Here is a 57,671-nt window from a genome sequence, read left to right on the forward strand (position 1 = left end):
TAGCTTATCTAATCTTTCCTGCTTATCCTTTTGAGATTCTGAAAAAATTGGCTTTGTAGCACCAGCTTTAAGAAGAAGCTTGATAGTCTCATCGTTTGACTCAGTTGATTCTAATGCTCTGAATAAAGCTGACTTTTTATTTGTATCTTGAGAATTTACATATTCAGTTTTATTGTTGCATTTATCAATTGTCATATTTATTACAATAGGGTTGATTTGTGCGCTGTTCACCAAATTAAACTGATATATCGGATTATTTTCATCTTTTTCCAATAAAACTTCGATGACCTTGGTATGACCCTTTGTTGCAGCAATGTGCAAAGCATTACTTCCATGATAATCAAATGTTCCAATTTGAGCATTTTGAGTCATTAGGTTTCTAACAATGTCTGAATGATTTTGATCTGCTGCTAATATTAAAGCGGCACTTTTTACATTCTGTTCAATATGTTCTGCAGGGATTATTTGCATCATATCCCAATTACCAGCACTGGCAGCCTGCGTATATAATGCTCGATATCCATTGGGAGTTAATGACATTACTTCCAATAGTTTTGTAAATGCCTTTTTGTTTCCAACTGATACGGCAAACTCGATAAGTAACTTACCGTTATACCTATTGTACAGATCATCTACAATATAGTGATTGTTTTCTAGATGTTTTTCTACGCAATCAAATGCATCTGTAAGATCAGATCCAGCAAAATCTTGATCTTCTAAAAGCTTTTTTAAATCTTCTAATGCTTTATCGTCAGACTTGGCAGGATGAATAACAGGTTGTAGTGCAGGATTTTGCTCTGCTTTGACTTCCGCAAGTGCTACTAATTTATTTTTTTGGTCTTGAGTGAGTCCTTCTACCTTATTAATATCCGGCATTTCTGCACCAGCTCTAAGAAGCGTTTTTATTACTTCGTCAGTTTCATTATCTGAAGTTAGTGCCATTAATAACGCTGATTGACCAGAGCTATTTTTCAGATTAATAAAATCTTTTTTACTCTCTGAAATTACCTCTCTTGTATCTCCCAATGAAATAAGTGCAGCAGTTTTAAACTTATAGAAATCATCTGTTTCATTTCCTTCTAAAAGCACTTTTACTACATCGTTGCTACCATATTTTGCTGCAATGTGTAATGGTGTGTTGCCATAGCCATTTAAATTATTTCCTGTAGCACCATTTTGCATCAAATATCTTATAGAATCTAATTGACCTTCATGAACTGCATCACTTAATGCATAATTCATTGAAGAGGAATATAATGGATTCTTAGAAATGTAATTTAATATATTAATCTGACCATATTTAGCAGCAACACGGCACAAGGCAGTATATTCAACGTTTTGCTTTTTTTCTAAAACTTTTAATGCTTCTAAATTTCCTTTCGCAGCAGCATATTCAATAGGAGTCAAAGCATCTTTTCCAATGCAATTTAAAACTTTTAAATCGCCAGATAATAACTTAGTTAATGCAGCTAAGTCATTCTTATCAATAGCTTCAAAAATGGGTTTATTGTCAACGGGATTTAATGCATCAATCAGATCCTGTTTTTTTAGTTCTTTTGCAATTTGGATTGCAGTTTTTCCATCTCTATTTTGTATATCTAATTTTGCCCCAGCTTTTACCAGTTCTTTAATACATTCAACTGATTCGTTTTCAACAGCATAATGTAAAGCTGTTAAAGATTTATCATCTTTTATATTAACATCAACACCCAACTCTATAAGCTTTTGAATTACCTCTAAATTATACTCCCACTGAGTTGCAATATGCAAAGCTGTTCGACCATCGCTAGTAAGCATACTAATGATATCTTTTTTTCCATCTAAGCATTCTAAATTTTCTACGTCATTTGTCATAGTCACATAATGAACAATTCCGCTACCATTATGTTTTACATCAAGTTTTACACCAGGAGTATTTATTAAAATCCTTACAATATCCCATTGTAAATAAATAGTAGCAAATAAAAGCAGATTTTTTCCATCAGCATCTTTTAAATCGTTAATATCTTCAACATTGATTTCTTTTTTTTCAAGATATGACTTTATTTCATTAAAACCATCATTTATATCTTGCTTGCTACCGCCTACAGATTGCAATTTTAATAAATTTTCTAATTTTTGTTTAGCCATAACATTTATACCTTATTTTAAAAATTTGCATAATTATAATGTAAAAATCGCAAAATGTCAATAAATAATTAGTATTTTGTTAATAATTAAGCTAAGGAAATATAGTTTTTATTGATATTTAACTATTGATTCTTATAGAAAAATACTCTTCTACGTGAATTCTATAGTTTTCAGCTGATATCGCGAAATATTCCATCTCTTGCTCAGTTAAATTTCGCATGAACTTTGCTGGGTTACCTGCCCAAAGCTCACCCGTTTTAACAACTTTACCAGGGGTAAGGACTGCGCCTGCTGCTAACATGCCTTTAGTTTCGATTTTGGCGTTATCTAAAATTACCGATCCCATACCTACAAAGCCATAATCTTCCACTATGCAGCCATGAAGCAGGGCTTTGTGACCGATTGTTACATATGATCCTATAATGGTTTTGGCTTTGCGGCGGGTTACGTGTATTACAGATCCATCCTGAACATTAGTAAAATCACCTATTGTAATAGGTTCAACATCGCCACGAATAACAGTGTTAAACCAGATTCCACACTGTTTGCCAATGGTGACGTCGCCTATTATATGGCAGCCAGGGGCTATAAAAGATGAGGGGTCAATTTTGGGGTGGATACCTTTATATGGTATTATCGACATGCTTAGACCTGTGGAAAAGTCTTAAAAACTTTTTAATTATGCTTAAAAACCCTGTTTCAGGTTTTTTATAGTCATTGGCAACTTTACTGCAAAAATCACCGTTCGGTACAAAGAACCAGGGTTCAATTATTTCCGGAATCAGCTTTTTCATCGTTATTCTTCTCTGTTTGTTTTCCTATAGGATTGTCTGCATCTTCCCCAGCTACCGCCTTTCTACGTGCGATATTTTGCTTAAGTCTTTCTGCTAATTTTTTTTCACGACTATCCTTCATGGCAACAGATGCTAACTCAAAAGAAATATTTTCGCAAGAATTAAAAATGATAAAAATCCAAAACTATCTGTAACAGCTGTTAAAAATATTCCAGAACAAACTGCTGGATCAACTTTAATTTTATTAAGGATTATAGGAATGCTTGAGCCCATAAGTCCAGCTGTAAAAAAGTTTGTAACAATAGCTGCGGCAAATATAAGGCTAACTTCATAATCGCGATATAACAGATATATTGCAACACCAGCAAGGATTGATATAAAGAAGCTAGATGTTAGAGATGTCATAATCTCTTTTCTGATGATTCTTGGTGTATCATTTGTAAGAGCATCTTTAAGAGCAATAGCACGTACTACGATGGTCATGGTTTGTGTACCTGCATTTCCGCCCATAGATGCGACCATTGGCATTATAGATGCAAGTATTACCATTTTTTCAATTTCATCGCTAAAATGTGAAATAACATGTGATGAAATAAAAGCAGTCATCATGTTAACCACCAGCCATGGCAGGCGTTTTTTTGCAGAATCAATAAAGCTAAAGTGTAAGTCGGTCTGGCTAATACCACCGAGTTTAAAAAGGTCTTCTTCAGTTTCCTCTACGGCTACTTCGATAATATCGTTAACCGATATTGTTCCGATAATTCGCCCAAAGTTGTTAACAACAGGTGCGGTTTTAATATCGTACTGCTTAAAGATAAAAGCTACTTCCCCTAGATCAAGCTGAGCATTAACCGTAATAAGTTCATGATCTGTAATTCCACGAATAATTTGGTGAGCAGGGGATGAAATGAGCTTACTTATATTTACAGATCCTACAGGTTTATGTTTAAGATCAAGTACAAATATATCATAGAAAATTTCATCAGATGACTTGTTTTTTCTGAGGTAATCAATTGTTTGGCTAACTGTCCAGTAGTCCATCACAGCAATTTTAGAAGGGTGCATTATCCTTCCTGCGCTGTTTTCAGGATAAGCTAATCTTTCATTAATTTGATTGCTAGTAGTGTCAGGTAAGGTAGATAAAATATTTTTCTGAGTTTCTTTATCAAGATTTTCAATAATATAAACCGCATCCTCAATATCCATCTCATGGATAAGCTGAGAAGTTTTATCAACGCCAATTTGTTCAATAACGCTATTACGCACGTGATTATCAATATTGACTAAAATATCACCAAATAGATCATCACCTAAAATTTCAATAATTTCTTTGCGGGCATCGCGGTTAGAGATGGTGATATAATCAGCGATATCAGCGCTATATAGGCTTAAGATTAAAGATTTGAATTCGGTATTATTTTGCTCGGCCAGAAAGTCATCTAGCTTGTGTTGTATGTGACTAGTAAGGCCGTAGCCCCCAGTTTGAGCAGCGAAGTCGGTTACCACAGTCAAACCTCAATAAACAATAATTAAAAATGGTGCGGTCGAGAAGACTCGAACTTCCACTCCGTGAAGAACAGCGACCTCAACGCTGCGCGTCTACCAATTCCGCCACGACCGCAAATTAATAAATTAATATAATAGAAATGATTTGACTATTACACAAGCAAATTTATACATGTTATCTATAGTAACTCATAAAAATAATCAAGGGAAAAATTTAGCGGGACTATAAAAAAATGAATATTGAGTGGAAAAAAGAAGAAAAACCCTTAAATTATAAGCTTGCTTTACATAAAATGACCGAAATTGCAGCTAAAGTTGCCCAAAACCAAGAAAATGAAAAAATTTGGCTTTTAGAGCATGAAGATGTGTATACTATGGGTACAAGTAGTAAGCCTCATGATCTGCTTAATCAAAATATTCCTGTAGAAATTACATCACGTGGCGGGCAGATAACTTATCATGGAATTGGTCAGCGTATTGTATATCCTATTATTAATATACGAAAACATATGGAAAACATAGACATTCGTAAATATGTTCAGGCTGTTGAAAACTGGGTTATACGTACACTCCAAGAATTTGGCATTATTGGCGAAATTAAAGAAGGTAGGGTGGGCGTGTGGGTGTCTACTCCAAACAGGTATTTCCCACATTTTGAAGCAAAAATAGCAGCTATCGGTATAAGGGTGTCTAAAGGGGTGGCATATCATGGATTTGCTGTAAACATAAATCCAGATCTTTCTAAATTTAAAAACATTGTTCCTTGTGGTCTGCCTGATTATGGCGTAACTTCCTTCAAAGATTTAGGTGTTAATATTACCATGCAGGATTTTGATGAAGCTTTATATAAGCATTATAACCAATTTTTAAAGGATATATCTTTATGAGCAATCTTATATTAATTCTGGTTGATCAGCTGAGCCATAATATTAGCTCACTAAATAATATCCAAAAAGATGATATTATCTTAATTATGGAAACTATGCAGGAAGCTACATACGTTAAACATCATAAAAAGAAGCTGGTGTTTACTTTTGCAGCGATGCGACATTTTGCAGAAGAGTTACGGAATAAAGGGCTTAATGTTGAGTATATTGAGCTGGAAGATGCAAAAAATAAGCAGTCATATGCAAATAATCTAGAAAGAGTTGATTTTACCAAGTTTGATAAACTTATTATAACACATCCAGGCGAGTACAGAATTTTAGAAGAAATTGAATCTTTAAAAGATAAAATTACTATTGAAATCAGGGAAGATGACAGGTTTTTATGCAGCATAGATGAGTTTAAAAAATGGTCTAAGGGTAAAAAGTCGCTTAGAATGGAATATTTTTACCGTGAAATGCGTAATAAACATAATGTTCTTATGAATCAAGATAAACCGCTTTTAGATAAATGGAACTTTGATGCAGAAAATCGTAATAAATATGATGGTAAGGTAAAAATACCTGAGCTTCCAAGATTTGAAATAACTGATATCACTAAAAAAGTTATTAAAATGGTTGAAAAAAACTTTGCCAATCACTTTGGTGAGATTGAGTCATTTTACCCAGCGGTTACGCGAAAAGATGCATTAAAAGCGTTAAACTATTTTATCAAAACTTCTCTTAAATACTTTGGTGATTATCAGGACGCTATGCTAAATGGCGAAGCATTCCTTTTTCATTCAGTTTTGTCACCTTATATCAATATCGGGCTATTGGATCCTTTGGAGGTTATAAAAGCAGCAGAAGAGGGATATTATCAAAAAAACTTGCCGATAAATGCGGTAGAGGGGTTTATAAGGCAAATTCTTGGCTGGCGTGAGTTTATGCGCGGCATTTACTGGTCAAAAATGCCAGAGTATGCAAATACCAATTATTTTAAAGCAAAAGCGAATTTGCCACAGTTTTACTGGGATGGAAAGACAGATATGAACTGTGTAAGTAAGGCAGTCGATTTTACTGTAAGATATGCATATTCCCATCATATTCAAAGGCTTATGGTTACGGGCAATCTTGCTTTAATTATGGGGCTTGAGCCTAAGCAAGTTGAGGAGTGGTATTTGCTTGTTTATTTAGATGCTTACGAGTGGGTAGAGCTACCTAACACCCATGGCATGTCGCTGTTTGCCGATGGGGGATTTTTAGGGTCTAAACCATATGCAGCAAGCGGAAATTATATAAATAAAATGTCAGATTTTTGCGGGAACTGTAAATATAATGTAAAAGAAAATGATACTGAAAATGCCTGCCCATTTAATTATTTATACTGGAATTTTATGGATAGGAATAAAGATAAACTTTCTAATAATCAAAGGCTTACTTATGTGTATTCTACGCTTTCAAAGTTCTCAGATGAAAAGCTTGCAAAAATTAATAAATTAGCCTTAAATTTCATTAAAAATCATACATAAATGAGGGTATCATGGTAGCATCTTCACGACTAAAAAAATATACTGTAAATGTAAAAGCAGGCAAGCATAATATAATCTCAGATGTACCTGAAGAAAAATATAGTGGTCTTGATCTGGGTATGACTCCGCATGACTTAATTGAAGCAGCACTGGCGGCATGTACAACAATTACGCTTCAAATGTATGCCGATCGCAAAAGCATTCCACTAGAATCTGCAAATGTTGAAGTTAAAATTACTGATGAATCAAAAGATGTTATTGAAATTAAAAGAAATATTGAGCTGATTGGTAATCTTACAGACGAACAAAAGCAGAGTTTACTTACTGTTGCAGATAAATGCCCAATTCATAAGATTCTTAGTAAACCTGCTACCATTTTGTAAGACGCTGATTTAAATATAAATTTTTAATTAGTTAGGCAATTTTTATTAATTAAGATTGGTAAAAATACATTATTATGATATAATTTAATAAATTTATTTTAATTATTAAGCGGTAATATATCATGAGTAAAAGTGTAAGTGATTTTTTAAATTCTTTGGGATCTAATGACTATAGTCAAATTGATAAAAATTTTTTTGAAGCATCCGAAATAGTTCAAAAAGAAATAAACTCGTTAGATGTAAGCGTATTAATTAAAAATTTTGGTGATTTAATGGCTCAAAATAAAGATGAGTCGGCTATGTGGCTATGGTCACATTTTGTAAAGCAAATCAATAACCCCAAACCCGAAAAAAATAAGGAATTTATTCAAAAAAGTAAAACGATACTCCTTGAGCATCTCAATGATGCAGTGGGCATGAAAAATTCTCAAAATCTAGATAAATTTTATCACGCATGTAAATACAATAATTTGCAAGTAGTTAAGTGGTATCTGGAAGATATAACTAAATTCATAACGGATAGTAAAGCTAAGCAAAGTCAGTTGCAAAGGAAGTTATTAGTTTCAGAAAAGAATAGTCAATTAATAAGTAATCCATTGTCTCTGGCATTAAATCCAAATCAAAAGCATATAGACACAGCTAAATATTTATATGAAAAACTGCAAAATTTAGGTGTTATAACTTCAAAAGAGCTTAAGAGTTTAATAGAGAATAGTAATAATCTTATAACTTTAATTTACAAAGAATTGTTGAGCGAAATTGCAAAGCCCAATTATACTATTCAAAATCTAGAAGAAATCTGTCAAAAATATAGTTTTGAACTTAAAGAAATTATTGAAAATCAATATTGGGTAGATTCAGCCTTTGCAAGTTATAAAGATAATATTTTAAGTTTTATGCTTAGAAATGATGGTTATAATTATAAATATAATAAATTTTTGCCAAAACTAATAGAGGCTTTATCAAATAATCCAAATTATACAGAATTTGTGAAAAAGTCTTTAAATTCCAATTGTATTTTCAAAGATGGTATACCTTTATCTGACGGTAGGGTGCCTAAAACAGCGGAAAACAGTATTTTTATTGAATATATAGTAGAATTTTATAAATCTGCTGATAAAACGGTTATTAGCCAAATACTTAAATCTGCTAAAAATGCTGGCATGGATACGCAATATAAGGGTGAATCTTATTTATTTAAAAACTATTATGGCGAAACAATAACAGTTCCGGCTGATCTATTAGTAAATTTTGATTACAAAGCTAATCATAAAACCAAGCTAGAATTTTTAAGGCATTGTTTTAATTATTATATAAATGAAGAAATATTGATTAAAATAGCTGACAGAGTATTTGATTTCAAAAATATAGATGAAACAAATGAACTTTTAATAGTTGTAGCCACTAGTAAAAGTGCTGCATTATTTCCAGAGCTATACCATAAGGCAAAAAATGAAAACCAGGCTTTTATACTAAATTCAGATTTGTTAAAGTATTCACTTAACTCATTAGAGAATTTTAAGTTTTTAGTAGAAGAAGTTAAATTTGATCCCAAAGAAAATATTTCGAGATTACTCCAAGAGCTTATAGAAAATAAAAGTACAGATGTAAGAATCATAGAATATTTAGTTAAAAATCATGGACTAGATTTAAACAAACCATTTGATTACAAAGACATGAATCCAGCCCTTCCGGATACAAAAGAAATGCCTCTGATTATGGCGGTTGCCGAAAGAAGAGATGCTTTAGTGGAAATTATGATTAAAAATGGCGCAAGGGTTACTGATGTTTTTTTAGATTCAAATGTACCAAGCACATTTAGTAAAGGTATAAGTGCAGAGAGCCACTTATGGAAAGATATTATTGCAAAGAGGGGATTTTCTCATGAAAGAAAGCTCCACCCAGATACAGAAAGGCTTATTATTGAAGCAGGTGATAAAGAAAGGTCAGGAACAACTTTAGAGCAAAGGTTAGAAGAATTTAAGAAAAGACCAGTACAAAAAGTAGTGAATGCAGGTAAAAAAGCTGAAGTTCAAAAAAGCATCAATCAGTCTGCTAGGCAAGAGTTTGGCAAGAGACAAGATATATTTCAGCGTTTAGATGAATCTAAGCTGAATGGTGTTACAGATATCAACAAGTTAAACAATATGGCTCAGTTAATAAATGTATTTAAAGATGAGTTACTAAATGATAACAGTATATCAGATGATGTAAAAGATCTAATGGTGAATCATATTGATACATATTCTAAAAAAATTCAGCATCAAATACAAGCTAATCAAACTGATAAAAATAATAAAAATGGCAGTAAATTACAGGAGCTATATCATAAATTAGAGGATAAAATATTATCATTTGATAATATTAATAATTTCTATTCATCTTTATCTGGTAACGATAAAAATCAAATTATTGCTAATATTAATGCCGATGCAAATGTTTTTAAGCAAAAGTTTGAAGGCTATTGTAAGGGCTTAAACATTAATGCTTTGTATTTCTTACATAAAATATTAGAAAATAAATCTATATCTAAAGATTTAATAAAAGATTGTAAAAATATACTTAAGACCATGCTGCAAGATCGTAAGGTACTTGTTGAGTTAGTTAAGCAGGATGTAAGTTATGATGTAGCTAACTGGTATCTAGACGATGCTTTTAAATGGGTATGGGTGAATGAAAGTGACCAAAATAAGGTTAAAAGAAATTTACTCAAGGATTCTACATCAAATAAGTCTGAGGTACTCCAGTCTGCTTTAAAAAAATCAGAAAATGCATCTTTCTCATTAATCATACCGTCTATATTTTTAAATCCTGATATCATTTCAGATAAAGATTTAAAATCATTAATTGAAAATTCTGCAGAGGCTATGAAGGTATTTGCTTATGAAAATTTATATTCTGCAATGCAACAGGTAGGTAATTTAGAGCAAAAAATTTCATTTGCTAAAGCCGCCCTAAGAGAGAAAAATACCTCATCTTTAGAAGCTACTATGGGTCCAGTATTAGTAGCATTGCAAGATGCATCCGAAAAAATTGGTTTTAAATTTGAAAAAATTTTAGAAATCAATGGTGTTTCAAATTTTTTAGATTTTTTAGAATCCAAAACAATTGATGCAAATGTAATAAAACAAGTATTAATTCATTACTATGGTGCGGATTTTGTGCGTAACCATGACAAGCCAATGGCTATAATTAATCAACCTGGTAAGCAGCAACAACAGAATAAAAATCATCAGCCACGTAATAACGCTCCACAAAATAATACTTATACGAATGCTGGGCTTGAGACAAAATATAATGAATTAAAACTTAAAGATTTTGATTCAAATGAGTTTAAAGATGGGCTTGTTGAATATTGCAAAAATGCCCCAAAACAAACTAATTATGATGTATCTATATTAGCTAAACTTATCTATGAACATCCTGAAAAATTTCAAACGTTAATTCAAATTTATGAAGACAGCAATATCAATTTATCGGCAGAAAAATGGGGAGTTGTACTTTCTGCTTGTAAAAAATCGAAAGGACATTTTCAAGCTATTTATGAAAAAATATCAAAACTAATAACGATAGATGTTAAATATTTGAGAAAATATAACATATTTTTAAGTATGGCTTTAGATGCTGATTATGATCCTGCAATTGTAAAATATTTAAAAGAAGTGTGTCCAAATATAGATTACAATAATAATCTTATTGGTCATTCAGAATCATTATTGAAACATGCAATAAATGCACGTATGGCAAAGCCTGAAATGATAGAGGCATTATTAGATAATGGTGCAGTTTTAACTGAAAATGATATTTTAGATGGTATTAAATTTGACCATTTGCCTAATAATTTAAAGGATAGAATTCAGTCTATGATTCAGTCTGTACAAAATGTAAATAATACAGGGCAATCTCAAGGACAGGCAAACATTAATCAACCAGTTGTTGATGCAACAACACCTGTAAATAGTACAGCGGGCGTTACTGATCTATATAGCGATTTACTTGATGTTGAAACTTTTAAGAATACGCATGGTCGTAATATAGAGTCAAATAATGTTGCAAAACTTGCAGAAAGAATACAAAGGGCGCAGCATGCTCAAATTTATGCTCGAGATGTATTATCTATGATCGCTGAGCATTATCCACATAAACTTATAGATTTTATAAAGGTATTAGATGCAAGAACATTTGATTTAAGTGGTATACATGGTGATTTGATTCTTAAATGTATAAATAATAAAGAGAATTTCGCCTATGTAGCACAAAGGATGTTTCCAGCAGATGCAACTAGTAAAAAGTTTGAAGAAAAAATGCAGTCACAAATATTAGGTTTATTATTCAATGAATCTAATGCTGACCCTGCAATTGTTGGATACTTAAAAAACAATCATGGAATTGATTTTAACACTAAGCAGGACATATACAGGCATAGCGACTTACCATTAATGTATGCCATGGGAAGAAATAGGGGCAAAATGGTAAGCACATTAATAGAAAATGGGGCAGAAGTTACCAAGACCAAAAACGATATGTTTGGTGCTAAAAGTGCCGAAGAGAATTTAAAGTATATAAGTTTGCCTGATAACGTGCGTAATATTATGATTAATAAAGCAAATCAGGAAAGAGGTGGGGTGCCTAATCCTGCGCAACAGCAGCCACAGCCACAGCCACAACTTAATAAGCATGAGTTTAGAGGATATAGTGGTGGTAAGGTAAGTGGTAAGAAGAAGGATCATATAGCTAAACGTGATCTTGTAAGAAATATTTACCGTAAGTCTAGAGGAGCAAGATGGGGCGTTGGGATTGCTCTTGCTGTAGCATTAGCGGCTGGAGCAAGCTTTATGGGTGCTGCGATGCCTATAGTTGGCGGTCTTGCTGCTGCAGGGTTCTTTGGAACAAGGTTTATAAGCGGGTTAAATGCAGCTAGAAAAGGCGGAAGATTATCTAAGCCAGGCGAATGGTTTAAAGCAATAGGTGATATATTTGGAATGGGTCACAGTATTGGTTATGACGAGCCTACAAATAAAGAGATCAATAAAGTAACCTATAAAGTAAATTCTTTAGATAAGAAACTTAAGAGCGGCAAATCCAAAAAGCATAAACGCGCCCAAGTTACCGGTGAGAATCAAAACAAGGGCAAGTCAAAATAATGCAGATGGGGATTTATCCCCTTCTGTCTACAAAGCTTTATCTATGATGTTTTGAATTTTTACAAAAGTTTCTTCTTTTGCGCCGTCAGTTGAAACAGTTTTTACTCTGTCAGGTACTTTTTTAGCTATTTCTAAAAAATTGTTCTGAATTTTAACAAACTCACTAAGAGACTGATTATCAAAGACATTTGACTCATGTCTTGCTAAGATGCGTTTTGCAGATTCATTAGGATCAAGAGTTAGTAAAAATGTTAAATCTGGGAAAAATCCGCCTTCACGAAACCTTGACGTAGTAAGCTTATGGATTTGCCTAATATTTTGCTCAGGAATAGTGCGTCCTTGATAAGCAATAGTTGAATCAAGGAATCGGTCGCACAAAACAATATGACCATCTTTAAGCGCAGGAATTACAATTTTATCAAGGTGTTCAAGACGTGCTGCCTGAAAAAGCATTAGCTGAACTTCTGGTATGAACTCTTCATGAAGTACTATGTCTCGGATTTTTTCGCAGCCTTTTGTGCCACCAGGTTCGCGTGTTGTTGTAACTTTATAGCCTTTAGATATTAAATATTCTTTTAAAGCTTCCATCTGGGTGGTTTTTCCAGTTCCATCAATACCTTCAAAAGTAATAAATTTCGGGCTTTTTTTATCCATGTGCTATAATTTTATATTTTATTAAATCATGGTTAGCCTAGCCTAGAATACTATAATTATCAAGAGCTTAAGTATAAATAGCAATTTAAGGCGTAAAAAAACTTTGTAATAAGCTTGTCAAAGTGGCAAATTTAGTGTATTAAATACTCCAAAAACTCAAGTTTTTCTATGGCAAACCGTATCGAAAAATTGCTAGCCGAAAAGGGCATAAAGCTAACAGGTCAGCGCAAAATTATAGCAAAAGTTATCAGTGAATCCGATGATCATCCTGATGTAGAGGAGTTAAGAAGAAGAGCTGCGGCTAAAGACCCAAATATTAGTATAGCTACTGTTTACAGGGCAGTTAAGCTTTTTGAGGATTTAAGTCTAATTGAAAGACATGATTTTAGAGATGGTAGATCAAGATATGAGGCAATCCATGAAGAGCATCATGATCACTTGATAGATTTGGCATCTGGTAAGGTTATAGAATTTAAAAACGAGCAGATAGAAAAAATACAGGAAATAATCGCTAAAGAGCTTGGATATAAGCTGGTGGATCATAGACTAGAGCTTTACTGCGTGCCACTTGAAGAAGAAAATAACTAATAAGCAAAATAAAAGAAAATTCCCGGAGGAAGGAAGAAAGATGAAAAATCTACACATCATTACTTATGGCTGCCAAATGAATGTTTATGATTCGGTTAAAATGGCCGAGCTTCTTGCGCCGTACGGTTATACTCAAACAGAAAATATGGAAGACTCCGACCTCATTATTTTAAATACCTGTAATATAAGAGAAAAGGCAGCTGAAAAAGTATACTCAGAGCTTGGAAGAATTAAAAAAATTAAAGATAAGCACGAATCAGCAGGTCGTAAAATGTTTATTGCCGTTGCAGGTTGCGTGAGTCAGGCTGAAGGCGATGAGATTTTTAAACGCGCCCCACAGGTAGATATTGTGGTGGGTCCTCAGTCATATACAACATTACCTGATTTATTAAGTAAAGTAAGCCGTGATGAGATAAAGCATGCAATTAACCTTGATTTTGTATCAGAAGATAAGTTTGATAGTCTGCCTGAGGAAACTAATTCTCAAGGGGTTAGCGCATTTTTATCAATTCAGGAAGGTTGTGATAAGTTTTGTACATTCTGCGTTGTTCCTTATACAAGGGGTGCTGAGTTTTCCAGACCAATTAGCGATGTTTACAGAGAAGCTGTAAAACTTGCAGAACTTGGTGCTAAAGAAATTACACTACTTGGTCAAAACGTTACAGCTTATCACGGAGCATCTCCAGAAGGGGAAAAGACTATCGCTGACTTAATTAGAATCATTGCAAAAATTGATGGTATTGAAAGAATTAGATATATGACGTCGCATCCACGAGATATGACGGATGAAATAATTGATCTACACGGAAGTGAGCCAAAGCTTATGCCATTTTTGCATTTACCAATTCAGTCAGGTTCAAATAATGTTTTAAGAGCTATGAATAGAAAGCATACTGCTGAAGATTACTTAAGAATTATTGAGAAGTTCCGCAAAGCACGCCCTGATATGGCATTTTCTTCTGACTTTATCGTAGGCTTCCCTGGTGAGACAGATCAGGATTTTGAAGATACGATGGAACTGGTTAGAAAAGTTGGTTTTTCACAGTGTTATTCGTTCAAATATTCAATTCGCCCTGGAACTCCTGCTGCCAATAAAGAAGAGCAGGTGCCAGAAGATGTTAAAACTGAAAGGCTAGCGAGGCTTCAGGCGCTTCTTGCAAGCCAGCAAACTGAGTTTAATCAAAGTACTATTGGTAAAACAGTAGCGGTATTATTTGATAAAAAAGGAAAATATGAGGGGCAGGTAATAGGTCGCAGCCCTTATATGCAATCTGTACATCTTGCAGGACATCCAGAATTACTTGGTAAGATTGCAAATGTAAAGCTTGTATCAATGTTTACATACTCAATTGCGGCAGAACTTGAGGAAGAATTGGCGTAAATTATGTACAAAGAATATTACGATAATTTTACTTTAGATATTACTAAAAACTATCCTTTAGTTTCAAGGGTAATTCAAAATTACCTGAAGGAACTTCATGGGATTACTGAAACAGTTGTACGTTTTACACTTTTAAGAAGGGTAGAGCATGTAAATATTTCTTTAGTTTTATGTGATGATAAATTTATCCAAAATCTAAATAATATTTATCGTAATAAAAATAAGCCAACCAATGTACTTTCCTTTCCCCAATTTGAACATGTTTCTTATCAAAATGTGGTGAAGCTTGCTAAAGACGGAGAGCTTAATATTGGTGACATTATAATTTCAGTTGAAACGGTAATAAGGGAAGCAAAAGAGCAAAATATTACCAGACTAAACCACTTTTTGCATATGTATGTGCATGGTTTGCTTCATCTTATTGGATATGACCATATGCTAGATAGCGATGCAGAAGTTATGGAAAAATTAGAAACAAAAATACTAGGAACTATTGGATACGTACCGTACGATCCAACGGTAAATAGAAATTCAGAAGAAGGTTATTATGAATAAACAAACAAAATTATTAGCAGAAGAATTAGCGCAATTAATTGATAGTGAAAAAGGTGAGCAAATCGAAATTATCGACTTAGCTGGTAAAACTGATATTGCCGACTACATGATTGTAGCTTCAGGTCTTAACAGAAGACACGTTGGTGCAATGGGCGAAAAAATTGCTAAATTCATGAAGGATGAAAAAAATCAGGTTGTAACAGTTGAAGGCTTAGAAAATGCTGAGTGGGTTTTAATTGACTGTTTAGATGTAATCATCCATGTATTCCAGCCAGAAATTCGTGACCAGTATCAGATTGAGCAGCTTTGGAATATTCAGTTAGAAAGAGAATAGAATTACCAGCAAAAACTAGTTATGCAATAATTCTAATAAATCAGGAATAAAGTGTATCTAGCGGTCATTGCGAGCAAAATGAAGTTTTGCGTGGCAAATCCAGAACAACATAAGTGGATTGCCACAGGGTGCTTTGCATCCCTCGCAATGACCGTAACCGAAATTTTGAACCTATTCAGCAATGACACAATTATTGTAAAAGATTATTAGGATAAATACATAGTATTTCGCAGTAATCCATATTTTTTAAAATCTATATGAAAATAAAAATACTATCAGTCGGCAAAATAGCAAAGTCATCATCAGAAGATTTATTATTACAGGAATACGTCAAAAGAACTAAATGGAAGATAAATATTATTGAGATTCCTGACTCTCAAAAGGAAAACAAAAAACTTGATGATGCTTCCAGAATTCTTGCAGAGATAAACAAGGATGATTTCGTTATTGCTCTTGATGAGCGTGGAGATAATTTATCATCTATGCAATTTAAAGAAATTCTTGCAAAAAATTTAGATATTGGCAAAGAAATCGTGTTTATTATTGGCGGCGCTGATGGTTTAGACGAAAGTGTAAGGCAGCGTGCTAATAAACTTATTTCATTTGGAAAAATGACAATTCCACACAAACTGGTGAGAGTATTACTTGCAGAACAAATTTATAGAGCTTATAGTATCATTACGAATCATCCATATCACCGTGAGTAGAAAATATGTCAAAGCATACCGTAAAATCATATGATGCTGAGCTTGAAAGTTTAAGATCTTCCTTAATCGAAATGCTGGGTCATGCATCTCAGGAAGTAGATATTTCATTAAAATGCTGGCATACGCCTGATGTGTCATTTGTAGCCGAAGCAAGGGAGCTTGATAAAAAGGTAAATGCAATTGATCAGCAGATAGAGCAAAAAGCTACAAGCTTACTGGCACTGAGGCAACCTATGGGTATTGACCTTAGAATGATTGTATCTGCTCTAAAGCTGGTGGTACTGATTGAAAGAATAGGCGACCTTGCTAAAAACACAGCGAAACGTGCATGTAATTATAATGATCCCGTTGATAGTGACCTTAAAGAAGAGTTTACAACCATTATTAACAAGATTCTGCAAATGTCTGTTTCTACAGAAAACTTGTTGAAATTGGAAGAAGTTGATACAAATTGCCAGGCAGCATTTGACTTTGATGACGAAATTGATATTCTAACGAAACTTTTAATACAAAAGACTACTGCGAAAATCTCTGCAACACAGGACAAGCTTTTAATTGAGATATATCTCAACTTTATTTTTGCTATAAAAAATATTGAGAGAATAGGTGATTGTCTGACTAAAATCGCACGAATTATGTATTATATTAAAACAGGTGATAGGATGCCTAAGCATCATTATCGAGGTAATATGGAGGAGCATTAATGCAAAAAGTTTTGTTATGTATTCTGGATGGATTTGGTTTAGCGCCAAGCTCAAAGGATAACGCCATAACTTCTGCAGAAACTCCTTTTTTCGATGAAGCATTTAGTAAATATCCATATGCCCGCATTAGTACTTCAGGGCTTGATGTAGGGCTGCCTGAAGGACAAATGGGTAATTCTGAAGTTGGTCATATGAGTATTGGTAGCGGCAGAATTATTCTGCAGGATCTGCCTAAAATCAATGATGCTATAGAAACAGGTAGCGTCAAAGGCAATAAAGTTATTAAGCAAATTATTGAAAAATATACGGGATCTGAAAATTCATTCCATTTAATGGGGCTTTTATCAGATGGTGGGGTGCATTCTCACCAGGATCATATGATTTATATTGCTAAATATTTAGCAGAGCAAAAAGTGGATGTTAAAATCCATGCTTTTTTAGATGGTCGTGATACTCCACCACAAAGTGCTAAAATATATTTAGAAAACTTACAAAAGCAAATCCAATCTTTTAATAATATTTCGATTGCAACAATTGCAGGGCGTTATTACGCAATGGACAGGGATAAACGCTGGGATAGAGTAGAAAAAGCATATAATGCCATTGTATTGTCAAGTGGTGATATAGCAGAAAACGCATTGGATGTTTTAGAAAATTCTTATAGAAATCAGGTTCTTGATGAGTTTGTAATTCCTACGGTGATAGGTAATTATAAAGGTATCCAGGATGGTGACGGATTCTTATTTACAAACTTTAGAGCAGACAGGGCAAGACAGCTTAGCCATGCGCTTATAGATCAGGCTTTTGATAAATTTGAAAGAAAGAAAGTAATAAATTTTGGCTTGAAGTCAGGTATGATGGAATACTCAGATTTACTAGCAAAATCAATGGATTCCGTATTTCCTAATGAAGAGGTTTTAAATACACTCCCACAGGTACTTGCGGATAATAATTTAAAGCAGCTGAGAATAGCTGAAACCGAAAAATATGCTCATGTGACATTTTTTTTCAATGGTGGGGTTGAAAAAGTACTGCCGGGTGAAGACAGGGTGTTAATTCCATCTCCTAAAGTTGCAACCTATGATGAAATTCCTGAAATGTCAGCTTATGATCTTACAGAAAAGCTTGTAGATGAAATTGAAACTGAAAAATATGATTTTATTGCTGTAAATTATGCAAACTGTGACATGGTTGGTCATACTGGTAATTTCAAAGCATCAGTTGAAGCAGTAGAGACTATTGATAAATGTGTAAAAGATCTGTCAGAAGCAGCGCTAAAACATGATTATATTATGCTTATTACAGCAGACCACGGAAATGTTGAACAGATGGAAAACGGTGAACAAGCGCATACGTCACATACGCTAAACCCTGTGCCTCTTATTATTTTGACAAAAGATAAAAAAATAGGTAGTTTCGGTATTCAAGATGGTAGGCTATGTGATGTTGCGCCAACTATATTAGAAATTATGAATATTAAAACACCAGTAGAGATGACAGGAAAGTCTTTGCTGATCAGGGGAAGCTAACTAAATGTCTAAAAGATATAAAAAGGTAATATCAGAAAACGTGAAATCATTGCTGTTTGCAGTGATTGCTGCCCTTTTTATACGTTCATTTGTTATCGAGCCGTTTAAAATTCCGTCGCCTTCCATGAAACCTACATTGCTTATTGGCGATTTTATTTTTGTACTTAAATATCCATATGGTTACAGTAGGCACTCTTTGCCGTTTGCGCCAAAATTATTTGAAGGTAGAGTTTTTGAGTCTTCTCCTGAAAGAGGGGACGTTATAGTATTTAAATTCCCTAAAAATGATAATGTTTACTTTATTAAACGTGTTATAGGTTTGCCTGGTGATCGTATTCAAATGAGAGACGGCTTATTATATGTTAATGATCAAAAAGTTCCAAGAGAGTACATAGGAAAATATTCTGACGAAGAATATGCAGATGTACAGGTTTTCAAGGAAACAATTGGGGAGAAGTCTTTTGAGACTCTAGATTTAGACCCCGATGGACCACTTGATAATACAAGAGAGTTTTCGGTTCCACCAGAGCATTATTTCTTTGTGGGAGATAACCGTGATGCCTCAAACGACAGCCGAAGAGATGTTGGGTTTGTACCTAGTGAAAATTTAGTAGGTAAGGCCAAAATTGTTTTCTTCTCAATTTCAGGATCTTTCTGGCATATTTGGGAATGGCCAAAATCGATCAGATTTAAAAGGTTGTTGAGTATTATAGATTAATTTAGGGTATAAAATAATATTAAGGGTGCAACTTTACAAGTTAGATAAGGCTAAAAAAATCTATGCAAAAAGTAGAAAACTGGGCTAAAGAAGTATTAAAAGTAGATTTTGCTGATATTGATTCTTTAGTGATCGCACTAACCCACGCCAGCGTTGGAAGTATGCAGCAGGGTGTTAAAAACTATGAAAAACTAGAATTTCTAGGTGATAGTGTACTTAACTTAGTTGTTACCCATAAATTAATTAATCGCTTCCCTGATGAATCTGAGGGTGATTTAGCAAGGCGTCGTGCTGCTCTTGTTAATACTGAAACTCTATATAAAATTGCGAAAAAATTGAAAGTAGATGAAATGATAATACTTTCAACAAGTGAAGAGAAATGCGGTGGCCGACAAAATAAGCGTAACCTTGAAAATGCTTTAGAGGCAGTAATTGGTGCAATATACCTTGATAATGGATTTGCCGTAGCTAAAGCAATGGTAGAGCAATTGTTTGTTGATGAAGTAATTCAAAATAGTGTCCCTCCAAGAGATTCCAAAACATTACTTCAGGAAGTGGTTCAAAAAATGGGCTTGCCTATACCGCAATATAGCATTGTATCTAAGTCAGGACCCGATCACGACCCTGAGTTTGAAATACAGCTTGTTGTTGATAACCAATCGCCTGTTATTGTTAAAGCAAAATCACGCAAAATTGGCGAAAAAATGACAGCGGAAATTATGTTAAGACGCCTAGGTGCTATATAAAAACCTATTTAACACTTGACTAAGGGTTAAATGAATAATATTTATACACAACTTTATAATTAATTTTTAAGTATAAATATGGCAACGAACTTTTTAACATTTTATGTACCAGACAGAGACTATCATTATAAAAAATTAGAAGAATTTATAGCAGATCCAACTTATACTCACTTAAGTTTTGGTAAGGGGGTGTTCTATTCATCAGGTACTATCGCAGATTGGCTATCGGGATATTTAAAATCTTTTGTCAGTTTCTGCTTTATAAGTACTATTATAATATTACAATGTATCTTTGAACCAAGAAATCTTAATATTCGTGATTTATTGTACTCAAGAAATTATGAAGATAAAAATTCCATGAAGTGGCTGGATAAAATCATTTTTAAATATGAATATGACCATGCTAATGTAGATTTTAGTAATCTAAAGTTTTCAGGAAAAGAGGTCGTAGCATTTCTAAATGATTATTATAAATCAGGTGTAAATGAACATTATCAAAGAGAATCTGTTAAAAATTTATTTGAGCATAAATACTTAGACGCTGATATTTTAACAACTCATGACAAAATTGATGTAAATACGCCATATGCTGCAATTCTTGATATTGATTATGGTTACTAAGTTTAATTAAAATAAGAAAAATTTATGTTGGAAAATTATATGAAAGCATCTGTAGTAGAAAAGCCGTTATTTAATAATGCACTTGCTGAAAATACAGGGAAATCAGGGCTACATCAGGCTGTAATTTTTGATAATTTTCATGAAACACTTTACTTGCTGGAAAGCGGAACAAATCCTGATATTTTAGACAGGCTACCTGTTCCAAATAATTTAGATAAATTTTACCAGGAAACACCAATGTTTGCTGCTGCTCGTAATAATAGTTTTAGGTCGGCTTATTTACTAATTTCAAAAAAAGCAAATTTATTGGTTACTAACGAACAAGGCTACAGTTTATTAGATATAGCAACCATTTACGGTAGTCATTTTATTGTTGCTATGCTTCTGATAAATGGTATGACGCCATCAAAACATAAATGTGAGACACGTAATAAAGAATTAGTTAATTATTTTAACTTAGCAGAAGATGTTGATGTTATATTAGACTTAGTCATTCAATATAATCAAAAGCTTTTACCTGATTTTAAGCATCTAAATTTATCATGTAGGATGAAAATAGAAATGCGAGAAAATTTTTTGGGTAATTTTGAAAACGAAATCACTCCTGAGCATGGATATTTACTAAGTGGCAATGTGATATATGATGCAGTTATTAAAAACAAATTAAAGCAATATATTCAAGGCTTATCTTTAGAGAAGTAATTAGTATGAAAAAAAGAATAATTAATAATTTAGTAAAAAAAGGAATTATAATGCCAATCAATAGTGTTGATGAAAAGGGTTTTGTACCATTACATTATGAAGTAATAAATAATAATATAGAAGCAGTCAAAAGTTTAATAAAAGCTGGTGCGGATGTCAATATCGAATCAAAAGGGGGTTTTGCTGCCTTGCATTATGCTGCATATAATAACTTATATGAAATTGCACTAATTTTAATACAAAATGCTGCTAAAATTGATAGACCTAATTATGCTGGCTATAGACCGATTGATTTAGCTGTTGTCACAGGTAATATTGAATTGGTATTAGTGTTATTATTAAATGGGGCAAAAAAATCTAATTTTGTTGGTTCAAATGATGAAGTTAACTGTCTAATGAAAAGTAAAAATATCATCGAGACTGCATTCAATAAATTCATGGAAATCAATATACAAAAGGCAGAAGAAATGGTCGAAAATATATATACATGGGCAGAAAAAGTTAGATATGCCAATATAATGAGTACAAAGGAAAAGTTACTTACATCTGAAAATGGGTTTATTGTAAGTGGCAATCAGAACCTTGATAATTATATAGATTTTCAAGTAAAATATGCATTGGCTGATTCTATTTTTAAACAACGTATTTCTATGCAAAATAAATAAAACTACATACCCAGACCTTGACCACCTTTCGATGTATTGTGCTGGTCAAGTTGTCTGTGGTAATCTTTATGCAAATTATCCATATCTTTAGCAAATGATTTATCAATATTTTGTGTTTTAGCTTCATGCTTCATGGCATATTGAAGCCCACCTATTACCATGTTATTAATAAAGTTTTCTAAAGCGGTTTCACCTGCAATAGCTTGAGGATGTATAAATTTATAGAATTCGTAGATTGCCATTTCTAAAAGGTGCTTTTTGTGTTCTTTAGAAGCACGTTTCTGCTCTTTTGTAAGCATTCTATCATCATCTTTAAGTAAGTCTTCGTGTTTCTCACGAAACTTTTTATGTATCATGCCGATTAAGAGTTTGACAACGTCTTCACCTTCAACATTTTTGCCTTCTTGTCGAAGTTTGTTAACTATTTTATTGATTTCCTGCTCTAAATCTACGCGTTCCTGAACGTTTAAGATGCTTAAGCCATGGTCTATACCACGCTCTGACAATTCCTGAAGAATTTTATCTATCATAATAATAATAGCATTCTCATGCTCTTTAGAGTCGCTATTATTAAGGATTTCCATTATTTCGGTGAGGGCAGCTTTATCATAATCGGGGAATTTTTCTGATACTTTAGCGAAGAATAGTTCATCTTTTCTATTGTTATCAGACATTTTTATCCTCTACAATCTTGCCGATGAGCGGAACCACTTCGGCGGTTATTAATAAGATCCTCAACAAACCTTTTTGTTTGAGGTGGGTGCCATATTGTAGTGCCAACAGCATCTACAAGGGACAGCTCCCATAAAAAAATCATAGGTCTCGGGAAATACTTACACAACCTACCAAGCAGCCCCAAAACTATGTATACATTTTATCTAGCTTTTCTGCAAGGTTTTCTATGTACTCAGCCATAATTTCTGCAGATTTATTTAAGCTATCACCGTCAGTATCACCAAATTTCACTTTATCTTTCAATATGTTATCCAGATCTCTTATCTTATCTTCCATTAAAATGCCAGCCATAACAAAAAGCATGCTGTCACTGGCGCGTGGCATAGCCTTAGATAATTCTGTTAGGCGGCTATCAAATTTTTTAGCAAGTTCAAGTAATTGTTCTTCTTCACCATCACCGCAAGAAAGGTTGTAATTTGACCCTTTAATTTTTACACTGACTATGCTCATTTTTTTCTCGCTGCTATAAGTAAATCTAATTGTTTGATTGAATTGGAAATTTCACATGCAATTTCCTGGCGCTCACTCTTTTCATACTCAATTTGCGATTCTAGCTCTTCTACGCGCTCTTTAAGAAGTTGATTTTCTTCTTGTAACCTTACTAGTTCGTCAGATGCTGATAGTTGACCTTTTTTAAATGAGGTTGCTATTATTTTTTCGATAGTTGTCTCAAGCGCCCCTAGCGCCTTAACCAACCTGTTTTCTTCTAAAATAATATTATCAGACATAATTTTTACCTTTAAATGAATCGCTCTTTAGAAAGATTGGTAAGTCCTTCTATAAGTTTTTTTATTTTATCTTTGGCTTTAACTTTAATATTAATATTTTTCTCGTTATTTTCAATACAATATTCTACCTGTTTAATACTTGATAAATCAATATACCCAATATTAGATAAATCAATTGTAATATTTGACTGATTTAAATTTGTAAATTTACTGGTAAATATATTATCAAAATTTGAAAAAGTTAAATCACCTGTTAACTGAAGGGTTTGTCCTTCAATTTTTGAGTACGACTTTTCTTTAAAATGCTTTAGGTTTAGTAGTAAAATTGTAGCCATACCTGAAGCTACGCCAATTATCATGTCTGTAGTGGCAGTAAGTACAATAGTTACGATTAATGCAATACTATCTTCCTTAAGTCCTGACTTTAGAACAGTTTTAATTTCTTTGATTTCTATCATATTGATTGCGGTGTTTATTAGAACGGCAGATAACGCAGCCATTGGAATGTCATCTATAATATGTGCAAATGTGAGGACATATAAAGTTACTAATAAAGAGCAAATCATGGATGATATTGGTGATTTTGCCCCAGACTTAATATTTGTCGCAGTTCTTGCAATAGCTCCAGTTGCGGGCATTCCCTGGAAAAGACTGGAAATGAAATTTGCAAATCCTATGCCGAATAATTCACTGTTAGAATCATGTTTTGTCCCAGCTAAGCTATCCGCCATTCTAGCCGATAATAAAGACTCAAGAGAAGCAAGTAATGCTACCATAAAAGCTGATGGCAGAAGTTGCACGATCATATTACTATCTGTTATTATTAAGTTTCCTGAGAAATCTGGCAGTTTATTAGGTATGCCAGATATTTTTATACCGTTTTCTATAAATGAGAATGTACTTTCAATAGTTTTAATATCATATCCATTTTTAATGGCGATATAGCTGATAATGCTAGTTATAAAAATTGCCCCAACAATTGAAGGAAGCTTTTGTAAAACTATAAAAGGTATTCGATGCCAAAATCTGATTAACAATAAGGTAGTAAGTCCAATTGTCATATCAGCTAAGCTTATAGTATTTATATTACTCAATAAAGTTTTCAGTCGGTAATATAAGTATCCATCAAACTTAGGTAAGTTAAATCCTAAGAAATCTTTTAATGATATTACAAAAATAACAATAGCTATGCCAGTAGTAAAACCTAAGACTATGCTGTGCGGCATATATTTCATATATTTGCCTAGCCTAAATACCGACATAAATATTACAATAATTCCAGCCATAAATTGTGAAGTGATTAACCCTTCAATTCCATATTTCGTATATATCGGAGCAAGAATTGCTACAAATGCTGCTGTAGGACCGCTAACCTGTGTTTTAGAGCCGCCAAGTAAGGCTGCAAAAAATCCTGCAACCATAGCTGTGTAAACGCCATAAGAAGGATTAAGTCCAACTGCTATTGCGAGCGCCATAGCGAGAGGGAGAGAAACCAGTGATACAACTAATCCTGAAATAGCATCGGACTTAAAATCCTTAAGATTGTATCCGGATTTTAAACTCTTAATTAATGCTGTACCAAATTCAATTTTCACCATTTTTATTACTTGCAAGATTACTAAACAGCTGTATTCTGTACATATTTAAAATATAATAATATAGTTAAGAGTTTAATACAATAAAATGTTAAGTTTTTTAAAAATTTTGAACGAAATTTTCCCCCTTGTTACCTTTTTTGTTCTATATAAAACATACGATATGATAATCGCAACGATGGGTATTTCAATTGCTTCAGTTGTTTCATTGCTAATCAATTATAAAATTGAAAAAAAGATGAATATAGTACCGTTAATATCTACTGCAATGTTAATAGGTATTGCTCTGTTCTCATATTTAAGTAATGACCCAAATTTAATAAAACTCAAACCAACATTTTTAAATCTTTTATTTGCTATCGCTTTGTTAGTAGGAATAGTTAAAGGTAAAGGATTTATAAAGTATTTATTTGGGTCTGCTTTTGAAATGAGCGAAGAGCAGTGGATTGCTCTTTCTAAAAGATGGATGATGTTTTTTATAACTATGGCTGTAGCGAATGAAATTGTTTGGAGAAATTTTGATGAAAATATATGGGTTAATTTTAAAGTCTTTGGAATGTTGCCAATGACGATTGCTTTTGCAGCAAGTCAAATGCCATATATTATGAAAAATTCAAAAAACAAGCTGGAGCAAAGTAGTTAATGATATTAGATTTATTTGCGGATATAATTTTAAAAACAACTAAAGAAATTTTTATAGTACCTGCATGTGCGGTAGGATATTTGGCATTAAATAAAAGAATATTTGCTAATATCATAATGCTTATAACTTTTACAATGGTATATAACACTTTCTTAAAATATCAGTTTAAAGTACCGCTTTCATTTAAAGACGGATATGCATTCCCAAGTGGTCACATGCACTTTGCCTTTATTTTCTGGACAGCTCTGGCAGTGCAATATAAAAATAAGTTACTCAAAGCTGTGGCATTTTTAATGATTGCATTAGTTGGGTGCTGCTTAGTATATAAAGGTTATCATTCCATTGTTGATGTATTAGCATCAATTGGATTTGGTGGAATTACGATAATACTATTTAAAATTTACAATACTAGTTTTAAAGGGGCAACTTCCTCGGTTATTATGGGGATAGTGCTAATATTTATAGCAATAATGCTCAGCTATAGCATGAAGGAGTTCCAAAGTCATTTATATGTAGCATTCGGTGCATTATTTGGCGCTACAATTGGTTATTATCTGAATATAAGCTCAAATTTACATGTAAAATCGACAGTGATTAAGCTTGTAATAGGCGGCGCAGGTATTGTAACCTTTGCAATGATTTATACAATATTACCAGCTGCAATGCAATCTGGATGGGGCAAGTTTGCGCTATTCTTTATTTTAAATTTATGGATTACTTTCTTGGCTGAGAAGACAGCTAAAGTTTGTTTAAGATAGTGCATAGGTTTCATATTATCGCTGACAGTCATTGCTGTAGAAGTTCGTAGTATCGGTGACGGAATTTGCCGCTTGTCATTGCTGCATAGGTTCAGAGTTTCGGTTACGGTCATTGCGAGGAATGCAGCGCATTCCGTGGCAATCCATTTCAGGTTCAAGTTTTTCTGGATCAACCATGTTTAGCAATATTAATAAATATCATGCAATCATTACTTAGGAATTGTATATGCAACAAATCCATCAACTGTTTCTAGTACCTGAATGTTTCTATCATATTTGTGCGCAAGCGTAGTATCACGTACTGTATAAACCGCATAATCCCTTGAAAGATCGGTAGAATCAAGATCTAAGTTAAAGTCACCACACATTATAACTGAGCTAATGTCACTATAGTTTTCAGCAGATTCGATGATGCTTCTAATATCGGTAACTGAATTGAAAAATTCCCTCGACATGGGTTCGTGCCAGTAGAAATGAGCATTAATCAAAGCAAATTTCGTTTGTTTTTCTAGATTTTGAATTTCAAAATATTGGTAATTATTATTTTGTTCAATAAGCTCAATATTATCCTGAAAATCTGATGTAATATTTTGAGCAGAAAATCTTTCTTTATCAAAAACTAAAAAATTTCCCTGAGGAAGATTTAAAAAGTCTTTATGTATCCTGTACTGGTGCTTAGTAGCATTTAAATTCTCTTCTAATAAATCCATAAAATAATATATGTCTTCACTAGATTTAGGCATTTCTTGTAAGGTTAAAATACCTATATTATGTTGCTCAGCAAAATCTGCGATTTCTTTAGCTACATATTTTAATCTAATATGATATTCGTCGGAGCTTTCAATAATTCCAAAGCCATTGTTAAAATACTGATTGCGTTGATTAAATCTGCCCTGAACCAAAATATTCCATGTAAATATATTGCCAGCGATTTGATGTGTGTTATAAACTAGCGGCGTATGATCTGATAATGTAAGTAAAGGACTATATGATTTGGGATAAGGGTACATTTCTTATTAAATTAACTTTTTCTAATGTTAAAATTTAAGTATATACTTATATAAGTTTTTTGACCGCTTGTATAGTAAAACTTTGTTTTATTTTAGCATAAATTTATGATAAAATCTGGTGAAGGGCAGATAAAATAAGTAGTTTGAATGGTTAGTATATATCACTTAACAGACAAAGATCCAATTTTAGAGGGTGATGAACTTTACCCCGAGCTAGAGCTTTTGGCTCAGGCTATTGTAAAATCTGGTCGTCTTAGAATTGATGCAAATCCTGCTTCAAACTGTATAAAGCTTACTATTCCAGAGCTATACATTACTCTGGCATTCTCAGTTAGAGAAATTAATGATGCAGCACTTATAAAGCGTACACAAAAATTTATTTATAATTTATGGTTTCGTAAATTTGGGAATAAAGACAGAGCGCTTGCAAAAACCCAGCAAACTATTGTTTTACTTAAAAAAGAGATAGATAAACTAGTTCCTTTAGATCCTAGTATTGAGATCAAAATTGCCAGAATTCTTGCCCAGACTATTCACCCAGTTGTACTTCAGCTTATTCTGATTGATGGAGTTGAATTTTTTGTAACTTATGGACATTCAATTGGCGAGATGCTTGATATTCCAACATGGAAGTCTTCTGGTGATAATTCTGGTATGCAGTCAACAGACGGAATAGATAGTGCGATTTTTATATCGTGCGGGGGAGATCCATTAGGTGAAACAGATAAAGAAAACCCAACATTTGGTGATGGAAAGCCAGCTTTAGCAAGAATGATGATTATTGGCGCTCAGGAAATGGGGCATTTTTCAGACATTAAGCGTGATAATATTGGAAGGCAAATCGGCAGGTATTCAGCATTTGCTTTTGGCTCAAGACCTGATCCTAAAGTATCGGAAATGAGAAGACGCGACATACAACATGTGAAGGACTTAGAAAGAAAGCTGAAGATTATTGGTTTAGATAAGCTGTTAGAAGCAGAAAAAAATTATAAGTTTTTTATAAAAGTAAAAAAAGGCTGGATTACCATATTTTTCTCATGGTTAATATATCAATTCCGCAGAATGAAGTTTTGCTTAAAGGCAAGTACTGTTAAACTTAATGTTATTGATAAATTTATGGTCAAGCATAAGTTTGCCGCACATCTAATAGACACAATGATAAGTGATATGCTATTTAACCTCGAACCAAAGGCAGATGTATACTCTAGAAGCAATAAGCAAGAGGAAGAGGCTATTGCCTGCGTAGAGGCTTTAGCACGGGTTCCACAGCAGGTTATAAAGTGGGGTAAAAACGAAACACGGCTATTTACACCCAATTTATACAAATATTATTACTCCGAGGTGATCCCTGGTTGTATTAGAGCATTTGAAACGCTAGCAAACCGTAAATATCGTAATAAAATTACCCTTCCAAGATTTTATTACTTGAAAAAGTTCAAAAATTACATTAAAAAACTTCTATCCAAAAAACGTATAAAACTCTGAAAAATATACAGTTTCCCAATTAAATCGTCATTGTACTTAATTTATATTGCAAAAAAGTTAAAATTATGTTAATAACTTTGTTGGTTTAACATTACAAAGTGCTATTATTATGCTCGGTCAAAGTATTTATAAACTTTCATATTTTGATTATCTTAACAATTTATCGGATGAAGATTTAATGATTCATCTAAGAAATTTAGATAAGAATCAAATTGTTTCGATTAGATCAATTGTAAAACATAATGCGTATACTCAATTATCACTTAACGATGCTATGATTGCGGTTAGTTTGCGTCACAATTATTATGGAATTATTAGAAATATTAATAATATTGGTCTTGTAATACCAGCATATATTGAAAATATTAATATAGGTAAATTTATAGCTAAATATGCTGATATGAACTTTGTGCTTTGTCAAATAATCAGTAATTCAGAAATTTCTTTCACTACGAATTTGTATCTTGAGATACCAGAGCTTATTAAACGTGAGAATAATACAAGTAAATTATCTGAGATGGTATATAGACTATTACAAAATCAATATGTTATTGATGGGATGCTAAAATACGATGTTATGGTTGCCGAAATGTTATTTGTAGCAATAACTAAAGCTAACTATGAATTAATTGGTAGAATATTAGAAATAAGGCCAGACTTTGCTCATAAAGAGATATATAACAAACATTCATTTTTAGTGGCGTTAATAAGGGATGAAAGAATTAATCCAGTATTTCTTCAGCATTGTATTAAAAAGTACAACTTAAATATTAACCAGCCAACTTTTAGCAAAGATTACCCTATTTACTATGCAGCAGAAAGTGCTGATAAGGACAAATTATTAGCTTTACTGGCTAATGGCGCTAATCCAGATGTTATTTCTTTAACAACAAATAAGCCAGTTATTAAAACAATTTTGCAGAACTTTAATATTGAGTTTGTAAAAACTTTAAAACGCTATAATTTTAACATATTTTATCACCTTAGTGGTTTTAATGGATTTAAACCTGTTTTTAGCGCAATAATCGTTAACAAAGGCGATAATAAAGAATATGTGGCTATGGATTTATTAAAAGATAATCAAGAGCTTGAAAAAGCTCGCAGTTTATACAGGATGCACCATGCACTTGGTAATAAGCTTGTTTATCATGATGATTCTGGTAATTACGCAAAAATTTCTAAGGATTGGTTAATTTGGTCAATACGAAAATTTTCTAAGAGAAACCCCAGAGACTTGATGTTTATAAAGTCCAAATTAAAGGATTTAGTAACATTTGTACGAAATATTGATGATTTTATTATAGAAAATTTAAATAAGAAAAATAACAATTATTGTATTGATATTCCAGGGCATGCTCTATACATAGCTGTTGATAAAATATCATGTGATGGATTTCATATAACTTTTTTAGACAAAGGTATGCTTGCGTTGCACCATGAGCAATTTACAGACCGTGTATATCTGCCTTATATGGAAATGAATAAAGCAAATACTATAAGTTTTTTAAATAAGTTAAAAAATTCTACAAAACAAGAAAGGCAGTTATTAGTAGAAAATGCTATTAAAAATGAAACTTATTATAATGATAATCTTGAGAATTTTAAATATGAACCTCATCATTTCCCTAAGAAGCTTTTAAAGCCGACATGTAGTTACTCAAATTTAAAGTTAGTAGTCAGGCACTATTTGACGCAGGAATTCGGTATTGATCTTGGTACTAATATTTATAGATACATTATCTTACGTACAAGGTATTACGAGGCGCTCTGCATGGATTATGAGAGGGTTTCTAAAGATGCTAATATAGACGAGAATTTAATCAGATCTTCTGCTATTGACGCTGTTAGTAATTATGAAAGTAAAACTATGCCTCTAGATGTAAGTTTTACAGAGAAAGAAGAGAACTTTAGAGCAAATAGATCTCGCTATTCTCAGTCTGGTATAAATTAAAAAAGCGGCTTAATAGCCGCTTTTTTAAAATCTTTAAAAAGGTTATGTATTACATACCGCTTTTGAAGATGCTACCAATGCTGTTTTTAACAGGAGCTGGCTTCATGAAAGATGAAGTTTTAAGTGCGTCTAAAGCGCTTAATCCTGTTGTAGCTTTTTTAGCAGCTGGTTTTTTGATTTTTGTTACAGACTTTTTGAGTGGTGTAACTTTTTTAGCTTTTTTAACAGTTACTTTTTTAGCAACTACTTTTTTAGCAGCAGGTTTCTTAGCTACTACTTTTTTAGCTACTTTTTTAGCTGTTGTTTTTTTAGCTACTTTTTTAACTGTTTTCTTAGCAGTAGCTTTTTTAGCTACTTTTTTAACAGTCTTTTTAGCTGTTGTTTTTTTAGCTACTTTTTTAGCAGCTGGCTTTTTAACCGCTACTTTTTTAGCTGTTGTTTTTTTAGCTACTTTTTTAACTGTTTTCTTAGCAGTAGCTTTTTTAGCTGTTGTTTTCTTAGCTACTTTCTTTTTAGCTGGAGCTTTTTTAGCTTTTTTAGCTTTAGCAGCTTTAGCGGCTTTAGCAGCTTTTTCCATTTTTTTCATTTCTGCAGCAGCATCAATAGAAGTTCTACCAGCAGATTTATTGCCTGTGAGCATTACTTTTTTAACTAATTTAGATTTAACTAAAATAGCAACTAAAGCTTTAACGCCTTCTTTTGTAATTGTATTGTGAGATAAATCAACAACGTCAACGTTCATTTTATTTTTAATAATAGCTTCGATTAAAGCTTTTGCAGCTTTATCGCCGATTTGACAGTGTTTGAAAGAGATTTTGCTTACGCTAGATCCTTTTACTGCTGCTACCATTTTAACAACTTGGTCGCTTGACATTTTAACGTGTGAAACAACCATTTCTTTAACTATTTTTTTAGCCTTAGAAGGCTTTTTAGCTGTGGCGCTCATAATCATAATTTCCCCATTAATAATTAGCCCATGTAATTAGCTTACAATATTAACTTTGTAACATAATTATTAATATGTCAACTTTTGTACTACAAAATAGATAATTTTTTTACCTTTTGCACTTTTTCTATTAATAGGTGTGTTATTTTTGCAACAATATTAAAATCTTTTGTATTTCAATACATTATAAAAAACCTACAAAAATACATAATTTTAAAAAAAATAAAAATTTAATATTGCCTTTATAATAGCACCTAAATATTATTCTATTAATTAATATGAATTTTTGTTACACAGAGGCCTTTTAATGGAGTCGTTATTTCAACTCTTCCGCTCTATGTCGCCAGGCAAAATTATGGCGGTTACAGTAGGGGGATTACTGTCATTAGTAGGTATTGGATATTTAATTATAGCTTACTCAGTCAAAAACTTTGACGTTCTATATTCAAGTTTAGATTTAGCTGATAGCTATGAGATCATCAAAGAACTAGAAAACCGCAATATAGAATATAAAGTAAAAGGAAACGGAAGCCAGGTATTGGTAGATGAAGATAAGGTTCTTAGATTAAGAATGGAGCTTGCTGAACTTGGGCTGCCTAATAAAGGTTCTGTAATTGGTTATGAGATTTTTGATAAAGCAGATGCAATTGGTACTTCAAGCTTTCTTCAGAACGTTAATTTGGTTAGGGCTTTAGAAGGTGAGCTTAGTAGAACAATTGGAGCTATTGCTAAAATTGAAAGTGCCAGGGTTCATTTAGTTGTACCTAAAAGAGAATTATTTTCCCGTGAGGTTCAAAAGCCTTCTGCATCTGTAATGATAAAAACTAGAGGTACAGATCCAATTGGAAAAGAGCAAATTAGCGCTATTTCTCATTTGGTATCAACAGCTGTTCCAGGATTAGAAACAAATATGATCACAATTGTTGACGCTAAAGGCAGATCGCTTAAGCTAGCGGCGGATGATGATGAAGATTCACAAGCTGCTATAGTCAGTAATGCAGAAGATTTTAGAATAAATTTTGAAAAGAGGCTAAAAAAGCAGATAGAGGAATTATTAGAAAGGTCTGTAGGGCAAGGTCATGTGACGGCACAGGTTACAGCTGATATTAACTTTGACAGAGTTGTCACTAACTCAGAGATATATGATCCTGATGGTCAGGTAGTAAGATCTCTTCAGTCAATTACAGAAAGTGACAGTAGCACAGAAGGAGGTCAGGCAAATGTTTCTGTGGCTAACAATCTACCCAATACGCAACAATCTACTAATGGCGTTGCTGGTCAAAGTCAGTCTCAAAAAGTAGATCAGACTACAAACTATGAAATCTCTAAAACAGTGCGTAATCATATTAGTGAAACAGGTACTATCAAAAAACTCTCAATTGCCATCGCAGTTGATGGTCAATATAATGTAGATGATATAAAGGGAACAGTTAGCTATTTAGCCAGAACTCAGGAAGAACTGCAAAACTTTGAAAACTTAGTAAAGTCTGCTGTAGGATTTGATGACAAAAGAGGCGATAAAATTGAGGTGGTCAATTTTCAGTTTACGCAGAATCTTAATGAACTTAAGCCTCAAACTATGAAAGACTGGCTTAAACAAGAGTTTTCTAATCTAGTACAAACATTTATAATAGCAGCTGTTGTTATATTAGTAATATTGTTAGTAATAAGACCAATTGCGTTAAGAGCATTCGAGCTTGCTAAAACTGATATTGACGATACGGCAAATATTCAAAAGCTTTTAGATGAGCAGGCTCCTAATCTTGCCGAAGGTCATGAAGATAAAGACGTTATTGATATTCAGGAAGCTGAGATATTCGCGCGTAATAATACTGCTAAGTCAATTAATGACATGGTCGGCAAATACCCAAGAGAAACGCTTACAATTATGCGTAAGTGGTTAGAAGAAAATAAATAGAATAAGGGGCGGGTGATGAGTGTAGATACAAATAGCGGGCTAACTGGCGCTCAAAAAGCAGCAATAATAATGCTGTCATTATCAGAAGATAATGCAACCAAACTCTTTAGCTTAATGACAGAAGAGGAAATTAAACAAATTTCCTACGCAATGTCTACTCTGGGTACTGTAAGGCAGGAAACAGTAGAAAAACTAATGATGGAATTCAATAATGATATTGCAGGTGACGTATCATTATTAGGTAGCCTGGAAGGAACTGAAAAATTACTTGAGAAAATTCTTGGTAAAGAAAAAGTCCAGTCTATCATGGAAGAAATCAGCGGGCCTATGGGTAAAAACACATGGGATAAGCTGGCACACGTAAATGAAGATACATTATCGTCATACCTTAAAAACGAGCATCCACAAACTGTTGCGCTAATCGTTTCAAAAATGACAGCTACTCAGGCATCAAAAGTTTTGTCTATTATGCCAGAAGATATGTCATTTGATGTTATGATGCGTATGTTAAGTATAGATGCTGTTAAAAAAGAAGTTTTAGATAACGTAGAAAGAACTCTGAGAATTGAGTTTATAAATAACCTTTCTAAAACACAAAAACAAGACTCCAACCAGATGCTTGCAGAAATCTTTAATAACTTTGACAGGGTTAATGAAGCAAAGTACATGTCAATGCTTGAAGAAAAAGCACCAGAAGCTGCAGATAAAATCAAAAGCCTTATGTTTACATTCGACGACCTTATCAAAGTTACCCCACAAAGTATTCAGGTTATTTTACGTGTTATCGATAAATCAAAACTTGCTATCGCCCTTAAGGGTAGTAGCGATGCAGTAAAACAATTATTTATTAATGCTATGTCACAAAGGGCGGCTAAGATTTTACAGGAAGAAATGGAAGCCCTGGGGCCTGTAAGAATTAAAGATGTGGATGAAGCGCAATCAGGTATTATTAAAGTTGTTAAAGACCTTGCTACTAAAGGTGATGTTGTTATTGCTGATGGTAGTTCTAAAGATGAATTTATTTATTAGAAATAATTGTAATAATATGTTATCTGTAAGGTAACTACTAAACTACACGGGGAAATATTATGAATATTAAAAAATATAGTTTTACAGAGTTCTCCCGTGATAGCGCTATTAACCAGCAGGTTTTGTCAGAAGCAGAGTTTGAGAAAAGAATCAAAGTTTTTAATGAGATTTTTACTGGTAATCCATCTGATGATGAAATTCAGGTAGATGAGCAGCCACAACAAAATTATGAAGTTCAGGATTTTCAAAGTGAAACTAAAGATAATGCTCCAGAAACAATAGGAGCAGCAATTGATATTGTTAGTATTTTAGAAAAAAAGAAAGAGGAAGAAAAGCCCTTTGTAGCCGCTAAGACATATGAAGAAGGTTTGAGGGATGGTTATGAAAATGCCAGAAAAGAACTAAACCAGCTTCAAATAGATCTAACAAACGAACAAAATACTGTTATCAATATGTTAATGCAGAAGTTGAACTATCTTGGTGGAGAGCTTGTTGAAAAAGTGTCCAAAGATTTAGCATTAGAAATGACAGAACTTACAGTAGAAGTTGCAAGCAAAATTGCGGCTTCAGTTCTTAAGAAAGATTATATAGAGATTATAAGAGAAGAAATAGAAAATGTTTTATCGAAACTTATAACATCGCAAAATGTAACCGTAGAGCTAAACCCGCAAACATCTATTAAAATGCGTCCATTACTGATGTCAGAATATGATAATCAGTCTTTTAAAATGGAAATTGTTGATAATAATGATCTTGAGGTTTATGATTGTAAAGTTTCTTGGATTGACGGTGCATTTGAATTTGTTAAAAAGAACCGTGAGCAAATAATTAAAGATATACTCAAGCAATTTGTGTCTAGAGCTAAAAAATGAAAAAGATTTTGATTGTTGAAGATAACGTTTTAAATTTAAAGCTTTTCGTAGATGTTTTAAAAGCAAATAACTTTGAGGTTATTCCTACATCCGATGGGTTTCAGGCGGTAAATTTGGTTGAAGAAAACATGCCTGATATTATTTTAATGGATATTCAGCTTCAGGGAATAACTGGAATAGATATTATTAAACAAATTAAATCTGTAGATAAATTCAGGCACATTCCAATTATAGCAATAACTGCATTTGCTGCTGCAAATGATGAAGCTAAAATTAGGGATTCAGGCTGTAACGATTTCATGGCAAAGCCTTTTAGCATAACAGATTTAGTTAAAAAAATTCAGCAAACACTAGAGGTTTCATAATGAGCGGCAGAGTTTTAGTAGTAGACGACCTTATACCAAATATAAAGTTACTTGAGGCTAAACTGAATGCTGAATATTACGTAGTTTCCACTGCTAAAAGCGGTAAAGAAGCTTTAGATTTTTTAGAAAATAATCAGGTTGATATTATCCTTTTGGATGTAATGATGCCTGAAATGGATGGTTTTGAGGTTTGTAAGCTGATTAAAACCAATCCCAAAACATCACATATACCTGTTATTATGGTAACAGCTCTTAGTGAGGTTGAGGATAGGGTTACAGGGCTTAAATCAGGTGCTGATGATTTTTTAACCAAGCCAATCAATGACGTTATTTTAATGGCAAGACTTAAGTCATTACTAAGACTTAAATCTATTATAGATGAGATAAGAATCAGAAGTGAGTCATTAAATCAGCTTGGTGTCGATCAAAATTTAGTGAAGCTAGATTTTAATTGCTTAAATGGTGCAAGGGTATTACTGGTTGATGATGATGTTGCACAGCGTAATAATGTTGCTAAAAACTTAAGTGAACAAAAAGCTATAGTTAACTGTTTGGATGATGAGCCTCAGGTTATTGAAGAGCTTAAGAAAACCCCATACGATGTAATTATGATAAGCAGTCAGCTTTTAAAAATAGATAGTTTAAGGCTTTGTTCGCATATCCGTAGTATGAAAGAATTCAGGCATATTCCGATTTTACTGTTAGTAGAGGAAGATGAAGCGACAACCCTTGCTAAGGGCTTAGAGATTGGCGCAAATGATTATTTAGTTACCCCAATCGATATAACAGAGCTTATAACCAGAACCAACACCCAGGTTAAGAAAAAGCGCTATCAGGATGAACTAGTTGCAACAATGCAGGATAATGCAACAGCAGCTGTAAAAGACGCTTTAACAGGTATATTTAACAGACGCTACTTTGATATTCACGTGCGAAAAATATTTGATACATCCCTAGCTGCCAATAATCCATTAGTACTGGGTGTTTGTGATATAGACTTCTTTAAAAAGGTAAATGATACATATGGTCACGTAGCTGGTGATGAGGTAATTAAAGCATTTGCGAAAGTTATTTCTGAAACAATAAGGCTTACAGATTTAGTTGCACGCTTTGGTGGGGAGGAATTTGTATTTGTCTTGCCTCTTACTACTCTTCAGGATGCAATTGTTGTTGCAGAGCGTATAAGGATGAAAGTTGAGGAATTAGATGTAGTTTCCCCAGTTGATCAAAGAACAATAGAAGTTACAGCAAGTATTGGTATTACAATTATTCACCCTACTGACACACTTCAGTCAATGTTAGATAGAGCAGACCAGGCACTTTACAGAGCTAAACAATCTGGTCGTAACAGAGTGGAATTTAATGAGTAGTTTTTAATTTGCTAATAACAAGTTTTGCTACTTCTTCACTGAAATATCTTTACTTGAACTGTTAGGCTTATTATAAGCTGTTTCAGTATTTGACGCATTGGAAATAGCTGTAGGAGAACTTTCTTTAACTTTTTTTGTCCATTCCACATCTTTTGGAGAAATACTGTCTCTAAATTCAACTGCAAAACTTTCACTACCAATATTCCATCTCTGTTTTAAATGATGTTTTCTAATCTCCTCGTAGGGTCTAGCTTTCCCATCTGCATCATAATACATGGGAAGATATTGCTTTAAGTCATTTTGAAAAATATTTTGAATTTCAGTTATAGCATCAGAATTATTATTATCATGAATTTCAGATGCCAATTTCTTTATCAAGATAGCTTGCTCTGGTGTTTTTAAAATTTCTACAATAGCTTTAATAAAGTTAATGCCATAAATAGCACAATTCTGGTCTTCGCTTGCTTCTGACATATCTTGAAGGGCATGTGATGCATCCAAGATCTTAATGTCATTGTTAACAAATAAGTCAATTGATCCAGCACCTAGCTTATATTGAGCAAAAAGTTGTTTTTCTTTAAATTCTGTAGGGCATATCTCAAATTTATCAGTAATTTTTAAAATTTCTGTATTATTTTCGTTTGATATAATTTGTGGTTCTGCATTTGCTATATTCGTTAAATGAAATTTTTGCTCTAATGCGCTTAAGTTTTCTTTATTTGCGTATATAGGATAAGTATTTACTCCGCGTTTATTAAGTTTGTCGCAAATTGATTGATTGTATGAAAGAGTTTGAATATTCGTATTAATTAATATTGTTAATAATATTTTTTTTGAATCTGAATCTAAAATACTTATTAATGTAACTGCATGACCATTTTCCCAATTAGGACTAATTACAAATTTTATATTACCGTCTTTTAATACGTTGTGCTTCTTTCTAGCTGATTCAAAAGGTATATTAAAACTATGAAGTTTTCTTGAAATATCAACTATGTATTTAGGATTACTTATCTCAATGCCATAATTATTGGCCTCTTCAGAGATAATATTAAAAACTGTATTTAAACTATTATTCATTGTGCCTTTCTTATAATAATCATCTGTTTCAATTTCATCCCTATAAGGAAAGTACATCCAGGCTTGTTCACTTTTATAAATTGTAAGTTCATGATAATCCGTGTGGTTTTTCATGTCTTTATTCATATTTTCTGTAAACTTAATAAGTTCTGGTCTATATTCTAAGAATTCTACTGCATCATCACTTCTACTTAAATATAGTCCAATTTCAGGCACTGAAAGTAATTCTCTTGTTAAATCATAGTCTGTTAAAATGCTTTTTAAAGATAAGTTTTTTGATCTTTTAAATTCTTTTATAGCTGAAATAAACTGTTGTTTTGTAATGTTTGTACGATTTTTAGACATTAAATCTCCATAGTAATTTATTTATTATTTTATACTAATGACCAAAATTTGATAAATAAGTAAATCTATTACTATTTGGTTTTTTAAGCTCTTCTTGCCAGGTTATTTTTTTTGGTTTTTCAAAAGGTCTATGATACTTTATAATTTCTAGTGCTTCTCTATCCTGTTTAAAAAATTGCAATTTGTCTGTAAAATCAAGAAGTTCTAATCTTTTGATTTGTTCGGTAAATATAAAGTAACCTAAGCTATTAGATTTATCTGTGCCTACTATACTTGATCTGAAAAGTTCAAAAGTTTCAAAGTTAGTTAGATCTAAATTATATGATGCTATGTTTAAAATTAAATCAGCTTTATACTCATCGTTTTTTAAGTGATCATCTTTAGTCTTTAGTGATTCTGAAATTTTAATATTTAAAAATTCCATAAGCAAATTTGCATGTTGCTTACACTTCACAGGCTGAATATTACAAATCATATTAAATAAACTAATAAAGTGCGTATAAAAGTATTTTTTGCTTTTATGAAGTTCAGCGGGTATTTCATCAGATAATTTTTCAAACAGTTCAAAAAATATATTATTATATGTAATAGATTTGCTGCTAATAGAATTTTGATATAGCTCACATAAATATACAATGAATATATCAGGACTTTCTGTTAACAACAAAAAGTCATTAATCATTTCCATATATTCGCTAAATTTGTTTCTCATTGAAGTATTTTCATAAACTTCATATACATTAGGTAGATTTTTTAATAATTTAAAAATTAAATGTTCTGACAATATAGATTTTGCGTTGTCATCATTTTCATTAAGTATATCTCTTGCTTTTCCATAGTCAGAGGCGTCTAGTGCATTCTTAAACTTTAGCTTTATAAGGTCTTTAGGAGATAAATTGCTAAAACCCATAAGTTTTAAAATAGGTTCTAATTCAATGTTATGATTTATAAAGGCATTAAAGAATTTTGTCTTATGGCTCTTATATATATGTTTAAAGACTAATTTTAAAATCTGGATATTTGCATTATTATTTTTTTGTACGGTTTTGCTTAAGTGCTGCAATAATGAATCAGCATTATAATCTTTTTGTTGTGTGAAATTAGGATATGATTCTACCATAATTTGGAAAAAATCTTCATTAATTATAATATCCCCAAAACTTTTACCCTCATATTCAGGTATCGGTATATTTGAAGGTATGAGTAATTTAAAAATATCTTCCCATGATCTAAACTTTATCTCGTCTAAAAACTTTTTCTTAAATTCATGAGACTTAACAAATTTTTCAAATCCCCATTTTTGGTATATTGTATAATGTTCTGTTTTTATAAAACCAATATGTTCAGAGTACTGAACCTTAGATTTTTCTAATAAATCAAGTAAACTGCTACCTTTATTATCTTTCTGATTAAACAAAGATACGCCACAAGTTTTAGATATGAGTCTAAAATTATCAAGACTTTCTATATATTTCAATAAGCTAATTTGCTTATTAGTAGGCTCTAGGTCATCTTCATCATCGGAATCTAAAGTGGTTTCAAACTTAATTTTAAAAGGTGCTGGTTTAGCGGATTTATTATCACGCTCTCTTTTTTTTGCAGCTTTATGCTGCTCAATTTCTTCTGGGGTTAATGGAATTTCAATAATTTTTTGGAAAAAATCATTCCATGTAGACTTTTTAAGTTCTTCTAAATTTGTATCAGTAAATACTGACTTGAGTAAGTTTTCATGGGAAAACAAAGACATAAGACACCAATATATTAATATTTTGTTAATGATTGGTGTCTTTATACAGCATTTTTAGTCAGATAGCAAGCCCGACCATGCAGGATCTGATGCATCTGTAGGTGTTACAATCTCTCTTTCATTATGTCCTGTCAGGTCAATCGAGTATAATCTTGAAGGTGCAGGCTTATTGGTTCCATAAGGTTTATCTTGTTTTGTATAGATAATAACTCTACCGTTTGGTGACCATGTAGGACCCTCAACTAAATAGCCTCTCGAAATAATACGTTCGCCTGAGCCATCAAGTTTCATAACGCCAATAGAGAACAGTCCGCTACCATCTGCCCATTTTGTAAATGCTACAAAGTCGCCACGTGGTGAAACAACAGGAGTTGCGTATCTGCCGTTACCAAAACTGATTCTTTGTGCTTCCCCGCCATATGCAGACATTTTGTAAAGCTGAGGTTTCCCGCTTCTATCAGAGTTAAAAATAATACTATTTCCATCAGGGGTAAAGCTTGGAGAAGTATTAATAGCATTGCCAGAGGTAAGCTGGTTCATTGTGCCTGAATCAAGCTCCATTCTATGAATATGTGTAACACCGTTTCTGGCAATGGACATTACCACACTTCTTCCGTCAGGTGAAAATCTAGGAGCAAATGACATACCTGGGAAATTACCAAGTAATCTTTCTCTACCTGTTTCAATATCACGAATGTAGACTTTTGGAACTTTTCCAGCATATGACATATATAAAATTTGATGTGCCGCAGGTGAGAATCTTGGTGTTAAAGCCATGCTCTTACCATTAGTAAGGAACTTATGATTTGCACCGTCAAAATCCATAACTGCTAAACGCTTAACCCTGTTTTGAAAAGGACCACTTTCTGAAACATAAACTAACCTTGTATCAAAATACCCATCTTCACCAGTTAACTTTTTATAAATTTCATCGGCAATCATATGTGATATTCTGCGCCAGTTAGCTTCTACTGTGCCATAAGCTCTACCTGCAATTTGTGTGCCTGCATATACATCCCAAAGCCTGAAATTTACTTCAAGTTCTTTACCACGAATATTGATTGCTCCCACTGATAAAGCAGTAGCTTTAATCTGACGCCATGAGGCAAAGTTTGGTGTAGAATTTTTACCATCTTTAATATCTTCAATAAATGCATCTGCCGAAATAGGGCGGAAAAGTCCTGAACTTTCTAAATCATTTGCAATCACTTCTGCCATTTGTCTGCCGATAACTCTTTCGTGTGATGTATCAGCAGTAAAATCAGGAATAGCTATCGGTATTGGATCAACAGTACCGCGGTTAATATCAATGCGGGTTATAGCAAAGCTGTTGAAGCTTGCAAAAACTATAGCTGAAAATACTACATGTTTTAATTTAATCATACTCCCTCTCTTTTTATCTTAAAACGTGATTTGGATCAAAGCTTAACTCTAACTCACGCCATGCATTATAATTATCTTGCGGCAAACCTTCTAGCGGGCTTGCTTTATAAACTGCTCTGATTGCACTTTCGTACATTGCCTGAAGTACAGGACCTCCAGCATTGTAAGCAGCAGAGTTTGAAGCTATAACATCAGTAACTGTTCCATCTGGTTTAATTGAAATTTGTAAAATTACGCGCATTTTTTCAATATCTTTACCGCCAGCAGGAATATTCCAGTTTTTTTCAATTTGTGAACGGATTGAGTCCTTAACATCCATTCCAAGCGGTTTTGAATCATCAAACTCGTTACTATCTGACTTATCATTCAAATCGTTAAGTAGGTCATCCATTTCATCGGTAACCTCTTTACTGATTTTTTTATCATGTTTTTTAGTTGTAGTAGAATCTTCTAGTGACTTAAGCAAAGAATCGAAATCTTCATCTTTTTTCTTTTTTTGCTCTTTTTTATCTTTTTTCTTCTTGTCGTCTTTCTTTTTAGTAGCTTCTTGCTTTTCTTTTTTCTGCTTTTCAGCTTCCACTTTTTCTTTCTTTTTCTTGTCGTCTTTCTTTATTTTTTCGCCAGTGTCTTTTTTCTTTTCTTGCTCAACCTGAGGCTTTTGCTCTTTTTTTACTTCTTTGTCGATTTTTGCGTCTTTTTTAGCTACGTCTTTTTTAGCTTCATTTTTATCATGATCAGGGTCAGCGGCTTTTTTAACGTCTTTACGGGTTTCCGCAGTTCTTGCGTCTTTATTAATTTTCTTTTGTTTTACGTTTGTGGCTTTTGTTATTGGCATTATTTCGATGGAAATCGCTTGCTCTTCAGGGGCAGGACGCCATAATGAAGGAAGTCCAAGCACTAATATTAAAAATATTATGCTGTGTAAACATAATGAGTAATAAAAACCACGATTCATATTACTTTGAATCCGCCGAAATTTGTGTAATTAAAGCAACTTTTGTAAATCCTGCACTGTTAATATAGCTTAATGTAGACATTACTCTACCATAATCCACTTTCTTGTCAGCACGTACGAAAATACGGGTATCTTTCTTCTCTTTAGTAATAGCTAGTAATTTATTAATAAGGTCTTTATCTTCAACTTTTGTTTCCTGAACATAAATATCGCCATGATTGTCAACAGAAACTGAAAGAGGTTCATCATCACCAACAATTGGGGAGTCTGATGTTTCAGGTAGGTCAACGTTTACACCAGCAACAAGCATCGGTGAGGTTACCATGAAGATGATAAGTAAAACCAGCATAACGTCTACGAATGGTGTAACGTTAATAGCGTTTACTATCTCGCCACGACGTTTACTGGTTTTTTTATTTACGCTTATATCTGCACCCATAATTATCTCTGATTATCAAGTTCACGTGATAGTAATGTTTCTAAATCGCTTGAGAAAATTTCCATTTTTTCACTAATGTTATTTAGTTTAGCATTAAGTAAGTTATAGAAAATTACAGCAGGAATAGCAGCAAATAAACCAATGGCTGTCGCAAGTAATGCTTCGGCAATACCAGGGGCTACAACTGCTAATGTAGAGTTTTTAGAAGCAGCAATTGACTGGAATGAATGCATAATACCCCAAACAGTTCCAAAAAGTCCAATAAACGGCGCAGATGAACCAACTGTTGCAAGTACTTGAAGTTGTGAGGAAAGCTGAGCAACTTCTTTATTAATAGCATTATTCATTGATTGAGATAATCTTTCTTTGATTCCTCTTTTAACGCCATAATCAGATACAACTGAAGGGTTTTTGCTCCATTCACTCATAGCAGCGCAGAAAACAACAGCAAGTGGATGAGAAGGGCGCGCTTTTAATTTTTCGTAAAGCTGATCTAATACCTGACCAGACCAGAACTTCTTTTCAAAACTTTCTGATTTAATTGAAATTGCCTTATATTTCATCCATTTTTCAAACACTATAGCCCAGCACCAAACAGAAGATACAATAAGCATAAGCATAACCATTTGAACTACAAAGTCAGCTTTTGTAATAAGTGAAAATAAAGACATATCAACCTGGGCAACTGTGCCAGCGATTTCAGCAGCGTGTACTGCAGGAGAATTTAAGCCTTCCATAGAAACTACCTAAAAAATATTAAATTTTGCTATTAAACAATAACTTATACTAAGTTTAAATGCAATCATTTCATATATTGAAATGTATAATTTTAAATATTGGGAGCGTTTAGAGATAATAGCAGTAAATTGGGTGATAATGCTTTTCCTGATTACGCAGCGCTTTCTGATGATATTTAGTAGGTTGATAATAATCTGGGAATGTTTCAGATCTCTTGTATTTAAAATTTAGCTCTTTTAAGCATTCTTCAATCCATTCCTGATAACTTGGATGATCTGAAGCAATGATAAGCCTTGTATTATCTGACGCTTTAGTTAAATTTAGTAAAGCCGGAATAGTTTGGGTATTAAGTAACCTGCGTTTAAAATGACGTTTCTTTGGCCACGGATCAGCAAATAGTACATATACCTGGTCAAAGACTCCTTCTTTACCCAGTAAATGAAGGTGATTAAAATCATCTGGAAATAAGCGAATATTGGTTATATTTTCTTCTACGCATTTTCTAATAACTCTTATGTGACCATCTACAAATGGTTCTGCACCATATATAGTGTGATCAGGATAAGCCTTTGCAAGGTTTATTAAATTGTCTCCCATACCAAAGCCGATTTCTAAAATAGCTTTATCTGCAATTTTATCTGAGTTAAATGTAAACTTAGCGATATGCTCTTTAAATAATTCTTTACCGTTATCAGTTGATGCTTTTCCATGTCTTCTAGCAAAGCTAGTTACTTTTCTGTAGTGTTCAGTCATATGTATTATCTGCAATTATTGAATTTTAGTAATGATGCTGGGTTTATGGGTCTATCTTTTATACGTACTTCAAAGTGAAGATGCATTGCTGTTGCAAGTCCGGAGTCGCCCATAATTCCTACCACTTGACCAGCATTGATTTTAGCGCCTTTTTTAACGGAGACTTTACTTAAATGTGCATAAACAGTGCGAATGTCATTGCCATGATCAACAATAACGTAATTTCCATATCCTGAGTCTTTGCTTGATACAATAACCTTACCATCGTTTGACGCATAAATCGGATAATGGTCAGCTTTACTAATTAAGTCTATGCCTTTATGAAGTTTAGATGTGCCTTTAATAGGGTGAATACGCTGACCATAATGGCTTGTCACAATATATTTTTTAACTGGATGTATTGTTGGTACTGCTCTAAATTTCTGATCCATTTTTTGAGTTGCTGCAAGCATTTTTACAAGCGAATTCTTTTTAGGCTTATATTTAGCAGGCATTATGCCCAATTGTGCAGCGGTTGCGTTATAACGTTTGGCTATTATGTTCAATCTCTGAAATGTTCTTACTTCAAGCTCTTCTTCAGTTAAAAACTTAAATTCAGAATAGGCTTTGTTAATTTTAGACTGATATACAGTTAAGTGTACTTTTTGATTAAATACATCAGAATATAGGTCGCTTATTACGCAGCTTTTATGGCTAAGACCAAATAAATCATATTTTATGATAATTTTTGCATAATCTTTCCCAAAACGTGCTGCAAACTTTTGCTCTATAGAGTTACGTGCTTTAAGCTTAGGCGAATAGCTTTGCCCCGCAGAAAAAGAACAACTTGCTAAAGCAAGGGTAACAAATGTTAATAATATTAATGCAAATTTTCTCACTAAGTACCTATTTTAAAAGAAAGCTACAGTATTGAAACTGATTCTTATGTGATATTAATTGACCAAATTCATCAAAGGTAAAGTAAATTACCACAATATAAGGTATATGTGAAGGGGTAGGTAGGCAATTTATTTAAGTTTATACAGGGTTATATATTTAAGATATTGTTTTTCCTAAATTTTCTAACCCTGCCAGATTATAATGTTATTGTGATAAAAAACTGTAATTTGCTTTAACCTCAAAATCTTCTCTGTATTGTTTAATAGCATCTTTCAAATAGATTGGCATATCTTCCATTGCTGCAGGAATCATATTATGTTCTTTAAGGTAATGAATCATAGTTTTAAGCTTGTCAAATGTAATAGGCAATTTATTAAAGTGTACAAGATGAATATTGGGCAGATTCAGATCTTTTAAAAACTTTTGAAATTCAATTGTTTCAAAGTTAATTTTTTCCGCAACTACAGCTTTTTTATCATTTGGTAAAAGGGCGCATGCAGAATATTTAGTTTTCATTGAACAATATGACCATAAAATTTCAATAATTTAATTTTTTTGAAAATAAGCAGCCGCGAAAAGAGGGCTTCTATTAGACTGGTTTGTACAATTTACCAATGCGCCTTTTTCTATAAGAAGCTTTAAAGTCTCAATACGACCATTCATTGCTGCAAAATATAGAGGAGGGTTGCCGTGTGAATCTCTCTCGAGTACACTCATTCCTTCATCTATATAATCCGAAACAACTTCCGTATTGCCTTTGACAATAGCATCAAAAAATTCTGCTTTTTTCATATTTTTACCTTATTTTAAGTTTGAGTAGAATATAGGGAAGCAAAAATTGTTGTCAATCAAAGGCTTGATGTTACTAAAAAATCCTAGTTAATTCCTTTTGCTTTCATTTTGACTTTAATTAAATGAATTTGCTTTTCTGCTGCTTCCTTTCCGCGTAAATACATTTTCTCTAAATCTTCTTTAGAGTCGTTAAATATGCCAAATCCACCAAGTTCTGGTCTTATAGTTACATCGCCCATATTGCCCTGAACATATCCAAGCTCAGCATATGCAAGCCAGAATGACCAGTATACAAAATCAAGGGTATTTTTCACTTCTTCCATAATTGGAGGGATAGTAATATCTACGGCAATAATTAAATCAGGATTGTATTTTTTAGCCATTTGAACAGGAACTGGCTCGATAAGACCGCCATCCGTAAATACTCTATTATAAATTTCAAGTGGAGGTATTACACCAGGAATAGCTGAGGATGCGATTACACCTGGAATTATAGCGCCTTTGTTAAATCCAAATGAATCCTGTTTACGAATGTCAGTTGCTACAAATACAGCAGGAATTTTTAAATCTTCGATATTACGAGCGTCTAAGTTTTTTTCAAGGAATTTTTGGAATCTTTTGCCTTCTACTACACCCGATGTTGTAAGTCCCCATTTGATTGCTGGAAGTAATGCAGGGTCTAAAAAGTACCATTTGCTGACTGATAATATCTTTTCTTTAACGTCACTTGCAGATTTTGAATCAGCATATAATGCGCCTACAATACTTCCAGCACTTGTTCCAACTATTAAATCTACGGGAATGTTATGTTTTTCAAGAACTTCAAGTACGCCAGCGTGAGCAGCACCACGTGCGCCACCACCACCTAATACCAATGCTACCCTAACGTTTTTTATTTCTCTGTTTTGTTCTACATTGGGATAGTAATTAAAGTCCAGATGATTATTTGAAGGTTTGCATGATAATAAGCAAACGCTTGTAAATACTGTAATTATTATATTTTTTATCATTTTGCGCTACTCTTTTATTTTCTATAGATAATCATCATAGGATGACAATTTTTAAAGCGCAACATTCAAGTATAAAAATTTTACTACAAATAATTACAGTATTTTACTTTTGGTTTACATATGGCTAAAATAAACGGCGAGCCGTATTTGATTTCTTATTTTCTTCTCTTTGAGCATGAGAAAGCTGAGATTGTTTCTGACCTTCAACAACTTTTCTTTGTAATTCTGGGGAAATTACCAAATTCTGAGATATTCTATCTTTAGCTTCATACATATAATGTCCCATTGTAGGATAATCCTTTTTATTAGATATAATATCATCAAATATTTGTGGCATACCACCATCATTAATATAATTTCTTATACTAATAAAGCCAGTACTAGGGTAATAAAGCGCTGCTAAAACAACAGTATTGATAATACTTTGATTTAATGTTTGGTCTGCGCTATATTTTTCAAATAAAATTACGATCTGTTTTGGAGAGAATTTAATAAGCCAGCATATTACATTAAATGCATCATCGTAATTCTTGATCATATCATGCATTAATATTGCTTTGATAATTTTGGTATCAGAAAAATTTTGAGTCAAGCTTAAGTCTTCTGTAAATAAACTTATTACATCGATTTTAAATTCGGCTTCATATATTTGACCTTCTCTAGTTATTTGGCTAAATACCTCTGGTTTGTCCTTGCTTAAATGATCTAATAAATCATAAATTTTAATAAAATTTCTTGCAGCAATTGGATTTTTTATTATTTTAGTTAAAAATTTTCTGTTTTGCTTTACAGTCTGCATGTCCTCACATTGAATAACAATCTTATATATCGTCATAAATTCTTCAGATGTTATGTATCCAGGAGTATTTACAAAATTTAAAGCTTTAATAAGATATTTGCTAGAGGGATTTAATGCCCATGACTGCACTTTTTCAATAAATTCTCCTGATAAGATATTTTCAGAGTTATCTAAATTAAAGAATTTTATGATAGCATTTGCAAAATCATTGTCATTGCTTACATGAATTAAAAAATTAGCATGTTTTTTAAGAGTTTCGACGTTATCGCATTTTAGTAGCTGACTATAAATTTTAATAAAGTTTACTACACTAATGTGTTTTTCTTTTCCTACAGAACTTAAAGCCAGTGATAGATCTTTAAACGCTGGATTAAGCACCCACGTTCTTGTATTGTGCATTTGACATAGCATTATAAAATCTAGATTGTATATTTTATTAAGTTCATCATTAGAAAAACTTTGAGTAACATTATGGTTAAATAGAAGAGATTCAAGTTTTCTATATGTTAAATCCTCAGCGATACAAATTTCTACAGATGTTCCGTCCTGATAATCATACACATTCTGAACTTTTATTTTAAAATTAGGATTATTAAATACGGCCGGTACATTTTCTTGCCTGAAACTTTCTACCACGTCATAAACTTCATGAGTTGCTATTCTGTAATGTATATCTTTATGCTTAATTTCATGGTTTTGATTTTGATAAGTCACATTTAAGCTGAAATTAGGTGCTTGATTGTCATAAGGTACTAATTCAATTTGGTTATTGTCATAATTTGCTACAAATTCGTGAGGTATCTGAACTTGTGTAAATGAATTAAAAAACTCATCCTTTTTTTCTCTGGATATATTTAAATAATCAAATGAAAAAAAGTTATAGTCAGACAATACGTTGAAAAGTAATTTATGTTTGTCTTTAGGTAAAGATATTAGATAATCGATAGAAATATACTCTTGATTTGCCAGTTCAAGTAATTCCGTTACTTCAAAATAAATCAATAAGTTTATTTTTTTTGTTGTTATAAAATTTTTAATAGTTGCATCATAATCGCTAATTTGCATAAGGGCAAAAAGTTGATGCATATCTAATGAGTCTAGGAAATTAGGATTTTGATCTTTTATAAGTTTATCAAGTAGCTCTTTGTTTTGTTTATTAACTGCTCTAAAGCTAATATAATCCTGACTAATAGATTGAATTCTGGATGTTACGGTTTGAAGATAAAAATCAGGATTGTTTAGATCGCTTTTCCCAACTTGTTTCAAAATTTCCATCTGAATATCATTGTAGTTTCCAATAATATAACTATCTTGTTGAGTTTCTTTAATTTCTGAATTCATCATAATAATAACCATTAAATAAAAAAATTAGTTAACGTATTGTTAACATATTTTACATAAATTGTCAAATTATTAATGAATGGTTAATTTATTGTATATTCAAGATAGATTATATTGTTTTAATATCTACCTGAATTCATTGGAAATAATAAAAAAGGGCGTCTTTAAAAGACGCCCAAATAAAATAAAAAACTATATAATATTAAATATTATTCTCCCTGACCAAGCGAGAATCCTATTTGATCATCAAATGTATAAAGGTTTTCAGTTTTGATAAAATCAATGTTTTCAGCTATAAGTTTGTTTAAAACATCGCAAATATCAGCATGCTTTGCTGTTTTATCATCGCCAATTGGCACAAAACGAAGCCTCCAGTGGTCATCCATTGCTTTAAACAAGCTCTTTTCCTTAGGCCAAACACTTAAGCCCTTAGCAGAAATCATTTGTAGTCTTAGTTTGCCATCGCAAATATTATTGATTTTAGAAGCAATAATATCTGCATCATCTGTCAGCTGATCAATGAATACATCCACACCAACTAACTGTTTTCTTTCATCTACAGGTAGTTTTGGTTCAAGAAGCGCCTGATTTTCAGTTTTTGCAAAATTAGCAACAGGTAGTTTGCTTGGTAACTGCCCCAATCTTTTAATCACTTCATCGGCAAATTCTTTTGTGCCAACTTTTTTAGAGCTGGTTTTTTCGTTATAAATATCTGCTGTGTGTATGCCGTCTTCTAATGTTTTATAAAGCGCATTTTGAATTTTAGCAGCTACTTCTGGCTGACCAATATGCACTAACATCATTACAGCGCCATTAAGTAATCCGCTTGGATTTGCTATATCTTTACCTGCAATGTCAGGGGCAGATCCATGAATCGCCTCAAAAAGCGCATATTCTTTACCAATGTTAGCAGAACCTGCAAGACCAACCGATCCGCATACTTCAGCTGCAATATCAGATACAATATCACCATATAAGTTAGATGTCACAATAACGTCAAACATTTCAGGTTTTGCGGCAAGTTTTGCAGCACCAATATCAATAATCATGTGATTTGTTTCAATAGAAGGGTATTCTTTAGCAATTTCATCAAAAACCTTATGGAAAATACCGTCAGTCATTTTCATTATGTTATCTTTACTGAAACATGTTACCTTTTTGCGACCGTTTTTTACAGCATAATCAAAGGCGTAGCGAACTATTTTCTCACTTCCAGTGCGCGATATAAGTTTGAGTGTCTGGTACATATTGCGAGTTTGTCTGTACTCAATACCTGCGTATAAATCTTCTTCGTTTTCACGAACGATAACAAGGTTCATCTTAGGAAAGTTACTAGGAACAAAAGGAACCATTGCTATGCAAGGTCTAATGTTTGCATAAAGCCCTAAAGTTTTACGCAGTGTTACGTTTAAGCTTTTATAACCGCCGCCCTGAGGGGTTGTGATTGGAGCCTTAAGTATAATCTTGGTACGCTCGATAGATTCCCACGCACTGTTTGGGATACCTGAAGAAAAACCCTTTTTATAGTAAGCTTCACCAACTTCAATAGTTTCAATTGTGATATCTGCTTTTGCTTCCTTTAATATTCTTAAAGTAGCATCCATAATCTCAGGACCAATACCGTCACCATGAGCAACTGTAATTTTAACTGCCATATACCCTCTCTAATACATACATATTAATTAAAGTATACCAAAGTGGTTAATATATTTCAATACATTAAATACTTATGTAATCTGGATATATTTCGTTAATTTTCTCGAAAATATCATCGTATGAATTTAATTCAGTAATTTCAAACACATACTGATCTTTTAAAGTCTGTAAATCATTCATAAACAAATTATAGTCTTCGCTTGGCAGTGGCATTGGGCTTTTTGCTACAAATACGTTATAATGCCTTTCTGGTATATCATGACTTTCACCGCCGTGAGCTATCACAAGCTTATTAAGAGTTTCAGCAAACTCCCACATTGCAACGTCCAGTTCGATTGCATCTTTTACAAGTTCAGCGCCGTTCGATCCTTCGTTACAGGATGATAATAAAAAGCAGTTACCAAACTCAAATGGTAATTTTTCATTAAATTCGTTAAAGTCATAACTTATATTCATACCTTTTGCTTCTAAGGCTTTTGCTATAAAATTCAGATCCTTTACATTAGTTCCCGAGTAGAGAATTACACTTAAAAACTCACTCTCATTAATATTAGAAAGCTTAATTAAATTTTCAAAGTTTTCAGTATCATAAGCGGAAAACCATATATTATTAAACTGCTCTTTAGTCATGTTTACAGCAAAGTTATCTTCTATTAATTGTAATACTTTGCAATCAAACTTTTCTTCACTTATTTTACCAAGTTTAAAGTCTGCTATAATATTAAATAAATCAGCCTTAAAGCTACCCATATTAATATATAAAATCTCAGGTGCTTCGCTATCTTTCAAAAACTGCGTTAATCCTTCAAATGATTTAGTATAATCAGGTTTGGTAATTATACCTAAGTTAACTAGTAAGGTATGGTGAGTTTTTGCGGTCATTTATGTACCTTTTGCAATTTTTTAAGCTACGTTATCACCTTGAAATAAGCAAATCAACAGCTAAATTGACAAAATAAAATAAAAAATTTAACATATATTTAACATCATAATAGGTAGTATATGGAAAAACCACTGTGGGCATGGGCTTTATTTATAGGGGTAGTTATTATCCTGTTAGTATTTGATTTAGGCTTTTTTAACAGAAAAAATAAAGAGATAGACGTTAAATCCAGTTTAAAGTTAAGCCTTTATTATATCATTGTAGCGGTGCTATATGGTAAGTGGATATGGTACTATATGGGAGCCGAAAGTTCCAAAGAGTTTTACACTGGTTTTCTAATCGAGAAAACTTTAGCCGTAGATAATATATTCATAATATCAATGATATTTACATATTTTAATATCCCAAGAATTTATCAGCACAGGGTTCTATTTTGGGGAATTTTAGGCGTAGTAGTGCTCAGAGCCATCATGATTGGTCTTGGAGCAACTTTAATAGAAAACTTTGCATGGATAATGATTGTATTTGCTGTTTTCTTAATGATTACTGGCGTTAAGATGATGATGATCAATGATTCAAACCCAGATTTAAGTAATAATATAATTCTTAAGGTAATTAAAAAGTATTTGCCAGTAACAGATGAAATGCAAGAAGAGCGTTTTGTGATTGAAAAGCAAGAAAAAGATGGTTCAGTAAAAAAATATTTTACCCCTCTTTTTGTAGCTTTAATGATGATAGAGTTTGTCGATCTTATATTTGCAGTCGATAGCGTACCAGCTATTTTTGCTATTACACATGATGTTTATATAGTATACACCAGTAACATATTCGCGATTCTTGGGCTAAGGGCGCTTTATTTTGCGCTATCAGCAATCATTCACAGATTCCATTACCTCAAATATTCAGTATCAATAATTTTAGTTTTCATAGGACTTAAAATTATATATTCAGAATTCTACGGTAAAGTTCCAGCGTTATATTCCCTGATGGTAACTGTTATGTTGCTAGCAGGAGGGGTTGTGGTATCTCTTTATAAAACAAAGAAAAATTAAGATTTTGTTGTAGGTTAAGTAATTTTATTAAACAAAAATGATTATTTTCTTTTATATTAAAAAATTAACGTTTATAATAAACTTATGTAACATGCAAATTTTATTAAAATTAAGGCATTTATTGCTATTCGTTTTTGGAGGATTTTATGAGTGGTGTTGACAAAAATATGAATATTCTGGTTGTTGATGACTATAAAACAATGATCAGAATTATCAAAAACTTACTCAATCAATTAGGTTTTAGTAATGTTGAGGAAGCTACAAATGGTAGTATGGCACTCACAAAACTCTCAGAAAAAACTTTTGGGCTCATTATTTCTGACTGGAATATGGAGCCAATGTCTGGCTTAGAGCTTCTTAAAAAAGTTAGAGCAGATGACAGATACAAAACAACACCATTCATTATGGTTACTGCTGAAAGTAAAACTGAAAACGTTGTAGCCGCTAAAGAAGCTGGTGTAAACAACTATATCGTTAAACCATTCAACGCTGAAACATTAAAACAGAAATTAACTTCTGTTATTGGTGAATTCTAAAAATACATTACTTTATTTGGGAGTACAGCCATGATAGATAATTTAGGAAACGTATTTTTAGAACGCATTAGACAAATTTGGCAGCAAAATGGCGGTAAAATTGACGTAGCAGATTTAGAAAGTGTTGTTGAAAACTTTATGGAAATCATTAAAACTCAGGTTTCAACATCTACTGATGTATCTATATATTATGAAATATCTAAAATTAAAGAAAAGCTCAAAGCAGCGCGCTCTGAAATTGACGCTTTAAAACCTCACAAAATTTTCGAGCAGGATTTACCTGGTGCAACAGCAGAACTTGCTGAAGTAACCAAAGCAACAGAAGAGGCAACAAATACTATTTTAGACTCTGCCGAAAGCATTATGAATCTAGCTTCACAAATTGCTGAAAAAGATCATGCCGCTAAAATTACAGACTTATCAACAAAAATTATGGAAGCATGTAACTTCCAGGACTTAACAAGTCAGCGTATTACTAAGGTTCTTAAGATTTTTGATGACTTTGATAAACTGGTAAACTCTTTAATTTCAAATCTTTCTATAGAAAAAGATAAAGAATATAATGGTGATAAAGGTTTAAGCTCTAGAATAGACCAAAACATTGTTTTAAATGGTCCACAACTTGGAAAAGACGCTCCTAACCAGTCTTCGATTGATGATCTGTTTAATAGTCTAGGCAAAAAATAACATCTAAATATACATAAAGGCGCTTAATTTTAGCGCCTTTATGTTTATAATTAATTAAGCATTATAATTATAAACTGATCTGAGCGCTCTAGTTCCTGCTATACAATCAACAAAATTAGTCTGGTTGTTTTTTTCTAAAATTTGATCTCGATGTTTAGAATAGTTTTTATCATTGATGAGCTTTTCTGCTTCATCCTTCCTGTTAGAGCCTCCAACAAGTGGATTTAAAACTTTACCTGCAAAACCTTTAATTTTAATATCTTTATTTTCGAGAAAATAACCCGCAGCACATGATAATACATAAGATATACCATATCTTACTGCTTTATTTTCAAATAGATTACCAAGGAATGGGGAGATTTTATTTAATAAATAATTTGCACAAAATCCTAGAATAACTCTTCTAACAGTATTCAATGTAAAAGTTTTAATTTTATCTCTTGTAAAATTGAACTTGGTTTCAAAAAATGAGTCTTTAAATATGTGCGCCGCTTTTAAATAACCTAAAATTTCTCCGCCTTTTGCTTTGGCTACATCAATTGGTGTCTGACCTGCATTATTTTTGATATCAAATTTACAGCCTTGATCATACAATTCTTTGATCACATAGTTTATGATGTCGAAATTGCCACTATGATAATGATTTACTGCATAATGCACTGCAGTATTGCCATTTAAATCTGGCTTATCAAGCTCTGCCCCTTTAAAAATAAACGCCCTAAGCATTTGTTTAGCATTATATTCCGCTGCTAAATGTAATAAAGTTTTACCTGTTAAAGGGTCTATTGGAGTATTAACATCTTCCGAACTAATAGATGCACATAACCTATAAAGACTATCAAGGTCTTCTTGAGATATTCCTGCATTATTTTTGTTGCTTTTAACTAGATCAATTAGTTCTTGTATTGTCTGATCTTTACTCATTTTTTATGCGTCCAATTATTAAATAATGTTACTTAAGATACATAATTTAGCAGTATTTGTCAAGAAAATGTTAATTATATTGAATTTTTTAACTTTTAATATAATTGTTATTTGTATAATTTTCTGCTACATACCTATTTACAACTTTAAAATATATTAAATTATGATTTCTGGCTTTTTAGCAATTGATAAACCTGAAAAAATATCCTCATTTGATGTTATAAGACGCCTGCGTAGGATTCTTAAAATTAAAAAAATGGGGCATGGTGGAACTTTGGATCCATTCGCAACAGGTATTTTGCCTATAGCGATTGGTGAGGCAACAAAGCTTTTAGAATTTATAGCAAATAATGATAAAGCTTACGAATTTACTATGAAATTCGGAGTGGCTACCGATACTTTAGATTTAGAAGGATCTATTTTAGGAACCAATACCATTATGCCAAGTAATGAGTCTTTAATTAATATATTACCGCAGTTTCTTGGGAAAATTAGTCAAATACCACCAAAATACTCAGCCATTAAAATTAATGGACAGCGTGCATATGACCTTGCGCGCAGCGGAATTGACTTTGAAATAAAGGCGAGGGAAGTAGAAATCCTTGATTTACAATTACTTAGCTATGATGCCGAAAAATTTGAAGCTAAAATGTATGCAAAAGTTAGCAAAGGAACGTATATAAGGACACTGGCTTCTGATATTGCAGAAAAATTGGGGGCAATTTGCCATCTTAATTATTTAAGAAGAGTAGAATTTGGAAAAATTTTAGAAAAAGATACAATTTCGCTGGATATTTTAGAAAAAATGGTTAATAATGGCGAGCACATTACCAAGGTCTTTTTGCATACTACGAATATTCTGGACGACATCCCGGTATTCGAGGTAAGCGTGGAAGAACTTGGGAAAATAAGGCAAGGTCAGTTTTTGCAAAAAAGCCTAAATCTACCTGATAGCAGTATTATATCACTGATACATCAGGAAAAAATAGCAGCTATTGCAAAATATGAAAGCGGTCTTATTAAGCCAACAAAAAATATTATTTTTTAGGAGACTAAGATGTCGATTACACAAGATAGAAAACAAGAGCTTATTGAAGAATACAGAATCAACAGCGAAGATACAGGTTCTGCAGACGTACAGTGTGCTATTCTTACAGAAAGAATTGTAAACCTTACAGAACACTTCAAAAGCAATCCTAAAGATCACCACTCTAGAAGAGGTCTTTTAATCCTCGTATCACGTCGTAGACGTTTACTTGATTACATCAAGAAAAATGAGTTTTCAAGATACGAAGCATTAATTAAAAAATTAGGCTTAAGAAAATAGTTTTAAAAGGCGATCTAGTAAATTATAGGTCGCCTTTTATATTTATATGCTTAATGATTCTACCCTGATACCTAACTCTACAAAAAGTCTTTTTATATCTTCATCACTTCTTTTGCCTGTTATTATTGGTAACGCATCTTCTGGTTTGTAAGTTGCGAAAGAATCCTTATTGGTAAATTTAGCAGAAGATACAACTTCTTTTAATGTCATAGTGTTTCCTACTGCAATTGTATAGTGTGCCGGTGAGTAACCACAGTAATCAAGTAAATTTACACCACCATCAGCTTGATATTTTTTGAATATTTTCATCATCTCGGCTGCATCTTTGTCGCAACGAAATGCAGAGACATAGTGCAAAACTCTATACTTATTATCAATTTTTGCTTCCAGGCACATTGTAACAGCCCTGGCGAAATTAGTATTAAGTTTTTTTTCTAACTCAAACTTTTGTAAAAAGTTATCTAATGTATGTTTGTCACCTGTGTTAATCGCTCTTACTAACGGATTTAATTCACTATCAGAGGCTATTTTTTCTACATTATTATAAAAGTTCTCTTTAGATGATATCGCCGCATTAAATATATTCTGGGTTTTTTCTCTGTACCCTAGAGGTAAATCTGAAATTGACTTGGAATGGTTTAAAATCTCGGTTGCAAACTTAAACACAGGCGCACCTGCTTTAGT

At 32.7% G+C, this 57,671-nt stretch carries 56 protein-coding genes, 1 tRNA gene and 1 other RNA gene (1 of these 58 running past the window's edge); 30 read left to right on the forward strand and 28 right to left on the reverse strand.

All coding sequences use genetic code 11. The annotated features are described in order from the left end of the window. The 4 genes from BGO27_02985 to BGO27_03000 form a co-directional block, all read right to left on the reverse strand. Positions 1 to 2,130, reverse strand: a 2,130-nt coding sequence (locus tag BGO27_02985) for a hypothetical protein (GenBank protein ID OJV13563.1), incomplete at its 3' end; no start/stop codon positions are given. Positions 2,131 to 2,248: 118 nt separating this feature from the next. After that, a complete protein-coding gene (locus BGO27_02990) occupies positions 2,249 to 2,773 on the reverse strand; it encodes a gamma carbonic anhydrase family protein (protein ID OJV13564.1) in 525 nt (174 codons plus the stop codon). A gap of 283 nt (positions 2,774 to 3,056) precedes the next feature. Next, a complete protein-coding gene (locus BGO27_02995) occupies positions 3,057 to 4,430 on the reverse strand; it encodes a magnesium transporter (protein OJV13565.1) in 1,374 nt (457 codons plus the stop codon). Between the two features lie 30 nt (positions 4,431 to 4,460). Beyond that, positions 4,461 to 4,545: transfer RNA gene (locus BGO27_03000), tRNA-Leu, on the reverse strand. A gap of 118 nt (positions 4,546 to 4,663) precedes the next feature. Between BGO27_03000 and BGO27_03005 the strand changes: the two genes are divergently transcribed. The 4 genes from BGO27_03005 (at position 4,664) to BGO27_03020 (ending at position 12,352) form a co-directional block, all read left to right on the forward strand. Then, on the forward strand, positions 4,664 to 5,317 hold the full coding sequence (locus BGO27_03005; GenBank protein ID OJV13566.1) for a hypothetical protein: 654 nt from the start codon (positions 4,664 to 4,666) through the stop codon (positions 5,315 to 5,317). Then, complete coding sequence (locus tag BGO27_03010; protein OJV13567.1) at positions 5,314 to 6,825, forward strand: cryptochrome/photolyase family protein; 1,512 nt, start codon at positions 5,314 to 5,316, stop codon at positions 6,823 to 6,825. Before BGO27_03005 ends, BGO27_03010 begins: the two co-directional genes overlap by 4 nt. An 11-nt stretch (positions 6,826 to 6,836) precedes the next feature. Further along, positions 6,837 to 7,208: a hypothetical protein gene (locus BGO27_03015; GenBank protein ID OJV13568.1), complete on the forward strand. Its 372-nt coding sequence runs from the start codon at positions 6,837 to 6,839 to the stop codon at positions 7,206 to 7,208. A gap of 122 nt (positions 7,209 to 7,330) precedes the next feature. Beyond that, positions 7,331 to 12,352, forward strand: coding sequence for a hypothetical protein (locus BGO27_03020; GenBank protein ID OJV13569.1), 5,022 nt, complete (start codon positions 7,331 to 7,333; stop codon positions 12,350 to 12,352). Positions 12,353 to 12,379: 27 nt separating this feature from the next. Here the strand turns inward: BGO27_03020 and BGO27_03025 are convergent, their stop codons facing one another. Next, positions 12,380 to 13,006 (reverse strand): dTMP kinase, encoded by a 627-nt coding sequence (locus BGO27_03025; GenBank protein OJV13570.1) that lies wholly within the window; start codon positions 13,004 to 13,006, stop codon positions 12,380 to 12,382. Positions 13,007 to 13,174: 168 nt separating this feature from the next. Here BGO27_03025 and BGO27_03030 point away from each other — a divergent pair, with 168 nt between their 5' ends. From BGO27_03030 to BGO27_03085, 12 genes are all read left to right on the forward strand, one after another. Further along, positions 13,175 to 13,594 carry a transcriptional repressor gene (locus tag BGO27_03030; protein OJV13571.1) on the forward strand — a complete coding sequence of 140 codons (420 nt, stop codon included), beginning with the start codon at positions 13,175 to 13,177 and terminating at the stop codon, positions 13,592 to 13,594. 40 nt (positions 13,595 to 13,634) lie between these two features. Continuing rightward, positions 13,635 to 14,975, forward strand: coding sequence for a tRNA (N6-isopentenyl adenosine(37)-C2)-methylthiotransferase MiaB (locus tag BGO27_03035; protein OJV13572.1), 1,341 nt, complete (start codon positions 13,635 to 13,637; stop codon positions 14,973 to 14,975). A 3-nt stretch (positions 14,976 to 14,978) separates the two neighbouring features. Next, positions 14,979 to 15,530 carry an rRNA maturation RNase YbeY gene (locus BGO27_03040; GenBank protein OJV13573.1) on the forward strand — a complete coding sequence of 184 codons (552 nt, stop codon included), beginning with the start codon at positions 14,979 to 14,981 and terminating at the stop codon, positions 15,528 to 15,530. Then, positions 15,523 to 15,864: a ribosome silencing factor gene (locus BGO27_03045; protein OJV13574.1), complete on the forward strand. Its 342-nt coding sequence runs from the start codon at positions 15,523 to 15,525 to the stop codon at positions 15,862 to 15,864. Before BGO27_03040 ends, BGO27_03045 begins: the two co-directional genes overlap by 8 nt. Before the next feature lie 257 nt (positions 15,865 to 16,121). After that, positions 16,122 to 16,571, forward strand: coding sequence for a hypothetical protein (locus tag BGO27_03050; GenBank protein OJV13575.1), 450 nt, complete (start codon positions 16,122 to 16,124; stop codon positions 16,569 to 16,571). Positions 16,572 to 16,576: 5 nt separating this feature from the next. Continuing rightward, positions 16,577 to 17,275 (forward strand): phosphate transport system regulatory protein PhoU, encoded by a 699-nt coding sequence (locus BGO27_03055; protein OJV13576.1) that lies wholly within the window; start codon positions 16,577 to 16,579, stop codon positions 17,273 to 17,275. After that, a complete protein-coding gene (locus BGO27_03060; GenBank protein ID OJV13577.1) occupies positions 17,275 to 18,804 on the forward strand; it encodes a phosphoglycerate mutase (2,3-diphosphoglycerate-independent) in 1,530 nt (509 codons plus the stop codon). The genes BGO27_03055 and BGO27_03060 overlap by 1 nt, the downstream gene beginning before the upstream one ends. Before the next feature lie 4 nt (positions 18,805 to 18,808). After that, on the forward strand, positions 18,809 to 19,522 hold the full coding sequence (locus BGO27_03065; GenBank protein OJV13578.1) for a signal peptidase I: 714 nt from the start codon (positions 18,809 to 18,811) through the stop codon (positions 19,520 to 19,522). A gap of 62 nt (positions 19,523 to 19,584) precedes the next feature. Further along, positions 19,585 to 20,268: a ribonuclease III gene (locus BGO27_03070; protein OJV13579.1), complete on the forward strand. Its 684-nt coding sequence runs from the start codon at positions 19,585 to 19,587 to the stop codon at positions 20,266 to 20,268. Positions 20,269 to 20,346: 78 nt separating this feature from the next. After that, complete coding sequence (locus BGO27_03075; protein ID OJV13580.1) at positions 20,347 to 20,889, forward strand: hypothetical protein; 543 nt, start codon at positions 20,347 to 20,349, stop codon at positions 20,887 to 20,889. A 39-nt stretch (positions 20,890 to 20,928) separates the two neighbouring features. Next, positions 20,929 to 21,591: a hypothetical protein gene (locus BGO27_03080; GenBank protein ID OJV13581.1), complete on the forward strand. Its 663-nt coding sequence runs from the start codon at positions 20,929 to 20,931 to the stop codon at positions 21,589 to 21,591. A gap of 5 nt (positions 21,592 to 21,596) precedes the next feature. Then, positions 21,597 to 22,256 carry a hypothetical protein gene (locus BGO27_03085; protein OJV13582.1) on the forward strand — a complete coding sequence of 220 codons (660 nt, stop codon included), beginning with the start codon at positions 21,597 to 21,599 and terminating at the stop codon, positions 22,254 to 22,256. A gap of 2 nt (positions 22,257 to 22,258) precedes the next feature. On the opposite strand, the gene BGO27_03090 is transcribed toward BGO27_03085, so the two are convergent. The 5 genes from BGO27_03090 to BGO27_03110 form a co-directional block, all read right to left on the reverse strand. Beyond that, positions 22,259 to 22,930, reverse strand: coding sequence for a hypothetical protein (locus BGO27_03090; GenBank protein OJV13583.1), 672 nt, complete (start codon positions 22,928 to 22,930; stop codon positions 22,259 to 22,261). Positions 22,931 to 22,956: 26 nt separating this feature from the next. After that, a non-coding RNA gene (gene ssrS / locus BGO27_03095) (6S RNA) lies at positions 22,957 to 23,115 on the reverse strand. 2 nt (positions 23,116 to 23,117) lie between these two features. Next, complete coding sequence (locus BGO27_03100) at positions 23,118 to 23,441, reverse strand: hypothetical protein (protein ID OJV13584.1); 324 nt, start codon at positions 23,439 to 23,441, stop codon at positions 23,118 to 23,120. Continuing rightward, positions 23,438 to 23,719, reverse strand: coding sequence for a hypothetical protein (locus BGO27_03105; protein OJV13585.1), 282 nt, complete (start codon positions 23,717 to 23,719; stop codon positions 23,438 to 23,440). The genes BGO27_03100 and BGO27_03105 overlap by 4 nt, the downstream gene beginning before the upstream one ends. 11 nt (positions 23,720 to 23,730) lie before the next feature. Then, positions 23,731 to 25,317 (reverse strand): hypothetical protein, encoded by a 1,587-nt coding sequence (locus BGO27_03110; GenBank protein ID OJV13586.1) that lies wholly within the window; start codon positions 25,315 to 25,317, stop codon positions 23,731 to 23,733. A gap of 85 nt (positions 25,318 to 25,402) precedes the next feature. Between BGO27_03110 and BGO27_03115 the strand changes: the two genes are divergently transcribed. Together BGO27_03115 and BGO27_03120 are read left to right on the forward strand one after the other, a co-directional pair. Further along, on the forward strand, positions 25,403 to 25,957 hold the full coding sequence (locus tag BGO27_03115) for a hypothetical protein (GenBank protein OJV13587.1): 555 nt from the start codon (positions 25,403 to 25,405) through the stop codon (positions 25,955 to 25,957). Further along, on the forward strand, positions 25,957 to 26,715 hold the full coding sequence (locus BGO27_03120; GenBank protein ID OJV13588.1) for a hypothetical protein: 759 nt from the start codon (positions 25,957 to 25,959) through the stop codon (positions 26,713 to 26,715). The genes BGO27_03115 and BGO27_03120 overlap by 1 nt, the downstream gene beginning before the upstream one ends. A gap of 209 nt (positions 26,716 to 26,924) precedes the next feature. On the opposite strand, the gene BGO27_03125 is transcribed toward BGO27_03120, so the two are convergent. Then, positions 26,925 to 27,725, reverse strand: coding sequence for a hypothetical protein (locus BGO27_03125; GenBank protein ID OJV13589.1), 801 nt, complete (start codon positions 27,723 to 27,725; stop codon positions 26,925 to 26,927). A gap of 183 nt (positions 27,726 to 27,908) precedes the next feature. On the opposite strand from BGO27_03125, the gene BGO27_03130 reads away from it, so the two are divergent. Together BGO27_03130 and BGO27_03135 are read left to right on the forward strand one after the other, a co-directional pair. Then, positions 27,909 to 29,210 carry a hypothetical protein gene (locus BGO27_03130; protein ID OJV13627.1) on the forward strand — a complete coding sequence of 434 codons (1,302 nt, stop codon included), beginning with the start codon at positions 27,909 to 27,911 and terminating at the stop codon, positions 29,208 to 29,210. A gap of 109 nt (positions 29,211 to 29,319) precedes the next feature. Continuing rightward, positions 29,320 to 31,161 carry a hypothetical protein gene (locus BGO27_03135; protein ID OJV13590.1) on the forward strand — a complete coding sequence of 614 codons (1,842 nt, stop codon included), beginning with the start codon at positions 29,320 to 29,322 and terminating at the stop codon, positions 31,159 to 31,161. A 49-nt stretch (positions 31,162 to 31,210) separates the two neighbouring features. Here the strand turns inward: BGO27_03135 and BGO27_03140 are convergent, their stop codons facing one another. After that, positions 31,211 to 32,113: a hypothetical protein gene (locus tag BGO27_03140; GenBank protein ID OJV13591.1), complete on the reverse strand. Its 903-nt coding sequence runs from the start codon at positions 32,111 to 32,113 to the stop codon at positions 31,211 to 31,213. A 301-nt stretch (positions 32,114 to 32,414) separates the two neighbouring features. On the opposite strand from BGO27_03140, the gene BGO27_03145 reads away from it, so the two are divergent. Genes BGO27_03145 through BGO27_03165 form a run of 5 tightly spaced genes read left to right on the forward strand, consistent with a single transcriptional unit; the run spans position 32,415 to position 37,661 of the window. Further along, positions 32,415 to 34,025, forward strand: coding sequence for a flagellar M-ring protein FliF (locus BGO27_03145; protein ID OJV13592.1), 1,611 nt, complete (start codon positions 32,415 to 32,417; stop codon positions 34,023 to 34,025). A gap of 15 nt (positions 34,026 to 34,040) precedes the next feature. Then, positions 34,041 to 35,054, forward strand: coding sequence for a flagellar motor switch protein FliG (locus tag BGO27_03150; protein OJV13593.1), 1,014 nt, complete (start codon positions 34,041 to 34,043; stop codon positions 35,052 to 35,054). 59 nt (positions 35,055 to 35,113) lie between these two features. After that, on the forward strand, positions 35,114 to 35,926 hold the full coding sequence (locus BGO27_03155) for a hypothetical protein (protein OJV13594.1): 813 nt from the start codon (positions 35,114 to 35,116) through the stop codon (positions 35,924 to 35,926). Then, positions 35,923 to 36,291, forward strand: coding sequence for a two-component system response regulator (locus tag BGO27_03160; GenBank protein ID OJV13595.1), 369 nt, complete (start codon positions 35,923 to 35,925; stop codon positions 36,289 to 36,291). Before BGO27_03155 ends, BGO27_03160 begins: the two co-directional genes overlap by 4 nt. Then, the gene (locus tag BGO27_03165) at positions 36,291 to 37,661 is read left to right on the forward strand and encodes a PleD family two-component system response regulator (GenBank protein ID OJV13596.1); all 1,371 of its coding nucleotides are present in this window, start codon (positions 36,291 to 36,293) and stop codon (positions 37,659 to 37,661) included. The genes BGO27_03160 and BGO27_03165 overlap by 1 nt, the downstream gene beginning before the upstream one ends. 27 nt (positions 37,662 to 37,688) lie before the next feature. Here BGO27_03165 and BGO27_03170 read toward each other — a convergent pair whose 3' ends face one another. The 14 genes from BGO27_03170 to BGO27_03235 all read right to left on the reverse strand — a co-directional run bounded on the left by BGO27_03170 (position 37,689) and on the right by BGO27_03235 (position 52,460). Continuing rightward, a complete protein-coding gene (locus BGO27_03170; protein ID OJV13597.1) occupies positions 37,689 to 39,086 on the reverse strand; it encodes a hypothetical protein in 1,398 nt (465 codons plus the stop codon). A 34-nt stretch (positions 39,087 to 39,120) separates the two neighbouring features. Then, entirely contained in the window at positions 39,121 to 40,833 is a 1,713-nt protein-coding gene (locus BGO27_03175) for a hypothetical protein (protein ID OJV13598.1), read from the reverse strand. A gap of 54 nt (positions 40,834 to 40,887) precedes the next feature. Next, positions 40,888 to 42,216, reverse strand: a complete 1,329-nt coding sequence (locus BGO27_03180) for a Tol-Pal system beta propeller repeat protein TolB (protein ID OJV13599.1) — start codon at positions 42,214 to 42,216, stop codon at positions 40,888 to 40,890. A 13-nt stretch (positions 42,217 to 42,229) separates the two neighbouring features. Beyond that, complete coding sequence (locus BGO27_03185; GenBank protein ID OJV13600.1) at positions 42,230 to 43,171, reverse strand: hypothetical protein; 942 nt, start codon at positions 43,169 to 43,171, stop codon at positions 42,230 to 42,232. 1 nt (position 43,172) lies between these two features. Then, the gene (locus BGO27_03190) at positions 43,173 to 43,610 is read right to left on the reverse strand and encodes a protein TolR (GenBank protein OJV13601.1); all 438 of its coding nucleotides are present in this window, start codon (positions 43,608 to 43,610) and stop codon (positions 43,173 to 43,175) included. Positions 43,611 to 43,612: 2 nt separating this feature from the next. Then, the gene (locus tag BGO27_03195) at positions 43,613 to 44,347 is read right to left on the reverse strand and encodes a protein TolQ (protein ID OJV13602.1); all 735 of its coding nucleotides are present in this window, start codon (positions 44,345 to 44,347) and stop codon (positions 43,613 to 43,615) included. Positions 44,348 to 44,456: 109 nt separating this feature from the next. Beyond that, the gene (locus BGO27_03200) at positions 44,457 to 45,101 is read right to left on the reverse strand and encodes a hypothetical protein (protein ID OJV13603.1); all 645 of its coding nucleotides are present in this window, start codon (positions 45,099 to 45,101) and stop codon (positions 44,457 to 44,459) included. Positions 45,102 to 45,106: 5 nt separating this feature from the next. Next, the gene (locus tag BGO27_03205; GenBank protein OJV13604.1) at positions 45,107 to 45,979 is read right to left on the reverse strand and encodes a hypothetical protein; all 873 of its coding nucleotides are present in this window, start codon (positions 45,977 to 45,979) and stop codon (positions 45,107 to 45,109) included. Positions 45,980 to 46,184: 205 nt separating this feature from the next. Continuing rightward, complete coding sequence (locus BGO27_03210; GenBank protein OJV13605.1) at positions 46,185 to 46,496, reverse strand: hypothetical protein; 312 nt, start codon at positions 46,494 to 46,496, stop codon at positions 46,185 to 46,187. Between the two features lie 30 nt (positions 46,497 to 46,526). Next, entirely contained in the window at positions 46,527 to 46,772 is a 246-nt protein-coding gene (locus BGO27_03215; protein ID OJV13606.1) for a hypothetical protein, read from the reverse strand. Between the two features lie 83 nt (positions 46,773 to 46,855). Continuing rightward, complete coding sequence (locus tag BGO27_03220; GenBank protein OJV13607.1) at positions 46,856 to 47,782, reverse strand: hypothetical protein; 927 nt, start codon at positions 47,780 to 47,782, stop codon at positions 46,856 to 46,858. A 124-nt stretch (positions 47,783 to 47,906) separates the two neighbouring features. Continuing rightward, positions 47,907 to 49,925: a hypothetical protein gene (locus BGO27_03225; protein OJV13608.1), complete on the reverse strand. Its 2,019-nt coding sequence runs from the start codon at positions 49,923 to 49,925 to the stop codon at positions 47,907 to 47,909. 206 nt (positions 49,926 to 50,131) lie between these two features. Next, positions 50,132 to 51,577: an isocitrate dehydrogenase gene (locus BGO27_03230; GenBank protein ID OJV13609.1), complete on the reverse strand. Its 1,446-nt coding sequence runs from the start codon at positions 51,575 to 51,577 to the stop codon at positions 50,132 to 50,134. A 64-nt stretch (positions 51,578 to 51,641) separates the two neighbouring features. After that, positions 51,642 to 52,460, reverse strand: coding sequence for a hypothetical protein (locus BGO27_03235; GenBank protein OJV13610.1), 819 nt, complete (start codon positions 52,458 to 52,460; stop codon positions 51,642 to 51,644). Between the two features lie 120 nt (positions 52,461 to 52,580). Between BGO27_03235 and BGO27_03240 the strand changes: the two genes are divergently transcribed. From BGO27_03240 to BGO27_03250, 3 genes are all read left to right on the forward strand, one after another. Further along, a complete protein-coding gene (locus BGO27_03240) occupies positions 52,581 to 53,513 on the forward strand; it encodes a hypothetical protein (protein ID OJV13611.1) in 933 nt (310 codons plus the stop codon). Positions 53,514 to 53,659: 146 nt separating this feature from the next. After that, the gene (locus tag BGO27_03245) at positions 53,660 to 54,049 is read left to right on the forward strand and encodes a two-component system response regulator (protein OJV13612.1); all 390 of its coding nucleotides are present in this window, start codon (positions 53,660 to 53,662) and stop codon (positions 54,047 to 54,049) included. A gap of 30 nt (positions 54,050 to 54,079) precedes the next feature. Continuing rightward, positions 54,080 to 54,736 (forward strand): hypothetical protein, encoded by a 657-nt coding sequence (locus BGO27_03250; protein OJV13613.1) that lies wholly within the window; start codon positions 54,080 to 54,082, stop codon positions 54,734 to 54,736. Between the two features lie 54 nt (positions 54,737 to 54,790). Here BGO27_03250 and BGO27_03255 read toward each other — a convergent pair whose 3' ends face one another. Then, entirely contained in the window at positions 54,791 to 55,660 is an 870-nt protein-coding gene (locus BGO27_03255) for a hypothetical protein (GenBank protein ID OJV13614.1), read from the reverse strand. 163 nt (positions 55,661 to 55,823) lie between these two features. On the opposite strand from BGO27_03255, the gene BGO27_03260 reads away from it, so the two are divergent. Both BGO27_03260 and BGO27_03265 read left to right on the forward strand, forming a co-directional pair. Continuing rightward, the gene (locus tag BGO27_03260; GenBank protein OJV13615.1) at positions 55,824 to 56,708 is read left to right on the forward strand and encodes a tRNA pseudouridine(55) synthase TruB; all 885 of its coding nucleotides are present in this window, start codon (positions 55,824 to 55,826) and stop codon (positions 56,706 to 56,708) included. A 9-nt stretch (positions 56,709 to 56,717) separates the two neighbouring features. After that, positions 56,718 to 56,987, forward strand: coding sequence for a 30S ribosomal protein S15 (locus BGO27_03265; GenBank protein ID OJV13616.1), 270 nt, complete (start codon positions 56,718 to 56,720; stop codon positions 56,985 to 56,987). Positions 56,988 to 57,029: 42 nt separating this feature from the next. On the opposite strand, the gene BGO27_03270 is transcribed toward BGO27_03265, so the two are convergent. Further along, positions 57,030 to 57,671, reverse strand: partial view of a hypothetical protein gene (locus tag BGO27_03270; GenBank protein ID OJV13617.1) — the 3' portion only. 33 nt of this gene lie beyond the right edge of the window; the window shows 642 of its 675 coding nt (coding positions 34-675); its start codon lies beyond the right edge, outside the window; the stop codon is at positions 57,030 to 57,032.

The sequence above is a fragment of the Alphaproteobacteria bacterium 33-17 genome, assembly GCA_001897445.1.
Taxonomy (GTDB): domain Bacteria; phylum Pseudomonadota; class Alphaproteobacteria; order Rickettsiales; family 33-17; genus 33-17.

Bases quoted from the DNA above. Each gene is read 5' to 3' on its own strand.
- BGO27_02990 (OJV13564.1), bottom strand. From the start codon at position 2,773: ATGTCGATAATACCATATAAAGGTATCCACCCCAAAATTGACCCCTCA.
- BGO27_03005 (OJV13566.1), top strand. From the start codon at position 4,664: ATGAATATTGAGTGGAAAAAAGAAGAAAAACCCTTAAATTATAAGCTT.
- BGO27_03010 (OJV13567.1), top strand. From the start codon at position 5,314: ATGAGCAATCTTATATTAATTCTGGTTGATCAGCTGAGCCATAATATT.
- BGO27_03015 (OJV13568.1), top strand. From the start codon at position 6,837: ATGGTAGCATCTTCACGACTAAAAAAATATACTGTAAATGTAAAAGCA.
- BGO27_03020 (OJV13569.1), top strand. From the start codon at position 7,331: ATGAGTAAAAGTGTAAGTGATTTTTTAAATTCTTTGGGATCTAATGAC.
- BGO27_03025 (OJV13570.1), bottom strand. From the start codon at position 13,006: ATGGATAAAAAAAGCCCGAAATTTATTACTTTTGAAGGTATTGATGGA.
- BGO27_03030 (OJV13571.1), top strand. From the start codon at position 13,175: ATGGCAAACCGTATCGAAAAATTGCTAGCCGAAAAGGGCATAAAGCTA.
- BGO27_03035 (OJV13572.1), top strand. From the start codon at position 13,635: ATGAAAAATCTACACATCATTACTTATGGCTGCCAAATGAATGTTTAT.
- BGO27_03040 (OJV13573.1), top strand. From the start codon at position 14,979: ATGTACAAAGAATATTACGATAATTTTACTTTAGATATTACTAAAAAC.
- BGO27_03045 (OJV13574.1), top strand. From the start codon at position 15,523: ATGAATAAACAAACAAAATTATTAGCAGAAGAATTAGCGCAATTAATT.
- BGO27_03050 (OJV13575.1), top strand. From the start codon at position 16,122: ATGAAAATAAAAATACTATCAGTCGGCAAAATAGCAAAGTCATCATCA.
- BGO27_03055 (OJV13576.1), top strand. From the start codon at position 16,577: ATGTCAAAGCATACCGTAAAATCATATGATGCTGAGCTTGAAAGTTTA.
- BGO27_03060 (OJV13577.1), top strand. From the start codon at position 17,275: ATGCAAAAAGTTTTGTTATGTATTCTGGATGGATTTGGTTTAGCGCCA.
- BGO27_03065 (OJV13578.1), top strand. From the start codon at position 18,809: ATGTCTAAAAGATATAAAAAGGTAATATCAGAAAACGTGAAATCATTG.
- BGO27_03070 (OJV13579.1), top strand. From the start codon at position 19,585: ATGCAAAAAGTAGAAAACTGGGCTAAAGAAGTATTAAAAGTAGATTTT.
- BGO27_03075 (OJV13580.1), top strand. From the start codon at position 20,347: ATGGCAACGAACTTTTTAACATTTTATGTACCAGACAGAGACTATCAT.
- BGO27_03080 (OJV13581.1), top strand. From the start codon at position 20,929: ATGAAAGCATCTGTAGTAGAAAAGCCGTTATTTAATAATGCACTTGCT.
- BGO27_03085 (OJV13582.1), top strand. From the start codon at position 21,597: ATGAAAAAAAGAATAATTAATAATTTAGTAAAAAAAGGAATTATAATG.
- BGO27_03090 (OJV13583.1), bottom strand. From the start codon at position 22,930: ATGTCTGATAACAATAGAAAAGATGAACTATTCTTCGCTAAAGTATCA.
- BGO27_03100 (OJV13584.1), bottom strand. From the start codon at position 23,441: ATGAGCATAGTCAGTGTAAAAATTAAAGGGTCAAATTACAACCTTTCT.
- BGO27_03105 (OJV13585.1), bottom strand. From the start codon at position 23,719: ATGTCTGATAATATTATTTTAGAAGAAAACAGGTTGGTTAAGGCGCTA.
- BGO27_03110 (OJV13586.1), bottom strand. From the start codon at position 25,317: ATGGTGAAAATTGAATTTGGTACAGCATTAATTAAGAGTTTAAAATCC.
- BGO27_03115 (OJV13587.1), top strand. From the start codon at position 25,403: ATGTTAAGTTTTTTAAAAATTTTGAACGAAATTTTCCCCCTTGTTACC.
- BGO27_03120 (OJV13588.1), top strand. From the start codon at position 25,957: ATGATATTAGATTTATTTGCGGATATAATTTTAAAAACAACTAAAGAA.
- BGO27_03125 (OJV13589.1), bottom strand. From the start codon at position 27,725: ATGTACCCTTATCCCAAATCATATAGTCCTTTACTTACATTATCAGAT.
- BGO27_03135 (OJV13590.1), top strand. From the start codon at position 29,320: ATGCTCGGTCAAAGTATTTATAAACTTTCATATTTTGATTATCTTAAC.
- BGO27_03140 (OJV13591.1), bottom strand. From the start codon at position 32,113: ATGATTATGAGCGCCACAGCTAAAAAGCCTTCTAAGGCTAAAAAAATA.
- BGO27_03145 (OJV13592.1), top strand. From the start codon at position 32,415: ATGGAGTCGTTATTTCAACTCTTCCGCTCTATGTCGCCAGGCAAAATT.
- BGO27_03150 (OJV13593.1), top strand. From the start codon at position 34,041: ATGAGTGTAGATACAAATAGCGGGCTAACTGGCGCTCAAAAAGCAGCA.
- BGO27_03155 (OJV13594.1), top strand. From the start codon at position 35,114: ATGAATATTAAAAAATATAGTTTTACAGAGTTCTCCCGTGATAGCGCT.
- BGO27_03160 (OJV13595.1), top strand. From the start codon at position 35,923: ATGAAAAAGATTTTGATTGTTGAAGATAACGTTTTAAATTTAAAGCTT.
- BGO27_03165 (OJV13596.1), top strand. From the start codon at position 36,291: ATGAGCGGCAGAGTTTTAGTAGTAGACGACCTTATACCAAATATAAAG.
- BGO27_03170 (OJV13597.1), bottom strand. From the start codon at position 39,086: ATGTCTAAAAATCGTACAAACATTACAAAACAACAGTTTATTTCAGCT.
- BGO27_03175 (OJV13598.1), bottom strand. From the start codon at position 40,833: ATGTCTTTGTTTTCCCATGAAAACTTACTCAAGTCAGTATTTACTGAT.
- BGO27_03180 (OJV13599.1), bottom strand. From the start codon at position 42,216: ATGATTAAATTAAAACATGTAGTATTTTCAGCTATAGTTTTTGCAAGC.
- BGO27_03185 (OJV13600.1), bottom strand. From the start codon at position 43,171: ATGAATCGTGGTTTTTATTACTCATTATGTTTACACAGCATAATATTT.
- BGO27_03190 (OJV13601.1), bottom strand. From the start codon at position 43,610: ATGGGTGCAGATATAAGCGTAAATAAAAAAACCAGTAAACGTCGTGGC.
- BGO27_03195 (OJV13602.1), bottom strand. From the start codon at position 44,347: ATGGAAGGCTTAAATTCTCCTGCAGTACACGCTGCTGAAATCGCTGGC.
- BGO27_03200 (OJV13603.1), bottom strand. From the start codon at position 45,101: ATGACTGAACACTACAGAAAAGTAACTAGCTTTGCTAGAAGACATGGA.
- BGO27_03210 (OJV13605.1), bottom strand. From the start codon at position 46,496: ATGAAAACTAAATATTCTGCATGCGCCCTTTTACCAAATGATAAAAAA.
- BGO27_03215 (OJV13606.1), bottom strand. From the start codon at position 46,772: ATGAAAAAAGCAGAATTTTTTGATGCTATTGTCAAAGGCAATACGGAA.
- BGO27_03220 (OJV13607.1), bottom strand. From the start codon at position 47,782: ATGATAAAAAATATAATAATTACAGTATTTACAAGCGTTTGCTTATTA.
- BGO27_03225 (OJV13608.1), bottom strand. From the start codon at position 49,925: ATGATGAATTCAGAAATTAAAGAAACTCAACAAGATAGTTATATTATT.
- BGO27_03230 (OJV13609.1), bottom strand. From the start codon at position 51,577: ATGGCAGTTAAAATTACAGTTGCTCATGGTGACGGTATTGGTCCTGAG.
- BGO27_03235 (OJV13610.1), bottom strand. From the start codon at position 52,460: ATGACCGCAAAAACTCACCATACCTTACTAGTTAACTTAGGTATAATT.
- BGO27_03240 (OJV13611.1), top strand. From the start codon at position 52,581: ATGGAAAAACCACTGTGGGCATGGGCTTTATTTATAGGGGTAGTTATT.
- BGO27_03245 (OJV13612.1), top strand. From the start codon at position 53,660: ATGAGTGGTGTTGACAAAAATATGAATATTCTGGTTGTTGATGACTAT.
- BGO27_03250 (OJV13613.1), top strand. From the start codon at position 54,080: ATGATAGATAATTTAGGAAACGTATTTTTAGAACGCATTAGACAAATT.
- BGO27_03255 (OJV13614.1), bottom strand. From the start codon at position 55,660: ATGAGTAAAGATCAGACAATACAAGAACTAATTGATCTAGTTAAAAGC.
- BGO27_03260 (OJV13615.1), top strand. From the start codon at position 55,824: ATGATTTCTGGCTTTTTAGCAATTGATAAACCTGAAAAAATATCCTCA.
- BGO27_03265 (OJV13616.1), top strand. From the start codon at position 56,718: ATGTCGATTACACAAGATAGAAAACAAGAGCTTATTGAAGAATACAGA.